Below are 55,288 nucleotides of genomic sequence, written 5' to 3'. Positions count from 1 at the left end.
GCTGCGGAAGAACTCCTGGACATCCGGGCGACAGGGCCGCGCTGTGGAGGATGCGGCACTCATCCGCATGACTCCATCGGAACCGGCGGCGGGTGACCCCTGAGCAGCCCAACGGGCGACTCGGGCGGAGTCATGCAGGGCGGGGGCCCGGGGCGGGGTCCGGGGAGGGGGCGGGATAGGCTCGCTGCATGCAACCGGTGACGCTGAGGACGCAGCGGCTCGAGCTCTCGATCCCGACGGACGGCGATGTCGACGCGATCTTCGCGGCCTGCCAGGACGAGCTGATCCAGCGGTTCACCACCGTCCCCTCGCCGTACGAGCGCTCGCACGCCGAGGGGTTCGTCCGCAAGGCCGCGGGGTGGTGGGATGCCGGGACGGAGGCGACCTGGGCCGTGCGCCATGACGGACGACTGGTCGGCATGATCGGGCTGCACCGTCTGGCCGCGGGCTCCGGCGAGCTGGGCTACTGGATGACCGCGGACGCGCGTGGACGGGGGCTCGTGGTCGAGGCCGCCCGCGCGGTGCTCGACTGGGCTTTCTCTCCCGACGGCCTCGGACTCGTCCGCATCGAGTGGCGCGCCGTGGCGGAGAACCCCGCATCGCACCGCGTCGCGCAACGTCTCGGGTTCCGGTACGAAGGACGTCAGCGCTCGGCGCTGGTCAACGGCGCGGGGATGCGCAGCGACGGCCTCCTGGCGGGTCTGCTCGCCGGCGACGATCGGGCGCCCCAGGCCTGGCCGGCATCCCCCTGACGCCGCGTCCGGGGGCCGTGGCAGGATGAGGTCATGCCCGAGATGCCGGAGGTGCAAGGTCTCGTCGACTTCCTCGGCACCCGCGCGTCCGGGCGCACCGTCGTCAAGATCACGGTCGCGAACATCGCGGCCCTGAAGACCTACGATCCGCCGATCGACGCCCTCGTGGGAACGACGATCTCCGGCGCGACACGGCGCGGGAAGTTCGTCGATCTCGCGACGGATGCCGGCAGCCATCTCATCTTCCACCTCGCGAAAGCGGGCTGGCTGCGCTGGTACGACGCCGTGCCCGACACGGTGATCCGCCCCGGCAAGACGCCCATCGCGCTGCGCGTCCGCCTCGACGACGGGTCGGGCTTCGACCTCACCGAAGCCGGCACCAAGAAGTCCCTCGCGGTCTACGCGGCGCGCGAGCCCGCCGACGTCCCCGGCATCGCGCGCCTCGGACCGGACCCGCTCGCCCCCGACTTCACGCGCGACACGCTCGCCTCCCTGCTGGCGGGCCGGCGCACCCAGATCAAAGGGGTGCTGCGCGACCAGTCGATCGTCGCGGGTATCGGCAACGCCTACTCGGACGAGATCCTCCACGCCGCGCGCATGTCGCCGTACGCGCTGGCGGCGAGTCTCACCGACACGGATGTGGACCGCCTCTACGACGCGATGCGCACGACATTGACGGATGCCGTGGCCACCGCATCCGGCAAGCCTCCCGCCGACCTCAAGGATGCGAAGCGACGCGGCATGGCCGTGCACGGCCGCCGCGGCGAGGCCTGCCCGGTGTGCGGTGACGAGGTGCGCAGCGTCTTCTTCGCCGACAACTCCCTCGAGTACTGCCCCACGTGCCAGACGGGTGGCAAGCTGCTGGCCGATCGGCGGCTGTCGCGACTGCTGAAGTGACGCGACGTCCGGGAACGCGAGCGGCGTAGCGGCGGAGCCGGTGCGGTCGCCGCGCGCTCAGCGCGCCACCGCCGGCTGCCAGGCCGGATCGGCGGCGTGCACCGCGGCGAGCGCGCGATCGACCTCGGCCGCCTGCGCGGCGGCATCCCACCCCATGACCGGTGCGATCGCGTCGGCGATCTCGACGGCGACGGTCCGGTCGGCGCGGCCCCGGAAGGCGAGATCGGTGCGACGCAGGAGCACGTCCTCGAGGTGCACGACCAGTTCGGTGCGGGCGAGGTGGCGCAGCTCGTCGCGCGTGTAGTCCGGCGCCGTCCGCAGGGGGACGTCGTCGGCGCCCGTCGCGGCGATGACCTCCGCGGCGGTCGTGCCGTAGCGATCGAGGAGGACGGCGACGCGCGCCGGGTCCACCGCGCCGGCGTGCGCCAGCACCCACTGTCGGCGGGCGCGCTCGGACGTCGGATAGCCGACGCCGCCGCCGATGGCGAGCCCCTTCGTCGTCCGTGTCCGCGGGCGGGCGAGCACCTCCAGCACCCGGTCGGTGAGGTGGGCGGCCGAGGCGCGGAAGGTGGTCCATTTGCCGCCCACGAGACTGAGGACGGTCGGCGCGTCGGTGCCGGGCATCCGCTCGGCCTCGATCCGGTAGTCGCGCGACACGAAACCGGGGGCCACGTCGCCGTGTCCGGGCAACGGGCGCACGCCGGCGAAGCGGTGCACGATCTGCGAGCGATCGACGGCGATCGTGGGGAAGACGTGGCCGATCAACTCGAAGAAGTAGTCGATCTCGTCCTCGGTGCAGACGATCGGCGCGCCCATGTCGTGCTCGAGGTCGGTCGTGCCCACGAGCACGCGTCCCTTCAACGGGTAGATGAGCACGATGCGGCCGTCGGAGTGCTCGAAGAACAGTTCGCGGCCGGCGGTCGCCTCGAGCAGTTCCTCGTTGTCCAGCACGATGTGCGAGCCCTTGGTCCCACCCATGTCATGCGTGTCGTCGCCGAGGGCGCGGTTGGTGAGGTCGGTCCACGGTCCCGACGCGTTCACGACGACGGATGCCGAGAACACGAACTCCGCTCCGGAATCGGCGTCGCGGAGCACCACCTTGCCGTCGTCGTGTCCGACGGCGGCCGTGTAGGTCGCGACGCGCGCCCGGTCGTCCGCCGCTCCGGCGCGCAGCCCGTCGCGCAGGACGTCGACCGCGAGCCGCTCCGGGTCGTGGAGGGAGGCGTCCCAATACGTCGCGGTGTAGCGGGTGGCGGGGTTGAGCCGCGGCAGCTGCCGAAGCGAGGCGGACCGGCCGTGGAACGCGTGGCGCGGCACCGCGCCTCCCCCGAAGAGTCCGCCGCCGCGGGAGAACGAGTCGTAGATTACGAGGCCGATCTTGATGAGCACCGCTCCCCGCTCACGGCGCTTCCCGGCGCCGTGCCGGAGGAACCGCAACGGAGCCGACAGGACTCCGGAGAAGGTCGAGCCGATCGGGATGGTCGTCTGCAGCGGCCGGACGTAGTGCGCCGCGGTCCGCAGCAGCGCGTTGCGCTCGGTGACGGCCTCGTGGACGAGGCGGAACTCGCCGTTCTCGAGGTAGCGGATGCCGCCGTGGATCATGTGACTCGAGGCCGCCGATGCTCCCGAGACGACGTCGCCGCGCTCGACGAGAGCCACGTCGACGCCCTGCAGTGCGAGGTCGCGGAAGGTCGCGAGCCCGTTGATGCCGCCGCCGATGATGAGCACGTCGGCGAAGGGGCGCTCACGAAGACGAGCCGCCCCGCGCACATCGTCGCTGCTCTGCGTGCCGCTGGTGTCGTGAGCCATCGTCGCCTCCCCGTCGTGTGTGCCTCCAGGCTAGGCCGCGGGGCGGGGAGATCGCTGGGCGGCCGCGCGGAATCCTCCGACCGACACGGAATGAAATCCGCATCCGCGCGTTGACTAGGATCAAGTGCAAGAAACGTGCTCCGGGGTCGGTGTGAATCCGAACCGGCGGTGACAGTCCGCGAGCCCCCTCTCACCAGGGGGTTGATCCGGTGGGATTCCGGAACCGACGGTGATGTGCGAAGGCCCTGCGGGGCCCGAGCGCTAGTCCGGATGGGAGGCAGCACGGACGACGATCCGTACGCGGACGCGTCGTCTGCGGTGTCGAACGCGCCCCCGGAGCCTCAGGTGGAGGACGACGGATGGCAGCGACAGACCGCGACGACACGGTGATCGACCGTGCCATGCGGCGCGCCCTGGAGATCGCACGGCGGGGCCCGCGAGGGGTCAATCCCCAGGTGGGGGCCGTCATCCTCTCTCCCGACGGACAGGTGCTCGCCGAGGGCTGGCATCGCGGGGCGGGCACGGCTCACGCCGAGGTGGACGCGCTCACCCGACTGACCGCACGCTCCGGCGCGGATGCCGCGCGCGGCACCACCGCCGTGGTCACCCTCGAGCCCTGCAATCACACGGGCCGCACGGGCCCGTGCAGCGAGGCGCTCATCGCTGCCGGTGTGGCCCGCGTGGTCTATGCCGTCGACGATCCCGGCGAGCAGTCCTCGGGGGGTGCGCAGCGGCTGCGCGCCGCGGGCGTCGAGGTGATCCGCGGCGTCGGGGGGGACGAGGGCGAAGCGCTGCTCGACTCGTGGTTGACGGTGCAGCGCCTCGGCCGACCGCACGTGACGCTCAAGTGGGCACAGTCCCTCGACGGGCGCGCGGCGGCCGCCGACGGCACGAGCCAGTGGATCACCGGTGCGCAGGCGCGGGCCGACGTGCACCGCCGCCGGAGCGTCGCCGATGCGATCCTCGTCGGCACGGGCACGCTGCTCGCCGACGACCCCGCGCTGACGGCACGCCGGCCCGACGGCACGCTCTACGACGACCAGCCGCGACCCGTGGTCGTCGGCACGCGCGCCACGCCCCTGGATGCCCGCGTCCGGCGGCATCCGCGCCCGTTCATGCAGGACGAGGGCGATGACCTCGCCGACCTGCTCGACCGGCTCCGCGAACTGGGCGCGCACCGCGTTTTCGTCGAGGGCGGACCGACCCTGGCGTCGTCGTTCGTCCGTGAGGGGCTCGTCGACGAGCTGCTCGTCTACATCGCGCCCACGCTGATCGGCGGACCGCGGCTCGCGGTCGGCGACATCGGCGTCGCGACGATCACGGGGCAGCGCCGGCTGGCCACGGCATCCGTCGAACGGCTCGGCGACGACCTGCTCATCGTCGGGCATCTGCGCTCCGCGCACGAGGCCCACACCGCGACCACGGAGGAAGAGGACTGATGTTCACCGGAATCATCGAAGAGCGCGGCGAGATCGTCGCGGTGGAACCGTCGGGCGACGGCGTGCGGATGACCGTGCGAGCGCCGCTGTCGGTGTCCGACGCCGGCCACGGCGACTCGATCGCGGTCAGCGGCGTGTGCCTGACCGTCGTCGACCAGGGCGACGACTGGTTCACGGCCGATGTCATGCGCCAGAGCCTCGACATGGCGACGCTGGGCGCTTTCGGCCCGGGAACCCGTGTCAACCTCGAACGCGCGATGGCCGCGCACGGGCGCCTCGGCGGACACATCGTGCAGGGGCACGTCGACGGCACCGGGACCGTGCTCGAGGTGCGGCCGGGTGCCGAGTGGCGCGTCATCCGCATCTCGCTGCCCGCGGAGCTCGCCCCCCTCGTCGTCGACAAGGGGTCGATCGCGGTCGACGGCGTCTCGCTCACGGTGTCGAACGCCGCGGATGCCGCGGCCTCCGAGGCGTGGTTCGAAGTGTCGCTCATCCCCGAGACGCTCGAGGCGACGACGCTCGGCGACCGGGTGGCCGGCGACCGCGTCAACCTCGAGACCGACATCCTGGCGCGTCACGTCCAGCGCCTCCTCGCTTTCACCCCGACCTCTCCCGAGAACACGAACGAAGGGGGCTCACGATGAGCCTGTCGACCATCCCCGAAGCCCTCGATGCCCTCCGCGCGGGGCGGCCGGTCATCGTCGCCGATGACGAGAACCGCGAGAACGAGGGCGACATCATCCTGTCGGCGCAGCTCGCGACGCCCGAATGGCTGGCATGGACCATCCGCTGGTCGAGCGGGTTCATCTGCGCGCCGATGCCCGCCGAGTGGGCGGACCGTCTCGACCTGCCGCCGATGGTCGCGGTCAACGAGGACGCCCGTGGGACCGCCTACACGGTCAGCGTCGACGCCGCCGACCGTGTCTCGACCGGGATCAGCGCCACCGACCGCTCGCACACCCTCAACGTGCTCGCCGACCCGGCATCCGTGCCGTCGTCGGTGATCCGACCGGGGCACATCCTGCCGCTGCGCGCCGTCGACGGCGGCGTGCGCGAGCGGGCCGGCCACACCGAGGCCGGGGTCGAGCTCATGCGCCTCGCGGGCCTGCAGCCGGTCGCCGCGATCGGCGAGGTGGTCGCTGAGGACGGGTCGATGATGCGGCTTCCGGGTCTGATCGAGATGGGCGCTCGCGAAGGCGTGCCCGTCATCACGATCGAGCAGCTCATCGGCTACCTCGACGAGGTCGAGCCCGCGGCCGTCGCGGCGCCCTCTCCCGCGGCGCAGAAGCGCCGGGTGAGCCTGCGCGCCGAGGCGACCGTTCCCACCTCGCACGGCACGTTCCGCTTCCTCGCCTACAAGGATCGCGTCACCGGCACCGACCACATCGCCGTCGTCTCCGGCGACCTCACCGAGGACGCCCCGCTCGTGCGCGTGCACTCGGAGTGCCTGACGGGCGAGGCCTTCGGCTCGCTCAAGTGCGAGTGCGGACCGCAGCTGGACGCGGCGCTGGATCGCATCGAGAAGGACGGCGGGGTCGTCGTCTACATGCGCGGACACGAGGGCCGGGGCATCGGTCTCATCAACAAGCTGCGCGCGTACAGCCTGCAGGAGCGGGGGCTCGACACCGTCGACGCGAACCTGGCTCTGGGACTTCCCGCCGATGCGCGCGACTACGCGGCGGCCGGCGGCATCCTCGCCGATCTGGGCGTGGACCGCATCCGCCTGCTGACGAACAACTCCGACAAGGTCAAGCAGCTGCGCGAGCTCGGACTGGATATCGTCGAGCAGGTGCCGCTGCTGGTCGGCGTCGGCGCCAACAACCACCAGTACCTGGCCACCAAGCGCGATCGCATGGGCCACATCATCAGCGCGGACGAGCTCGACGCGGCTCTCGCGCACAGCACGGAGGAGCACGCATGAGCGGCCACGGAGCCCCCCAGACCGCCCCGATCGACGCCACGGGACTGCGGGTCGTCGTCATCGCGGGCCTCTGGCACGACGTCATCACCGACGGCCTCATCGCCGGCGCGGAGCGCGTGCTCTCGGCATCCGGCGCGTCGTGGAGCCTCGAACGCGTCCCCGGCTCGTTCGAGCTGCCCGTCGCGGCGAAGGCGGCGCTGGATGCCGGTGCCGACGCGGTGGTGGCGCTCGGCGTGATCATCCGTGGCGGCACGCCGCACTTCGAGTTCGTCTCGTCCGCGGCCACCGACGGGCTCACCCGCGTCGCCCTCGACACCGGCAAGCCGGTCGGGTTCGGGGTGCTCACCCTGGACGACGAGCAGCAGGGCCTCGACCGCGCGGGTCTTCCCGCGTCGAAGGAGGACAAGGGCGCCGAGGCGGCGGATGCCGCGCTGCGGACGGCCCTGCTGCTGCGGCGCCTGCGCGGCTGACGCGCTTCGCGGGGGAACGCGTTTCGACTCGCTCCGCTCGCTCAACGACCGGGGGTGCGGACCTCACCACCCGGTCGTTGAGCGAGGCCCGCAGGGCCGAGTCGAAACGCCCTCAGTCGCCGCGACGGCGGGCACTCCACCGCCGCACCGCCTCGATACCGCCCTCGGCGTAGGCGAGACGTTTCGCGTGACTCCACCCCTGCAGCCGCTTCTCCCAGGCGAACGCGTCCGCGACGCGCGCCATCTCCTCGCTCCAGATCAGCTCCACGGGCAGACGCCGGCGCGTGTACACGGCTCCCTCTCCCGCCGCATGCTGCGCGACGCGCCGATCGAGATCGATCGTGCTGCCCACGTAGAGCGTGCCGTCGGCGCACCGCAGCATGTAGACGAACGGCATCCCGCGACGGTACCGGGGCCGTGCGGATGCCGGGGGCGTTGTCCACAGCCCGGGAACGCGTTTCGACTCGCTGCGCTCGCTCAACGACCGGGGAGAGAGCGGACCTCACCACCCGGTCGTTGAGCGAGGCCCGCAGGGCCGAGTCGAAACGCCGCACGCACACACGCCGACACGTTTCGACTCGCTGCGCTCGCTCAACGACCGGAGAGAGGTTGCACGCGTTTCGACTCGCTGTGCTCGCGCGGCGGGCGGGGGGGCGCGGATCCGCCCGCCATCAGTTAGGCTGAAGGCATGGAGATCCTGCGTCACGCCGTCGTCCTCGTCCACCTCACCGGTTTCGCGATCCTCTTCGGCGCCTGGGTCGTGGAGGCGGTGGGCCAGCGGCGCATCACGCGACTGATGACCTGGGGCATGGTCATCGCCGCCGTCGCGGGGCTCGCCCTCGCCGCCCCGTGGGGCATCGACCACCCGCTGAACTACACCAAGCTCGGCGTGAAGCTCATCGTGCTGCTCGCGATCGGCGCCGTCCTGGGCATCGGCACCGCGCGCCAGCGCAAGGCGGGCGCGGCGCCGGCGGCCCTGTTCTGGCTCGTCGGCATCCTCACCTTCCTCAACGCGGCCCTGGCCGTGCTCTGGCGCTGACCCGGCGTAGACTCGATGGCCGTGCGCCGGGAACCTGCCGGCGCCCCGGTGCCCCCATCGTCGCGGCGCCCGCCGCACACACCCCTGCCCCGGACGCCCACCACCGGCGCGTCCCACGAGGACCTTCGACACCCCATCGATAGGTAGCTCACTCCGCATGTCCGCAGCCACCGCGGCCCCCGCCGCACCCGCCAACTCCCGCGCCCGCGTCATCACCGCGAGCCTCGTCGGCACCACCATCGAGTTCTACGACTTCTACGTCTACGCGACCGCCGCGGTTCTCGTGTTCCCGGTGCTCTTCTTCCCGACCGGCGACGAGACCACCGCCCTGCTGTCGTCGTTCGCCGTCTTCGGCGCCGCGATGATCGCCCGCCCGATCGGCGCCGTCGTCTTCGGTCACTTCGGCGACCGCTTCGGCCGCAAGGCCACGCTCGTCGCGTCTCTGCTCACGATGGGCATCGCGACCTTCCTCATCGGATGCCTGCCCACCTACGCCGGCATCGGTTGGTGGGCGGCCTTCCTGCTGCTGATCCTGCGCCTCTTCCAGGGCTTCGCCCTCGGCGGCGAGTGGTCGGGCGCCGCCCTCGTGGCCACCGAGAACGCCCCGAAGGGCAAGCGCGCGTGGTACGGCACGTTCCCGCAGCTGGGCGCCCCCATCGGCTTCATCATCGCCAACACCCTGTTCCTCGTGATCAACTTCGCCCTCCCCCACCCCGACGGCCCCCTGCAGCGCTCGGACGCCTTCCTCTCCTGGGGCTGGCGCGTGCCGTTCCTGTTCTCTGCCGTGATGGTGATCATCGGTCTCTGGGTGCGTCTGAAGCTCGTGGAGTCGACGACGTTCACCGCGGCCGAGAAGAAGGGCGCGATCCGCCGGTTCCCGCTGGGCGAGGTCGTCCGCGGGCACGGGAAGAACCTGGTCCTCGGCACGTTCATCATGCTCGCCACCTACGTGCTCTTCTATCTGATGACGAGCTTCACCCTCGCCTACGGCACGACGGCCGCCGACGCCCCCGTCCCCGGGCTCGGCTTCGGCTACACCGACTTCGTGATCATGCAGATCATCGGTGTCGTGTTCTTCGGCGTCTTCACGCTGCTGTCGGGTCCCATCGCGGATGCCTTGGGGCGGCGGAAACTCCTCATCTGGGTGACCGCGCTGATCGGTGTGCTCGGACTCACCTTCAACGTGTTCCTCCTCCCGGCCGTCGACCCGAAGTTCACCGGCGCGCTCGTGCAGGCCTTCCTCGTGTTCGGCTTCATGCTGATGGGGGCCACCTTCGGGCCGATGGGCGCCGTGCTGCCGGAGCTCTTCCCGACCAATGTCCGCTACACCGGCTCGGCGATCGCGTACAACGTCTCGTCGATCCTCGGCGCGGCCATCGCCCCCTCGATCGCTCTCGGCCTCTGGGCCGTGGCCGGCGGCGAGCCGTGGCTGGTCGGCCTGTATCTGTCGGGCTCGGCGGTACTCACCCTCATCGCCCTGGTGCTGTCCCGTGAGACCAAGGACGTCGACTACGAGACGAACATCGGCCTGGGCGAGACCGGCTCGCTCTGAGCCTTCGGCGACGACCGGCGGATGCCGCGGCCCGGGGGACCGCGACATCCGTCGTCTCACGTCGTGCGCGCCGCGGCGAGCTCAGTCGAGGAACAGCGCGCGCAGCCGTTTGGTCGTGAACACGAGCCCGATCGCGATCATGACGAGGTAGTAGAGCACGTGCCAGAGCATGTCGACGCTCAGGATGCCGGTCGTGAGCCCGCGGATCAGCTCCACCCCGTGCCACAGCGGCAGGGCCATGACGATCTGCTGCACCCAGCCGGGGTAGACCGTGATCGGGTAGAACGTGGCGGAGAACAGGAACATCGGCAGGAGCACGAAGTTGATCCAGTCCATCTGCTGGAACGTCTTCATGTAGCTCGTGACGGCCATGCCGAGGCTCGCGAAACCGAAAGCGATCAGCACGACCGCGGGCAGGGCGAGCACCGCCGTCCAGGCGAGGTTGAGCCCGAGGACCTGCATGATGATCATGAACCCGGTCGCGTAGGCGAGTCCGCGCAGCAGCGCGTAGAGGATCTCGCCCAGGGCGACGTCGAGCGGTCCGAGCGACGTCGCGAGCATCCCCTCGTAGAGCTTGCCGTAGTTGAGCTTGAAGAAGACGTTCCAGGTGGAGTCGTAGATGGCGCCGTTCATCGCCGACACCGCCAGCAGCGCCGGGGCGATGAAGGCGGCGTAGCTGACGCTCGCGCCCTGGGTGGTCTCGACGTCACCGATGAGCGCGCCGAGGCCGATGCCCATCGAGGCCAGGTAGAACACCGGCTCGAAGAAGCCGGAGAGCACGACCGCCCAACTCGACGACCGGGCCGCGATGAGCCCGCGTTGCACGACGGCGCCCGGGTTGCCCGCCCACAGCGCGCGGACGCCGCCGCGGCGGGCCGCGGTGGAGGGCACCTCGACGACGGCGCTCATTTCGCGAGCCTCTCGGTGAAGACGCGGCGGGCGAACAGGTAGCCGACCACCGCGAGGGCGAGCAGGTAGACGAGGTGGACCGCGACCATCACCGGGTCCACCGCCGCACCGTAGGTGGCGACGCGACCGAGTTCGGCGCCGTGCCACAGCGGCGAGACCCACCCGATCCACTGCAACCACAGCGGCAGCGAGTCCAGCGGGTAGAACGTGCCGGAGAACAGGAACATCGGCATGAAGAGGAAGCGCTGCACGAGGGCGAACTGCCCCTTGTCGTCTTCGATCGACCCCGCGTACGCCATGAGCGGGATGCCGAAGGCGAGCCCCGCCAGCACACCGGCGAACACCGCGAGCCACCCCGTCGCGGGATGCGGCACCGCCCCGAACGGCAGCAGCCAGACGATCAGGTAGTACGCGGCCGAGGCGACGACCATGCGCGCCGTCGCCCCCGCGACCACCCCGTTCGCGATCTGCGGGCTCGACAGCGGCGACGCGTTGAAGCCGTAGAAGTAGCGCCGCCACTTGAAACCGGCCATGACCGGATACGTCAGCTCCTCGCTGGCCACCGAGATCGTCGCCGTCGCCAGCAGCGCCGGCGCGACGAACATCAGGTAGCTGACCTCCTGACCGTGGTCGACGATCGGCACGCGGATGAGCGCGGCCAGGCCCACCGCGAGGCCGAGGAGGTACAGGATCGGCTGCCCGACGGCGCCGACGATGATCGTCCAGCCGTACGCGCGCATCGCGCGCACCATGTGCTCCGTGACGTACCAGCTGCCGCGCCGGCGGGGCTTGCGTCCCCACGCCATCGCCTCGGCACGCAGCTCGTCGAGGCTCGGATGCGTCCCGGCATCCGTCTGCGGCGCGCTCATTCGATCAGCGACCTTCCCGTGAGCCGCAGGAACACGTCCTCCAGCGACGAACGACGAACGAGCGAGGTGATCGGCTCCAGGCCCTGGGCGGTGACGCGCTCGAGGGCCGCTTCGCCGTCGTCGGCGTAGATCAGGATGCGGTCGGGGAGCACCTCGACGCGGTCGCCGATGCCGGCGAGGCTCTCGGCGACGACGGCGTTGCGATCGGAGCCGAAGCGCACCTCCAGCACCTCGCGGCTCGAGTGCGCGCGGATGAGGGATGCCGGGGTGCCCTCGGCCATGATGCGTCCCTTGTCGACGACGATGAGCCGGTCGCACAGCTGCTCGGCCTCGTCCATGTAGTGCGTGGTCAGCACGAGCGTCGTGCCGCGCTCCTTGAGACGGAACAGGCGGTCCCACAGCACGTGGCGCGCCTGCGGGTCGAGGCCCGTCGTCGGCTCGTCCAGCAGGAGGATGCGAGGGTCGTTGATGAGTCCGCGGGCGATCGTGAGGCGGCGCTTCATACCGCCGGAGAGCTGGTCGACCTTGTTCTTCGCCTTGTCCTCGAGCTGCGCGAAGGCGAGCAGCTCATCGGCCTTCTCGTGGCAGACCTTGCCGGGAAGACCGAAGTACCGCCCGTAGATGTAGAGGTTCTCGCGGGCGTTGAGCTCCCCGTCGAGGTTGTCCTGCTGCGGGACGACGCCGAGCCGCGAGCGGATCTCGGGGCCGTACCGGTCGGGGTCGAGTCCGAGGATCTGCAGCTCGCCCGCGGTGCGGGTGGAGACGGCACCGATCATCTTCATGGTCGTCGACTTGCCGGCGCCGTTCGGGCCCAGCAGACCGAACGACTCCCCCGGCGCGACCTCGAAGCTGAGACCGTCGACGGCGACGAAGTCGGGCTTCCCCTTGACCTTGTAGGACTTCACGAGGTGACGAGCGGAGATGACAGGAGCGGGCACCGGTCCACCCTATCCGCGGCCTCCGACAGGGCACGCACCGTTCATCCGTCCCGCGATGTCGCGAGCGGCGGCGGGTGGCGACACCGGGGGACGGATGGGCGTCACTCGGCATCCGGATGTGCGGGAAGCGGGAGGGTGACCCCGCGCGGCGCCGCCGAGAGAGAAGATAGAGGCACCCGAACACCGCCCGAAAGCTCCCATGTCTTCTGCCAGCACCACCCGCCCGTCCCGCAGCCGCCGCCGTCCCGCCGACGATGGGCCCCGCGCGAGCCTGCGACAGCTCCTCCCCTTCGTCTTCGAGCAGAAGGGTGTGCTCGTCGTCGTGGCCGTGCTCAGCGTGCTCGCCGCGGTCGCGACGCTCGCCCAGCCGCTCGTCGTCGGCCAGGTCATCGACCGGGTGCAGAAGGAGGATCCGCTCGGGGTGCTCGTCTGGGTGCTGGTGGGCCTCGTCGTCGCGTCGTCGGTGATCAGCGGCATCCAGCACTTCCTGCTGCAGCGCACGGGCACCGCGGTCGTCTACTCGAGCCGCCGCCGCCTCATCGCCCAGCTGCTGCACCTGCCGGTGCAGGAGTACGACGCGCGTCGCACGGGAGACCTCGTCTCGCGCGTCGGCACCGACACGACGCTGCTGTACGCCGTGCTCACCCAGGGCCTCGCCGACTCGATCGGCAATGCGCTCATCTTCGTCGGCGCGATCGTCGCGATGCTCATCATCGATCCGGTGCTGCTGGCGCTAATCCTCGTCGTCGTGGGGGCGTCGGTCGCGGTCGTGGTGGCCCTCAGCGGGCGCATCCGTCGCGCGACAGCCGTGCAGCAGGAGAAGGTCGGCGAGCTGGCCTCGGGCGTCGAGCGCGCGGTCGGATCGATTCGCACGATCCGTGCTTCGGGGGCCTCGGAGCGCGAGCGCGAGAGCATCGAGCACACCGCGCGGGGCGCGTACGAGGCCGGCGTGCAGGTCGCGAAGGCGTCGGCGTTCGTCGTGCCGGTCGCCGGTGTCGCGCTGCAGCTGTCGCTGCTGGTGGTCCTGGGCGTCGGCGGGTTCCGCGTCGCCTCGGGCGCCATCACGATCGCCGGGCTGGTCACGTTCGTGATGTTCCTCTTCTTCCTCGTCCAGCCCCTGGGCTCGTTCTTCGGGGCGATCACCTCCGTCGGACAGGCCCTCGGCGCGCTGGGGCGCATCCAGGAGGTGCTGGATCTGCGCACCGAGACCGCGTGCGACGCGGAGGTCGCAGCATCCGTCGCCGTCGGCACCTCGCCGATCTCGACCGCCGCCGCGCACGAGGACCAGACGCCGCCGGCGACGATCGAGTTCCGCGACGTCCGGTTCTCCTACCCGGATGCCGTGGTCAGCGCGCGCCGCCGCTCGGAGGCGGAAGCCGCGGCCCTGCTCGCCGAGGCGCACGCCGACGCCACCGTCGAGGTGTCGGACACCCCGGGCGAAGTGCTGCGGGGCGTGTCCTTCCGCGTCCCGCGCGGCGCCCGCGTCGCCCTCGTCGGGCCGTCCGGAGCCGGCAAGTCGACCACCCTGGCCCTCATCGAACGCTTCTACGACCCCACCGGCGGGGCGATCCTGCTCGACGGCGTCGACCTCCGCGGCATCGACCGCACGCGACTGCGCGCCCAGCTCGGCTACGTCGAGCAGGATGCGCCGACCCTCGCCGGCACCATCGCCGACAACCTCCGGCTGGCGTCGCCGACGGCCTCCGACGAGGACTGCGAGCGGGTGCTGCGCGCCGTCAACCTCGGCGACGTGCTGGAGCGCTCCCCCCTCGGACTCGAGGCCCCCGTCGGCGAGGCGGGCGTCATGCTCTCCGGCGGCGAGCGCCAGCGCCTCGCGATCGCGCGGGCGCTGCTGGCCGCTCCCCCGGTGCTGCTGCTGGACGAGTCGACCTCGTCGCTGGACGGGCTGAACGAGCAGCGCATGCGCGAGGCGATCGACGCCGTCGCGACCGGCCGCACGCTCGTGGTCATCGCCCACCGTCTGTCGACCGTCGTCGACAGCGACCTGATCGTGGTGATGGACCACGGCCGCGTCGTGGGCCAGGGCACGCACTCCGAGCTCGTGGAGACCGTGCCGCTGTATCGCGACCTGGCGAAGCACCAGCTGCTGGTCTGATCCGCCGACACGACGAAGGGCCCGCCGACGCCGGCGGGCCCTTCGCGTGTCACGGTCGGCTCACTTGCCGCCGAGCGCGTCCTTCGCGTCCTTCGCCGCGTCCTTGACGTCGGCGGCCGCGTCCTTCGCGTGGGCCTTGACCTGGTCGGCCTTGCCCTCGGCGACGAGCTTGTCGTTGTCGGTGAGGTTGCCGATGGCCTCCTTGGCCTTGCCGGTCAGGTTCTCGGCGGTGTTCTTGATGTCGTCTGCGAGGCCCATGGGGGTCTCCTTTCTCTGTGGTGGTTCTGGGTGTTCTTCTCAGGGATCCCCGGCAGGCGGGGACGTTCGACGGCGTCAGGCGACGCGGCGCTCGTGGGCGAAGGCGGACCGCAGCCCGCCCGTGAGCTGGACGACCAGCGGGAGGGCGAGCCCCAGGCGCCGATCGGTGTCGGCCACGGCGGCGGACACGCGACGCTGGACGAGTGGCAGGTCGGCGCGGGGGCGCACCTGCACGCGGACGCGCACGAGACGGCCGCGACGACGACGGAGGGTGACCGCCGACACCGTCAGCACATCGGGCACGTCGGCCAGCGAGCGCCGCAGCAGGTCGGCGACGACGCCGTCGTCGATGGCGATCTTCCCGTCGTCGACGGCCGCACGCACGTGGCGCTCGCCACGGGTGAGGACGATCGCGAGAGCGATCACGACGCCCAGGGCCAGGATGCCGGCGGCGATCCCGGCCTGTGCCCGGGGAGCGAGCCCCGTGCTGCGGACGGCGTCGGCGATCGGTGCCAGCAGCGGCATCGGCTGCCCGCCCGCCAGGACGGGCCAGGCGGCGGTGACGGCGACCGCGCCGGCGACGAGTGCGAGCAGGAGCAGGATCGCGCGATTGAGGACGCGGGCCCCGAGAGTCATGAGAGTCGTCCTTCCGCGGCGACGTCGATCCGCGCCGTCAGACGCGGCGCGGCGCCGAGTTCGGTGAGCAGGTCGTCGGCCGCGCGCGACACCCGCTCACGGTCGACCGGGAAGCCGGTGGACGGGGTGAGCGAGACCCGGGCGCGGCGACCGCCGAGCCGGGTGGTCACGTGGGAGGCGGCCACCGCCGCGGCGCTGCCGGCCGTGCGGGACAGGGCGCCCGCCATGACGGCGTCGTCGACGACCAGGGGCACCCGCCCGGCGGCGAGGGCCCGGCGGTGCGTGCGCCCGGGGGCGAGTGCGCCCCAGAGGCACAGGAGGCCGAACACCGCGGCGGTCGCGGCGACGATCGTCCCCGTCGTCCCGCCGCCGGTCAGCGCGGCGCCGATGGCGTCCGGGGCGACGAGCGCGGGCGGCTGCCCGAGCGCGGCGAGCACCGCCTCCACGGCGAGCAGGACCGCGACCGCGGCGGCGACCAGCAGCGCGACGGCCACCCAGACGGCGCGCGAGCGCCCCTGCAGACGCTTCGCAGCGGCCCGCTCGACGCGGTCGGGACGTTCCGCCGGGACGGCGTCCGCCGTCGTCGGTGTCGTGTTCACGAGCCGCTCCTTTCTTCGGTCACGAGATGTGTGATGCGCAGTCGGATCTCGCCGACGCGGGCACCGGTGAGCTCGGTCACGCGCTCGCCGGTGCGGGTGCGCGCCGATGCGGCGCCGGTGGCGATGGGCTCGGCGTCGCCGCGGATGCCGCTGGTGAGATCCAGGGCGAGCGCCCCGCCCGCGTCGCGCACGCTCGCGCGGGCCGCGCGGGCGGGGACCCCCAGCTCATCGGCGAGCACCGCCGCCGCGACGCGCTCGTAGGCCCGTGTGGCGATGGTGACCCGACCGGGGATCCGTGCGGCATCCATGATCAGCCCACCCGCCGTCCGCGGGCCGCGTCGATCGCCGCGCGCAGGTCGATGCGACCCGACACCGCGGCGCCGATGAGACCGCCGAGGGCGGCGAGCACCGCCACGAGCACCATGCCCCAGAACCCGAACGCCAGGACGGCGAAGGCCAGGACGGCGCCCGCGACGGCGCCCCACACCGTGGGGCTCGCGCCGGTCACTGGACGCGCTCCGGGGCGGGCGCGTCGTCGTCACCCGGGATGTGGACGTCCACGACGGTCACGTTGACCTCGGTGACCTCCATGCCGGCCAGCTCCGTGATGGCGTCGGCGACGGCCGCGCGGACGTCGGAGGCCACGCGCTGCAGCTGCTCGGGGTACTCGGCGACGATCGTGATGTCGGCGGCGACCTGCTTCTCGCCGACCTCGACGTTCACGCCCTGGCCGAGGTCCTTCGCGCCGACGGCCTCGCGGATGCTGCCGATCACGCGGGCGGCGCCGCCGCCGAGGGCGTGCACGCCGGGGACGGAGGATGCCGCGATGCCGGCGATCTTCGCGATCACGGGGTCGACGATGACGGTCTTGCCGCCGCCGGCGACGGGAGCGGCGTTCGGGGTGGGGGTGGTCGTGGTGGCCATGATCTGTGTCCTTTCCGCACCCTCGGGTGAGGGCGTTCACGAGTGTGACGGGCGCCGCGGCCCGATCGTCACGGTCGATTCCCTGGCAGTTCGCTGAGTGCGGTGACGCCGGTGCCGGACGTGACCCCGACACCGTCCGCATAGACGCTGCGGGAGGCCGCGCGCAACCCCTTGGCGCGCCGCCGCGTTCGTGGCACGGTCGTCGTAGACCGGGGGGACCGTGCCGCTGCGGCACGAGGGAGCACAGGGGAAGGAGCGCGTGTGGAGACGCTGACGCTCGTCGAGGACGGCGTGCTCGCGGCGCGCGCCGCCGACGGGGACGAGCGCGCCTTCGCCGTGCTCGTGCGTCGCCACAGCGGGTACCTGATCGGCTTCGCGACGCGCCTGCTCGGCTCGCGCGCCGACGCCGACGACTGCGTGCAGGAGGCGCTCATCGTCGCCTGGCGGCGACTGCCCGAACTGCGCGAGCCCGCACGCGTGCGCTCCTGGCTGTCGACGATCGTGGCCCGCAAGGCCACCGACCGGCTGCGCTCGGCGCGCCCCTCGACGCCCATCGAGGATGCCGAGCCCGAAGCGCTGCAGCCGACGCCCGACGAGTCCGCCGTGGCATCCTCTCAATTGGACACGCTGCGGCGCGTGCTGGACGACCTGCCGGTCGAGCAGCGCACCGTGTGGCTGTTGCGCGAGGTCAGCGGGTACGGCTACGACGAGATCGCCCGCGAGCTCGGCGTCTCGGCCACGGCCGTCCGCGGCCGCCTGGCGCGCGCACGCGCGACCATCTACGACCGCATGCAGGACTGGAGGTGAACGAGATGACACGCGAGGAGATCGGAGAGTCGGGCCACACCCTCGAGGAGCTCGCCGCGTACCACGACCGTGGGCGCACCCCGGCGATCGCCGCCATCGAGGGCGATCCGCAGTGCCGCGCCGTCCTCGACTCGATGGATCGGCTCGGGGCGCTGTCGCGCGAGCTGGTCGAGCACGACGCCCGCACCGACGTGTCGGAGTCATGGTTCCAGCAGATCCTCGGCGAGGTGGCTCGCGAGTCGCGGGCCGGACGCGACCTGCCGCTGATCGACGACGAGCCCGTTCGCATCGTCGTCACCGAGGGCGCGGTGCGCGGACTCGTCCGCGACGCGGGAGACGACGTGGAGGGCGTGCTCGTGGAGCGCGTCGACGTGGACGTCGACACCGCCGCGCGGGTCGACGTGAGGATGACGATCAGCGTGCTGCACGCCGTCGTCCTGCGCGGCGACGGGCTGCCGGGCGTCGCCGACCGGGTGCGCACGCGCGTGCGGCACGCGCTGGAGGAGTACGCCGAGTGGACGGTGGGCGAGATCGACGTGGTCGTCGACTCGCTGCGGGTGCGGGAGGACGAGCGATGAGCGACCTGTCGATCCCCGCGGCGGACGGCCTGCGCCCTTCCGACCTGGCGGCGACCGTGGATGCCGCCGCGCGCGCCGTCGCCGGCGTCGCGGAGCTGTACTACGCCGCGCCCCTGCCCGCACGCCTGTGGCGGGCGACCGTCGCGCCGGACGGCGCCTACAGCGTCGTCGTGCGTCGTGCCGACGCCGTCGAGGCGACGGTGAGCATCGGCGTGACCGGGGGGCGCGTCGCCGAGGTGTCCCGCGAGGTCGCCGCACGCGTTCGCGACGCGATCGGCGACCCCGATGCCCGGGTCACGGTGCGCGTCAGCCGGATCACCCCCGGCTGAGCCCGCTCACGCCTCCCGCCGGAGGCGGTAGCGCAGGGCCGCGAGCTCGGCGTAGAGCGCGGCCGGGACGCGGCCCTCGAAGGTGCGGTAGAACTCCTCGGTGAGGTCGGTCTCCTGCAGCCACAGGTCGCGGTCGATCTCGAAGAGGGCGTCCAGATCGCGCTGCGGCACCTCGATGCCGGCGAGGTTGAGGTCGTCCGTGAGCGGCAGCCGCCCGATGGGGCTGTCCACGGCGGACACCCGGCCCTCGATGCGGCGGATGATCCAGTCGATGACGCGCGCGTTGTCGCCGAAGCCGGGCCAGAGGAAGCGGCCGTCGTCGCCCTTGCGGAACCAGTTCACCTGGAAGATGCGCGGCGCGCGGTCGAACCGCAGCTGCTGGCCGACCGCGAGCCAGTGGCCGAAGTAGTCCGCCATGTTGTAGCCGCAGAACGGCAGCATCGCGAAGGGATCGCGGCGCAGCTCGCCGACGGTCCCCTCGGCGGCGGCGGTGCGCTCGGAGGAGATGTTGGAGCCGAGGAAGACGCCGTGCGTCCAGTCGGTGGCCTCGACCACCAGCGGCACGTTGGTGGCCCGGCGTCCGCCGAAGAGGATGCCGTCCAGCGGCACGCCCTCGGGGGCCTCCCAGTCGGGAGCGATCTGCGGGCACTGACCCGCGCTCACCGTGAAGCGCGAGTTCGGGTGCGCCGCGGGCCGCCCGGATGCGGGCGTCCAGGGGTTGCCCTCCCAGTCGGTGAGCTCGTCCGGCACCTCGTCGGTGAGGCCCTCCCACCACACGTCGCCGTCGGGGCGCAGCGCGACGTTCGTGAAGATCGTGTTGCCCCAGAGCGTCTCCACGGCCGCGACGTTCGTCGACTGTCCCGTGCCGGGCGCGACCCCGAAGAAGCCCGCCTCGGGGTTGATCGCCCAGAGCCGGCCGTCCTCGCCGGGGCGCAGCCACGCGATGTCGTCGCCCAGGGTCTCCACGCGCCAGCCCGGGATGGTCGGACGCAGCATCGCGAGGTTCGTCTTGCCGCACGCCGAGGGGAAGGCCGCCGCGAGGTGGAAGCTGCGCCCCTCCGGGCTGATGACGCGGATGAGGAGCATGTGCTCGGCGAGCCAGCCCTCGTCGCGTCCGATGACGGAGGCGATGCGCAGGGCGAAGCACTTCTTGGCCAGGATCGCGTTCCCGCCGTAGCCGGAGCCGAACGACCACACCTCGAGCGTGTCGGGGAAGTGCACGATGTACTTCTCGTCGTTGCACGGCCACGGCACGTCCTGCTGGCCCGGGGCCAGCGGGGCTCCGACCGAGTGGACCGTCTTCACCCACGGCTTGCCGTCGGCGATCTGCTCCAGCACGGCGGTGCCGACGCGGGTCATGATCCCGATCGAGGTGACCGCGTAGGCGCTGTCGGTGATCTGGACGCCGATGTGCGAGAGCGGCCCGCCGACGGCTCCCATCGAGAAGGGGACGACGTACATCGTGCGCCCGCGCATCGATCCCTCGAACAGCGGCGTGATCGTCGCGCGGATCTCCTCCGGGGCGACCCAGTTGTTCGTGGGGCCGGCATCCTCCTCCCGCGCCGACGCGATGAAGGTGCGCGCCTCGGTGCGGGCGACGTCGCTCGGGTGCGAGCGGGCGAGGTACGAGCCGGGGCGCCACTCGGGGTTGAGCTTGATGAGCTTGCCCTCCTCCACCTGCTCGCGCAGCAGCGCCTCGTTCTCGGCGCGCGAGCCGTCGACCCAGTGGATGCGGGCCGGTTGCGTGAGAGCGGCGATCTCGTCGACCCAGGCGAAGAGCTCCTCGAGACCCGCGCCGGCGGCCGTGGGGCGCCGTCCGAACCGGGCGGGCGCAGCGGGTGCGCTCCCGCCCGCGGGAAGAACGGCGGTGGGGCGGGTGAACAGGTCGGCGATGGCCATGTCAGCTCCTTCGGCGTGGCAGCGGATGTCTGGTGCGTCCCTTCCACTGTGCGGGCTGAATGCGCCCGATTATCAGCCACCTCGGCGTCAAGAATCGCTTTTCTTTCGCTATGCTCAAGGAATGGCGCCCACCCCCCTCGAGCTGTCGACCCTCGGACACCGCATCCGTCACCAGCGCGTCTCGCACGGCCTGACCCTCGACGAGCTGGGCGGCCTGGTCGGTGTCGCCGGCAGCCAGCTCAGCCTGATCGAGAACGGCAAGCGCGAGCCCAAGCTCTCGCTGCTGCAGGCGATCGCCGGCGCGACCGGCACCGACGTCACCGATCTGCTCTCCCCGGAGCCGCCGAACCGCCGGGCGGCCCTCGAGCTGGAACTGGAACGCGCTCAGGCCTCGCCGGTGTTCCGGGCCCTCGGCATCCCGTCGATCCGGGTGACGAAGGCGACCACCGACGAGACGATCGAGTCGGTGCTCGGCCTGCACCGCGAACTGCAGCGTCGCGAGCGTGCCGCCATCGCGACGCCCGAGGAGGCGCGCCGCGCCAACACCGAGCTGCGCCTGCGCATGCGGGCGAAGGACAACTACCTGCCCGATGTCGAGAAGCTCGCGGAGAAGCAGCTGAAGGCGGCCGGCCACGTCACGGGGGCCCTGACCCACCGCACGGTGAGCATCATGGCCTCCCAGCTGGGCTTCGAGCTCATCTACGTCGACGACCTGCCGCATTCGGCGCGCTCGGTGACCGATCTCGAGAACGGACGCATCTACCTGCCGCCCGCCTCGATCCCCGGCGGCCACGGACTGCGCTCGATGGCGCTCCAGGCGATGGCGCACCGCCTCCTGGGGCACACGCCGCCCACCGACTACGCCGACTTCCTGCAGCAGCGGCTCGAGATCAACTACTTCGCGGCCTGCTGCCTGATGCCCGAGACGGCCTCGGTCGCCTTCCTGGCCCAGGCCAAGAAGGACCGCAACCTCGCCGTCGAAGACTTCCGCGACGCGTTCGGCGTCACCCACGAGGCGGCCGGGATGCGGCTGACGAACCTTCTGACGCAGCACATCGGCATCCGCCTGCACTTCCTGCGCGTCGACGGGTCGGGGGCGATCAGCCGCGCGTACGAGAACGACGGGCTGCCGCTGCCGCTGGATGTCACGGGGTCGGTCGAGGGCCAGGTCGTCTGCCGCCGCTTCGCCGCGCGGTCCGCCTTCGCGGAGCAGAACCGCACCGTCGAGCACTACCAGTACACCGACACCCCGGCGGGGACGTTCTGGTGCTCGAGCCAGACGGGCCGCACGGCCGACGGCGAGTATTCGATCACCGTGGGCGTCCCGTTCGACGACGCCCGCTGGTTCCGCGGACGCGAGACGCAGAAGCGCGCGAGCTCCACGTGCCCCGACGAGTCGTGCTGCCGCCGGCCGGATGCCGCGCTCACCGAGCGCTGGGCCGGCCGCGCCTGGCCGAGCGCGCGGGTGCACATGCAGATGTTCTCGCCGCTGCCGCGGGGAGCCTTCCCCGGCGTCGACGACGGAGAGGTGTACGCCTTCCTCGACCGGCACGCGCAGGGCTGAGGCTCGGCCGCGCGACGGGCGCGGGTTGAGCGTCGCCGCGCGGGCGGTGTACCCTCGCATCTTGTGAGGTTCGCCTAACCTCACCGGCTCCTCCGTCAACGGGGGCCCGGTGGGACTGCGATGGGGCAGCGGGCACCGGCCTCTCTTCTCCTCACCCGAAGAAGCATCTGTGCTCGCCACCTTCCTCATCGGCCTCCGCGAGGGCCTCGAAGCCGCGCTGGTCGTCGGCATCCTCGTCGCCTACCTGGGCCGTATCGGCCGACGCGACGTGCTGCCGCGACTGTGGATCGGCGTCGGGCTGGCCATCGCCCTCGCCGTCGGCATCGGCGCCGTCCTCACCTTCGGCGCGTACGCCCTGACCTTCACGGCGCAGGAGCTGATCGGCGGCCTGCTCTCGCTGGTCGCCGTCGGGATGGTCACCTGGATGATCTTCTGGATGCAGCGCACCGCGCGCACCATGAAGGCCACGCTGGAGGGCGGCATCGACCGCGCGCTCGCCACGGGCGGGCTGTGGGGCATCGTGCTGATCGGGTTCGTGTCGGTCGCGCGCGAGGGCATCGAGACGACCCTCCTGCTGTGGTCGATGGTGCAGTCCTTCGGCGACACCCCGACGGCGCTCGCGGGCGCCCTGCTCGGACTCGCGGTCGCCGTGCTGCTGGGGTGGCTGCTCGCGCGCGGCATGGTGCGGCTCGACCTGCGCGTGTTCTTCGGCTGGACGGGGGCGTTCCTCGTCATCGTCGCCGCCGGGGTGCTCGCCTACGCAGTCCACGATCTGCAGGAGGCGGGCGCCCTTCCCGGGCCGTTCTCCGCCCTCGCCCCGGTCGACGCGGCCGGCAACGTCGCCGTCGGCCTGTCGGCCTTCCCCTTCGGCTGGGCGTTCGACGTCAGCGCGGCCATCACGCCGAGCGGCCCGCTCGCCGTCCTGCTCCAGGCGACCGTCGGCTTCATGCCGCAGATGTCCTGGCTGCAGGTCGTCGCCTGGGTCCTCTACCTCGCCGTCGTCGGCACCCTCTTCGTCCGCGGCCTGCGCCGCCGACCCGCCCGTTCCGCGGCATCCCCCGTGATCCCGCCCGTTCCGCACCACCAAGGAGCATCATGACCCGCATGCGTACCTGGGGCGCCGTCGCCGCACTCGGCGCCGTCTCCCTCGTGCTGGCCGGCTGCGTCGCGAAGAGCGACGTCACGGCCTCCGACGCACTCACCGTCACCTCGACCGACACGTCGTGCGAGGTGTCCACGGCGACCGCGACGAGCGGGACCCTGACGTTCTCGGTGAGCAACGCGAGCTCGCAGGTGACGGAGTTCTACCTGCTCGCCGACGACGGGCTGCGCATCGTGGGAGAGGTCGAGAACATCGCGCCCGGCGCGTCGCGCACCCTGACGCTCGTCGCGCAGCCGGGGGACTACTTCACGCTCTGCAAGCCGGGGATGGTGGGCGAGGGCGTCGGCCGGGCCGGCTTCTCGGTCACGGGCGACGCCGTGACGGCGGCCGGTGACGACGCGGAGCAGAAGCAGAAGGCCGTCGGTCTCTACGCGGCGTTCGTGAAGGACCAGGTCGAGCAGCTCGTGCCCGCCGTCGACGCATTCGTGGCGGCCTACGTCGCGGGCGACGACGAGAAGGCGCGGTCGCTGTTCGCGAGCACGCGCGCGTTCTACGAGCGCATCGAGCCGGTCGCGGAATCGCTCGGCGACCTCGACCCGCGCATCGACTACCGCGAGGTGGATGCCGTCGCGGAGGGTCTCGAGTGGACGGGCTTCCACCGCATCGAGAAGGACCTCTGGGTGCCGGCGCAGGACGCGCTCAACTCCGACGGCGCCACGTCCGCGTGGAAGGACTGGGCTCCGTCCACCGCCGCCGAGCGCGCGACTCACGGCGACAAGCTGATCGCCGACGTCGCCGAGCTGAACGCGTACGTGCACTCCGACGCCTTCCAGACGGCACTGGACGAGCAGGGTGTCGCCGGCATCTCCAACGGGGCGATCGCCCTGCTCGACGAGGTCGCGACGGGCAAGATCAGCGGCGAGGAGGACTGGTGGAGCGGCACCGACCTCGCCGACTTCGCGGCCAACGTCGAAGGCTCGAAGATGGCGTTCTCGCTCGTCAAGGACTTCGCCGTCTCCTCCGGCGACGAGGGCACGCAGCTCGCGGGGCGGATCGAGGCCGGATACGCCGACCTCGAGGCGGCGCTCGCGACGCACGGCTCGCTCAGCGCCGGCTTCGTGAACTACCGCGAGCTCAGCGAGAGCGACAAGCGTCAGCTCACCGATCTCATCAACGCGCTGGCGGAGCCGCTGTCCAAGCTCACGTCCGCCATCCTTCAGTGAGCGGGGAGCTCCCCGACGACGCCGCGTCGCCGCGCACAGGCCTGAGCCGTCGGGGCCTCCTGGGCCTCGCCGCGGGCGTCGGCGCCGCCGGTCTCGCCGTCGGCGCCGGGGCGGGCGCCGCCGCCGGTGTCGCGGTCGGCCGGGCGCGCGGCGCGGCCGGCACCGCCTCGCCCTACGCGTTCTACGGCGCGCACCAGGCGGGCATCACGACGCCCGTGCAGGACCACCTGCACTTCGCCTCGTTCGACATGATGGACCGCACCACGCGCGCGGACCTCATCGAGCTGCTGCAGGACTGGTCGTACGCGGCATCCCGGATGACCCAGGGGCTCGACGTCTCGGCGAGCGGGGCCGTCGGAGGCTCCCCCGAAGCGCCGCCGGACGACACCGGCGAGGCGCTGGGGCTCGCCGCGAACGGGCTCACGATCACGTTCGGCTTCGGCCCGACGCTGTTCACCGCCGCGGACGGCACCGACCGCTACGGCATCGCCGACCGCGCGCCGGCCCTGCTGACGACGCTGCCGCCGTTCCTCGGCGAGGACCTCTCCCCCGACCACACGGGCGGCGACCTCTGCATCCAGGCGTGCGCGGACGATCCGCAGGTGGCGGTGCACGCGATCCGCAACCTCAGCCGCATCGCCTTCGGCCGCGCCCGGCTGCGCTGGTCGCAGCTGGGGTTCGGCAAGACCTCGAAGACGACCGCCGACCAGGCGACGCCGCGGAACCTCTTCGGGTTCAAGGACGGCACCGCCAACATCCTCGCCGACGACCAGGCCGCCCTCGACGCCCATGTGTGGGTCGGCGACGGCGACGGGCCCGCCTGGCTGACGGGCGGCTCCTACCTGGTGGCGCGCAAGATCGCCATGCTCATCGAGACCTGGGATCGCGTGCGGCTGAGCGAGCAGGAGCGCATCACCGGTCGGGACAAGGCCCACGGCGCTCCCCTGTCGGGCGGCGAGGAGCAGAGCGCTCCGGACTTCTCCGCGGTCGGCGCGACCGGCCGGCCGGCGATCGACGCGCGCAGCCACGTGCGGCTCGCGCACCCCGACCTCAACGGCGGCATCCGCATCCTGCGGCGCGGGTACAACTACGTCGACGGCAACACCGAGCTCGGCCGGCTCGACGCGGGCCTGTTCTTCCTCGCGTACCAGCGCTCACCCGAGCAGTTCGTCACGCTGCAGCGAGCGCTGTCGACGGACCTGCTCAACGAGTACATCCGCCACATCGGCTCCGGCCTCTGGGCCGTTCCTCCGGGAGCCGTCGCGGGCTCGTACGTGGGCGCCGGCCTCTTCGCCTAGCGTCGGGCGCCGCTCAGGCGCGCAGGAAGCGCGCGAACCGCGCGAGCGCGTCGTCGACGGATGCCGCGTCCACCCCGTCGGCGAACGGCTCGGGCACGGGGTCGAGATGGTGGCGGCCGACGGCCGTCGAGTGACGCCAGGTGCCGACGACCTCGCCGTCGACGACGAGGACGGGGCGCACCAGGCCGTTCAGCGTGGGCCCCACGGCGGCCAGGTGGCCCGGCGGGCAGACGAGCGAGCGGTCGGCGTACGACAGGTAGTACTCGTCGAACGGGGGAAGCGCCAGCGCGGCGCCGGGCGGCGGCGGCACGGACGACGGGGACGGCGGACGGTGCGCCGCGTCGAGAAGATCGTCGTCGAGCTCGACCACCCGCTCCCCCGCCCCCTCCCGCGCCGCACGCGCCAGGCCGATGGGCAGACCCGCCCACCAGCCGAAGTCGGCGCGACCGGCGGGGCCGTGCCCGGCCAGGTAGCGCACGAGGAGCTCCGCGAGCGGATCGGCCGGGGGCGCAGCATCCGGGAGCCAGTCCTCGGCCGCGACGAGGTACTGCTCGCGCGTGGGCGCGCCCGCGCGCGGGACGACGGGCCCGAGCACCACGACCCCGCGGACGGCGAGCGCGGACAGCAGGTGGTTGCCGCGCGAGGCGCTGACGTCGCCGCCGGACGCGGAGACCAGGTCGGCGAACTCGGCGCGGGTCAGCCGGTTGCCGCCCGCCAGCGCGGCGCGCGCGGCCCGCTCGGCGCGGTCGATCACGTCGGCGTCGATGCCGAGGCGGCGGTGCATCGCCGCGGACTGGCGCTGCTGGCGCTCGCGGGTGACGGACAGGATCCACGCGAGGTCTTCGGCGGCGACGATGTGGAGCGTCCCCCGCTGCGTCCAGGAACGCACGAGCGCGCCGCGCGCGAACGCGTCGTCGACGTCGGCGAGCGTCGGCGAGCCGGCCGTGCGGATGCCGAGGGCCCAGCGTCCCGCCCAGAACTCCTGGGCCTGGGTCGCCGCCAGCCGCCGCGCGGCGGCGGCGGGGTCGGGCTGCGCGGCGGGCAGGGCGTGCGCGGCCAGTCGAGCGGCGCGCAGCGGGTGCGGGTGCATGTGCTCATCCTGCCCCGCTCCGCCGACACGGTGCGCATCGACGGTCACGGAGTCTGCGCACCGCGTCAAGACCGACCGGCGCCGACGCCGCACACTGGAGTGAGGACGATCGAGGAGACCGCCATGTCCCACCACGAACACCACGACGCCGCGGGCGGCAACCCGGACCTGATCCCGATCCGGGTCGCCGATGCGACGCCGCGCCATCCGCTCGACCCGCTCACCGCCGCCGAGATCGAGCGCGCCCGCGAGATCCTGGTCGACGCCGGACTGCTCACCGAGACGGTGCGCGTGCCGATGCTGCTGCCCGACGAGTACGACCGGGCGGAGCTGGCTGCGTGGTCGCCCGGCGACGAGATCGATCGGCGGGTGGACGTCACACTGCTGGATGCCGCGACGGGCGCGGTCACGGAGGCGATCGTCTCGATCACCCGCGGCGCGGTCGTCTCGCAGCGCGCGCACGACCCGTCGGCGGCGCCGTACGGTCAGCCGCAGTATCTCTTCGAGGAGTACGAGCGCGCCGCGGAGATCGTCAAGGCCTCCCCCGAATGGCGTGCCGCGATGACCCGGCGCGGTCTCGCCGACCGCATGGAGCTCGCGTTCTGCGGCCCGCTCGCCCCCGGTTTCGTCGGACGGGCGAACGAGGTCGGGCGCCGCGTGATCCGCTCGCTCACGTTCCTGCGCGACAGCGAGGACGACAGCCCCTGGGCCCACCCCGTCGAAGGCCTGATCGTGCACGTCGACCTCGTGAGCGACGAGGTGATCGGCATCGAGGACGACGGCGACATCCCCGTTCCCGCCGGCAGCGGCAACTACACCCCGGATGCCGTGGGCCCCGCACGCCGGAGCCTGAAGCCGATCGAGATCGTCCAGCCGGAGGGGCCGAGCTTCCACGTGGACGGCCACCACGTGCAGTGGGAGAACTGGACGCTGCGCGTCGACTTCAACGCCCGCGAAGGTCTCGTCCTGCACGATGTGCGCTTCGACGACCGCCCCGTCCTCGCGCGGGCGAGCGTGCCGGAGATGGTGGTCCCCTACGGCGACACGACGCCGACGCGTTTCTGGATCAGCTACTTCGACGCCGGCGAGTACCTGCTCGGCAAGAACGCGAACCACCTCGAGCTCGGCTGCGACTGCCTCGGGGTCATCCGCTACTTCGACGGCTACGTCGCCGACGACCACGGCCACGCGGTGCAGATCCCGAACGTCGTGTGCATGCACGAGGAGGACTACGGCGTGCTCTGGAAGCACACCGAGCCCGGTCCCATCGGCGCGCACGTGCGCCGCTCCCGCCGGCTGGTCGTGTCGTACTTCTCGACGATCGGCAACTACGACTACGGGTTCTTCTGGTACTTCTACCTCGACGGCTCGATCCAGGTGGAGGCGAAGGCGACGGGCATCGTCTTCGTCGGCGCCGGCATCCCGGGCTCGACCAATCCGCACGCGGCCGAGATCGCCCCGGGCGTCTTCGCGCCCGTCCACCAGCACCTGTTCTCGGCGCGGCTCGACGTGGCCGTCGACGGCGTCGACAACCGTCTGGTCGAGATCGACGCGGCGCGCATCCCCATGGGAGCGGACAACCCCTTCGGCAACGCGTTCACCTGGACCGAGACGCCGCTGCGCACCGAGCGGGAGGCGCAGCGCCTCGCCGACACCTCGGTCGCGCGCGTCTGGGAGGTGCGCTCGGCATCCCGGACGAACTACGTCGGCAAACCGACCGCGTACCACCTCATCCCCCAGCCGACGGCGCTGCTGATGGCCGACCCCGCCTCCTCGGTGGCCGCGCGCGCCGCGTTCGCGACGAGACACCTGTGGGCGAGCGCCTACGACCGCGACGAGCGGTGGCCGGCCGGCCGGTACCCGAACGCCCATCAGGGCGGCGCGGGTCTTCCGGCCTACACGGCCGACGACCGCTCGATCGACGGCACCGACCTGGTGCTCTGGCACACGTTCGGCCTCACCCACATCCCGCGCCCCGAGGACTGGCCCATCATGCCGGTGGACTACGCCGGGTTCTGGTTCAAGCCGTACGGGTTCCTCGACGTCAATCCGGCGATGGACGTGCCGGAGTCGAGTCAGGCGCACGCGGTCGGCACGGCGACGACCGGAGACGGCGGCTGCGGCCGCGGCGAAGACTGCACCTGCGGTCGGTGAACGACATGACGGCCGACGTCGTCCTGCGCGGCGGGACGGTGCTCACGCTGGACGGGTGGGCACCGGGCCGGACCGGTCGCGTCGCGGATGCCGTCGCGATCCGCGACGGGGTCGTCTGCGCGCTCGGCGCGGCGGCCCGCGAGATGATCGGTCCCGGCACGCGGGTGATCGAACTGGACGGGCGCACGGTCGTCCCCGGACTCAACGACACCCACCTCCACCTCGCCTGTTACGCGATGGGACGCCACGGCCTGCGCGACGCGTCGCCCGAGCGCATCGGATCGTGGAGCGGGCTGTCCGAGGTGCTCACGCGCGACGCGATCGGTCCGGACGGCTGGATCCGGGCGCGCGGCTGGGACAGCGCGCGCATGGGCCGTGCACCGACCCGCACGGACGTCGACGCGGCCCTGGCGGCGAACGCGCTGTCCGGCACGCCCGCGGTGCTCTTCGACGCGACCGGTCACGAACTGCTCGTCGGCTCGGCCGCACTCGAGCGGTGCGGAATCGATGCGCGCACGCCCACCCCCGACGGCGGTGCCGTCTCCCGCGCGGCCGACGACACCCCGACCGGCGTCTTCTCCGACGCCGCCACCAGACTGGTGCTCTCCGCCCTGCCCGTCATCGGACGCGATGCCCTGACCGCGGTGCTGCGGACGGCGCTGCAGGATCTCGCACGGCTCGGCATCACGTCGGTCACCGACCCGGCGATCGGGCCGGGTCACGCGACGCTGTTCGACGGGTCGGCCTCCTACGAGGCGCTGGAGGCGCTGCGGCGGCTGTCCGCGCAGGACCGGCTCACCGTCCGCACCCAGGTGCTGCTGCTCTTCTCCGGTACGGGCGGCGAGACCGCGCGCACGGTCCGCGAGGGGATCGCCGGCGCACCGCGCCTCGCCGCGGGAGAGGAGCGTCGCCTGCGCATCGCCGGGGTGAAGGTCTTCGCCGACGGCATCCCCCGCAGCGCAACCGCCTGGCACCGGGAGCCGTACGGCGACCCGCACACGCGGGGCCGCCTGGCCGTCGCGGGCGACACGGACCAGGCCCGCCTGCGCGAGCTCGACGACATCCTGGGCGTCATCGCCGAGGCGGGACTGCAGGCGGGTGTGCACGCCACGGGAGACGCCGCGTCGGATGCCGTCGTGTCGAGCCTCGCGAACCGCCCGGCGACGAGGGCGACCCGTCCGTACCTGATCCACGGCGACTTCCTCCCGGCGGACGGGATGGACGCGCTCGCCGCCGCCGGGATCGGGTGGACGGCCAACCCCGTCATCTCCACGGCGGTGTGCCATCTCGGCCATCGGCTGTTCGGGCGGGAGCGCCAGGAGCAGCGCCAGCCGCTGGCGAGCGCCCTGCGGGCCGGCGTCGCCGTCACGCTGTCCTCGGACGCCCCCGTCGTGGATCCCGACTGGCGCCCGGCGATCATCGCCGCCGTCGAGCGCACCCAGATCGACGGCGCCCGCCGCGCGGGCGATCCGGAGGCGGTCACCGGGATGGACGCGCTGGCCATGATGACCGTGAACGCGGCGCGACTGGACGGTGCCGAGAGCTGGAAGGGGCGGCTGGCGCCGGGGTTCGCGGCGGATCTGGTGGTGCTCTCCGGCGAATGGCCCCCGGATGAGGAGATCGGCGCGCTCGCCGACCTGCGCACGGATCTGACGATGGTCGGTGGACGGGTCGTCTACGAGGGCTGAGGCACCGCCCGGTGCGGACGCAGGCCGTCCAGCAGATCGTCCAGCGCCGCGACCTGGCGCTCGGGCGTGGTGGTGTCGGGCATGAGCAGGCACATGATCTGCAGGCCGGCGTTGAAGCTCGTGATCTGGTCGATGACGACGTCGATGTCGACGTCGTCACGGATCTCCCCGTCCTCACGGGCCTCGGCGAGCGAGGCGGCCATCTGCCGTCGCCAGGCCAGCGCGTTCGCGCGGTGCGCGTCCCAGAGCTCCTCGTCCTGCACGGCGCGATCCCAGAAGGCGACGACCACGCGCGCCTCGAGGGTGCGCTCGACACCGAGCGGCATGATCTCGTGACACAGGGTGCGCAGGGCCGTCAGCCCGCGCTGACGGGCGAGCGCCTCCCGGGAACGCTCGTTCGTGCGGGTGTGCGCGCGGACGAAGGCCGCGGCCAGGAGGCTCTCCTTGTTCGGGAAGTACCGCTGCAGGGCCCCGTGGGCGAAGCCCGCCTCCGCCGCGATCTCCCGCATGGTGGCGCGTTCGAATCCGCCCCGCTCGATGAGACGCCACGTCGCATCGACGATGAGCTCGCGACGCTGGTCATGATCGACGATCTTCGGCACAGAAGCCCTCCGTTCTCCCCGCATCCTACGGCGCCCGCTTTTTCGTCTCCAATTGGTTACAAACCGTTACCCGAACGTAATACCACCCCGACAGAATCGGGACTAGCTTTTAGTCACCACATGGTGACGAAAGCAAGGAAGCCTCGTCCCCACCGCTGTCCGCCGTCACGACGCATCCTCGCGATGCCGACGCCCGACCCGCACCATCCGCACCCTCGAAGGAGATCCCCATGACCTTGCTCTCCCGCCGCGGCCGCACGCTCCTCGCCGCCACCACCGCCGCCGCGCTCGCGATCGCCCTGAGCGCCTGCGGCTCCTCCCCCGCCGACACCGGCGCGACCTCCGGAGGAGGCGCGTCCACCACGCTGAAGGTCGCCACGATCGGCCTGCTCGCCGACGGCGCCCTCCACCTCGGGGTCGAGAAGGGCTTCTTCGCCGAGGAGGGTCTGGAGATCGAGACCTCGGTCGTCGCGAATCCTCCGGCCGGTCTCGCCGCCGCGCAGGGCGGGCAGGTCGACCTCGCCTACGCCCCGAGCATCCCGGTGCTCAACGCCCTCAGCCAGGGCGTTCCGCTCAAGATCGTCGCCGCCGCGGACGGTTACCGCGACGGCGCCGCCGACGAAGCGGACGCCGCCAGCCTCGACGACAGCGGGCTCTACGCGAGCGCGCAGAGCGGCATCACGAGCCTCGACCAGCTGGCCGGCAAGACCATCGCCGTCCCGGCCCGCAAGGCGCAGCTGGAGGTCACGATCTCGGCGGCCCTCGAGGATGCGGGGGTCGATCCCGCGTCGATCAACTGGGTCGTGCTCGACTTCACCTCGGCCGCGGCGGCGCTCGCGGCGGGCAGTGTGGATGCCGCGGGACTCGTGACGCCGTTCACCGACCAGGCCGCGGCCGCGGGGGCGCACCTGGTGGCCTCCCCCGGCATCCAGTTCTTCCGCGCGGGCGCCGTCGGACTGTGGACGGCGGGCGCGTCCACCGTGTCGGGCAAGGCCGACGCGATCGCAGCCTTCCAGCGCGCGATCGCCAAGGCGAACGCCTACGCGAACGAGCACCCCGAAGAAGCGGTCCAGGCCGGCATCGACGCCGTGAAGTCGTCCGTGTCCGTCGCCGACGCGACCGTGCCGTACTGGCCCACCGAGGTGCGCGAGGCCGACATCCAGCGCGTCGACGACACGCTCGTCACCCTCGGCTTCCTTCCCGCGCCGGTCTCGCTGTCGGGCGTCATCGTCCCCGCACCGTGATGAGCACCCTCGCCAAGCAGGCCGCCGTCGGCGCGGCGGGCGTGATCACCGCCCTCGGCGCGTGGCAGTACGCCGCCGTCGGGCCGCTCGCCGGGTCGCCGCTGCCGCCCGCCACGGACACGATCGCCGCGGCCGTGGGGCTGCTGGGGACGGCCGATCTCTGGTCGGCCGTCGCCAGCACCCTGGCGATGGCCCTCGGGGGGCTGGCCCTGGCCGCGGTCGTCGGCATCGCCGTCGGCATCGGCATCGGCACCTCGCCGCTCGCGCTGCACGCCACCCGCGTGCCGCTCGAGTTCCTCAAGCCGATCCCGCCGATCGTGATCCTGCCGGTCGTGGTGCTGGTGCTCGGCCCCACGGCGAGCATGGGGATCTTCCTCGTCTTCTTCGGCTGCGTCTTCGCGATCGCGATGCAGACCTCGGCGGGTGTGTTCGACACCGATCCCGTCGCCCTGGCGACGTCGCGCTCCTACGGCATGGGTCGCGGCGAGATCCTCGTGCGGGTCGTGCTGCCCAGCGCCCTGCCCTACGTGGGCACCGCGATGCGGGTCGCCGCGCCGACCGCGCTGATCGTCGCGGTGGTCGCGGGCCTCCTCGGCGGCGGTCCGGGGCTCGGCCAGAGCCTGCTGCTCGCGCAGCTCTCCGGCAGCCGGACGGCGTTGTTCGCCTATGTGCTGATCCTCGGTGCACTGGGCCTCGTCGTCGCCGGGGTCAGCCAGTGGGCCGAACGCCGGCTCCTGCACTGGCACCCGCAATACCGCGAGGGGGCGCGCTGATGGCGGCCTCGGTGCCCACCGGGCACATCAGCACGGCGCGCCTGCGACGCACCCGGGCCCGCCGCGTGCCGCGCGGCATCCTGGTCGCGGTCGAAGCCGCCGTCCCGATCCTGCTCGTCGCGGCGTGGTGGGTGGCCTCGGCATCCTCCACGAACGCGTTCTTCCCGCCGCTGCAGACCATCCTCCGCCGCCTCGTGGAGATGTCCGCCGCGCCCCGGTTCTGGCTGGACGTCGGATCCTCCCTCGGCAACCTGTTCCTGTCGTTCGCGCTGGCCTCGGTGCTCGGCATCGTGCTCGGCACGGTGTTCGGGCTCGTCCGCCCGGTCTCCTGGTTCGTCGATCCGGTCCTGCACTTCTTCCGCGCGATCCCGCCCGTGGCGCTCGTGCCGATCTTCGTGTCACTGATTGGCTTCGGTAACGAGACCCGCATCGTGTCCATCACCCTGGCCGCCCTGTTCCCCACGCTGATCGCCACGATCGACGGCGTGCGCGCGGTGGACCCGGTGCTGAAGATGGTCGTGCGCGCCTACCGAATGCCGCTGCCCACGCGCGTCGCGCTGGTCACCCTGCCGGCGGCGAGCCCCCGCATCCTCTCCGGGATGCAGGTCAGCCTCGTCACCGCCTTCATCGTCATGATCGCGAGCGAGATGCTCGGCTCGTCGAGCGGGCTCGGCGCCGCGACGCTGCTGGCCCAGCAGTCGTTCGCCATCGCCGACATGTGGGCCGGCATCCTCCTGCTCGGCGTCATCGGATACGCCACCTCCGCGCTCTTCGGCCTCCTGCGCAGGGGCGTCCTGCGCTGGTACATCGCCGCTCAGCAGATGGGAAGAGAACTGTGAACACCCTCAACGCCGGCTCCCGCCGCGCCGACACCGCGCGTCTGTCCGTCCGGAGCCTCTCGAAGTCGTACCCGACCAAGCGGGGCGAGGTCCTCGTCATCGACGATCTGAGCTTCGACGTCGGCGCGGGCGAGATCGCCTGCATCGTCGGCCCCTCGGGAGTCGGCAAGACGACGCTGCTGACGTGTCTGGCCGGCCTGCAGCATCCGAGCTCGGGCGCCGCCTTCGTCGACGGCGCCGAGATCGACGGCCCTCCGCGCGAGATGGCGCTCGTGTTCCAGGAGTACACCCGCTCGCTCATGCCCTGGCTGACGGTGACGCGCAACATCGCCATGCCGCTCGCGCACCTGGGCCTGTCGCGGGCCGAACGGGCCGCGCGTATCGCCGCGGCCGTGCGCGCGGTGGGCCTGTCGGGCGCCGAGGACAAGTACCCGTGGCAGCTCTCGGGCGGCATGCAGCAGCGCGTCGCCATCGCCCGCGCGGTCGCCTACCGTCCGGAGGTGCTCGTGATGGACGAGCCCTTCGCCTCGGTCGACGCCCAGACCCGGTTCGAGCTGGAGGATCTGTGCCTGCGGATCCGCGACGAGTTCGGGATGACGATCGTCGTCGTGACCCACGACATCGACGAGGCCGTCTACCTCTCCGACCGCGTCATCGTCCTGGGCAGCAAGCCCGCCACGGTCTCCCGGATCCTCGAGGTGCGCTTCCCCGAACCGCGGGACCAGATCTCCACCCGCGCCCAGCCGGCGTTCGCCGAGCTGCGCGGAGAGATCCTCGCTCTCATCCGCGGGGCGCGCTGAATGACCGCGCACGCCCGCGGGTACGAACGCTTCCGCGGCCGGGCCGCGGAGTTCACGTCGCAGTCGACCCCGTCGTGGAACGCTCCGGCGTCGGCGCGCACCGGGGCGCCGAACGTGATCGTCATGCTCATCGACGACCTCGGCTTCAGCGATCTGGGACCGTTCGGCAGCGAGATCGACACCCCGCACATCGACCGACTGGCACGGGACGGCTGGGTGTTCACGAACTACCACACCGCCCCCATGTGCTCACCGTCGCGCGCCGCGCTGCTGACGGGGCTCAGCCCGCACCGGGCCGGCTTCGGCTACGTCGCCCACATCGATCCGGGCTATCCGGGATTCGCGGGCGAGCTGCCGGCGGATGCCGCGACGCTCGCCGAGTCCCTCCGGGCGGGCGGCTACGCGACGTTCATGGTCGGCAAGTGGCACCTGACGGTGGAGTCGCGTCTGCACGACGGCGCGGACAAGTCGTCGTGGCCGCTCCAGCGCGGCTTCGACCGGTACTTCGGCAGCATGGACGGCTTCACGTCGCTGCACCACCCGCATCGCCTGGTGGCGGACAACTCGCCCGTCGACGTCCCCGCCTTCCCGGAGGGCTACTTCCTCACCGACGACCTCACCGACCGCGCCCTCGGGATGATCGACGATCTGCGCGCCAACGACGCGACCAAGCCGTTCTTCCTCTACTTCGCCCACACGTCGGTGCACGGGCCGATCCAGGCCAAGGCGGTCGACATCGAGAAGTACCGCGGCCGCTACGAGGCCGGCTGGCAGCGCGTGCGCGAGGAGCGGTTCGCCCGCCAGCGCGCCGAGGGGATCGTCGGCGCCGACGCCGCACTGCCCGGCGACGACCTGCCGGATGCCGCGGGCATCCCCGCGTGGGAGGAGCTGACGGCCGAGGACCGGGCGCTGTTCGCGCGCCACATGGAGGTGTACGCGGCGGCGGTCGACGAGATCGATCAGAGCGTCGGACGGCTCGTGGCACGGCTGGAGGAGCTCGGCGAGCGCGAGGACACGATCATCATCGTCACGAGCGACAACGGCGGCACCGCGGAGGGCGGCCCGCACGGCACCCGCAGCTACTTCGCACAGTTCGGCGCCGACCTCGCTCTGCCGCCCGACTGGGTGCGCGACGTGCCGCGGGATCCCGATCTGATCGGCGGCCCCCGCCTGTTCAGCCAGTACCCCGCGGGCTGGGCCCGGGTCTCGAACACGCCGTTTCGGGCGTTCAAGTCGTCGACGTACGAAGGCGGCGTCCACGCCCCGCTGATCCTGTCGTGGCCCCATGCCCCCGAGGGGGCGACCACCGGCATCCGTCGGCAGTTCGTGTTCGTGTCGGACCTGGCGCCCACCGTCCTGCAGCTGACCGGCACGCCCGCACTCGCGCACCGTCAGGGCGCACCGACGGTCGAGATCGACGGATCGTCGTTCGCGGCGACGCTGTACGACGCCGATGCCGCCGGTCGGCAGCGCCAGTACTTCGAGTGCGTCGGTCGCCGCGCGCTGTACGACACCGGGCTCAAAGCGGTCGCGCCGGCCGCACCGACGCGCGCCGAGGGCGCCGCGGGCGGCGTCTGGGAGCTGTACGACCTCGACCGCGATCCCACGGAGACGCGCGACATCGCCGGCGACCACCCGCACGTCGTCCGTCGCCTGGCGCAGCGCTGGCGCGACGAGGCCTGGCGCAACACCGTGTTCCCCCTCGACGACGACGGCACGCTCTACAGCGTGCGCCCCGCGTCGGAGGGCGCACTGTCCGAGCCCGTCGTCGTGCCCGCGTTCCGTCCGCCGCTGGAACGCTACCGGTCGGCGCGGCTGACGGTGCTGCGCTCGTTCCACGTCGAGATCGACGTCACCGTGACCGCCGCCTCGCGCGGCGTGCTCCTCGCGCACGGCGATCAGGGCGGCGGGTACACGATCTTCGTCGACGACGAGGGCCTGCACCTCGCCTACAACGCCTACGGCGCGATGCACCGGTGCCCGTCCGCGCCGCTGCGACCGGGACGCCGCCGCATCCGTCTGGACGTGACCGAACTGCCCGGACTGCGCTGCCGCCTCGCCGTGACCGTCGACGGGGAGCCGGCCGGGAGCATCGCCGAGGTGCCGCTGCTGTTCGGGATGGCGCCGTTCACGGGGATCAGCGTCGGCTACGACTACGGCAGCCCCGTCGACTGGGAGCGCTACGAGCGCTCCGGGCCCGGCCGCTGGGAGGGCGGCGGCCTGAGCGGCGCCCGCTACGTCCCGGGCCCGCGCTCGGCGCACGACACGACCGTGCTGCGCGCGATCGAGGCGGCGGTGGCCGTCATCGGGGATTGACGACGATGACGGCCACCGCCCGGCACTCAGAGCTCCGCGAGCTCCTCGAAGTTCTCGAGGTCCGCCGACAGCCCGGCGTACACCTCGGGCTTCTTCGCCTTGAGGTACGCGGCGTAGGCGACGCCGCCGACGAGCGCCAGCACGAGCAGCCACGGCATGAGCTGGACGTACAGGGCGTCCGAGCCGGCGACGAGGGTGAAGTTCAGCAGCGCCATGATGCTGAAGGTGAACAGGGCGACGAAACCCAGGCCCGGCGCGATGAAGGTGCTCCACAGCCGCGGGTCGCGCTTGCGGCGGAAGTGGACGACGACCGCCAGCGCGGCGATGGCCTGCACGATCATGACCGCGAGGGTGCCGAAGCCGAGTCCGACCGGCACGAGCGTGAGCACGGGCGGCAGCGGGTTGCCGTCCGCGTCGGGCTGGACGACGACCGCGAAGACGGCGGCCACGAGGATCGCGAAGACGAGGTTCACCAGCAGCGCGCGCTGGGGCGCCCCGTTGCGGTTGGTCTGCGCGAGCCAGGCGGGCAGCACCCGCGCCCGCCCCAGGGCGTAGAGGTAGCGCGCCGCCGAGTTGTGGAACGCGAGCTGCGCGGCGAAGAGGCTCACCACCAGCAGGACGAGCGTGATCGCGCCGACGACCGGACCCAGGTAGCGGTCGATGAGGACGAGGGTCATGTCGCCGGCGGCGAGGTGGTCGAGGGCGTCCGCCTGCGCCTGGGGGACGCCCACGGCGCTGACGATCGCCCAGCCGACGATCGCGTGCAGGACGCCGATGATCACGATCGCGGCGTAGGTGGCCCGCGGGATCGTCGTGCGCGGCTCGCGCGCCTCCTCACCGAACAGCGCCGTCGCCTCGAAGCCGATGAACGCCGTCGCGACGAGCAGCAGGCCGATCCAGATCGAGCCGCCGACGAGGATCTCGGGGCTGAAGGCCTGGGTGAAGGCGTCCAGGCTGAAACCGGTGTTGACCAGCACCGACACCGCGAAGGCGAGCAGGATCAGGGTCTCCAGGACGAGCGCGACCCCCAGCACGGCCGCGCTGACGTGGATGCCGGCGCGCGCCAGGAGGAAGACCACGACGAACAGCACGACGGCGCACAGGAACCAGTTCAGCTCGATGCCGAACAGCGCCGGCAGCACCACCGCTCCCGTGAAGAAGCCGATCGTGCCGAGCGCCCCCGCGACGAAGAAGTTGTAGCCGAGGGTCGCGATCATCCCCGTCACGAGCCCCGCCGTGCGGCCCAGACCCTTCACGGCGATGGCGTAGAAGCCGCCGGCGTTGACGAGGTCGCGGGTCATCTGGGCGTAGCCCACGGCGAACAGCAGCAGCGCGACCGCGACGATCAGGACGGCGACGGGGATGCCGCCGCCGTTGCCGAAGCCGATCGCGAGCGGCATCACGACGATCGCGACGGTGAGCGGGGCGACGGCGGCGAGCACGAGGAAGACGATCGCGGGCACGCCCAGCTGATTCGCCTTCAGCGTGCCGGTGCCGGTGTCGGATGCGGACATGCGGACTCCTGTCGAACGGGTGGACGTGGCCGCCGCGTCTCGGGGAACGCGGCCCGCCACGGGTTGCGAGCGAGTATGACGGACCCGCGCCCGCGCCGGGTTGCCGGGCGATGCGGGTGAGTTGACGACGCGCGCACGCCGTACGGCATCCGGCCGGCGCTCTTGCCTGGACGGGCACGTGCGTTGACTTCGGGCGCCCGATGCGGCGCCCCTCGTTGAGCCCGCCCCGTCGGCGGGCGAAAGTGGCCGCACGTTCCCGACGTCGCACGCCCGACCGGGCGGAACGGGCAGACCGATGCCCGATGCGACGCGACCTCCGAGAGGACAGCACTCATGATGAACACCGCGCTGATGAAGGGGCTCGGCCGCACCGCCGCCCTCCTCGCGGCCACCGGCCTCGCCGTGACGATGGCCGGCTGCTCCGCCTCGTCCGACGCCGCGGGAGGCTCCACCGCCGGCGCTTCCCAGGGCGCCATCGCGTGGAGCTTCGCCTCGCAGGACGTGGCGATCTGGGCCTCGCAGCTGGAGCTGATGAAGCCGATGATCGAGGACGCCGGCTACGAGTTCCTGACCGACAACCCGTCCTTCGACGTGCAGACCCAGGTCGGCGACTGGCAGTCGTGGATCACGCGCGGTGACGTCAAGGCGATCGGCGGGTTCCCCGTGGACCCCGCGTCGATGGTGTCCGTCACGAGCGATGCGACGGCCGCCGGCATCCCCGTGGTCAGCTATGCGGTGACCTGGGACGGGGTGACGGCGACGACCGAGATCTCCAACTACGACGCGGGCTTCGCCGTCGGCAAGGCCGCGGGCGAGTGGATCGCGAAGGAGTACGGCTCGACGACCGTGTCGGTGGCCCTCCTCGCCGACACGCAGACGGGCCTCGGGATCGATCAGCTCAAGGGTCTCACCGAGGGCGTGCAGTCCACGAAGGCTTCCGTGAAGCTGTACCCCCTGGAGGCCACCACGCGCGACGTCGGCTACAGCGTCGCCCAGAGCCAGCTCACCGCCGACCCCGACACGAAGGTCTGGCTGGGCATCGGCGCCGACATGGTGCTCGGCGCCCGTCAGGCCCTGCTCGACTCCGGCGTCTCGGCGACGGATGCCGGGTACTACGTGTCGGCGACCGACGCGAACAAGGAGGTGCTCGGGCTCATCGAGAGCGGCACCGACATCTGGCGCACGTCGTTCGCGTGGAAGGCGCAGGACCTCGCCAAGGCGAACGTCGACCTGCTGCTCGCCGCCGCGAAGGGCGAGAAGCCGCAGAACATCGAGGTCGGCGTGACGCAGGTGACGGCCGACAACGTGGCCGACTTCGCCGCGAACGGCTGAGCGCGGGGCGCCGGGACGGGGATCCGCTCCGTCCCGGCGTCCTCTTCCCCCTTCCCCGTCGTATCCCCCTCCGAGGAGACTCATGTCCCGCATCGCCTTCCGCGGCGTCACCGTCGACTTCGGCGCCACCCGCGCCCTCGACGACATCACGGTCGCGATGGATGCCGGGGAGATCGTGGGCCTGCTCGGCCACAACGGCGCCGGCAAGTCGACCGTCATCAACGTCGCGGCCGGCGTCGTGAAGCCGACGGCCGGCCACTACGAGCTGGACGACGAGGTGGTGGCCGCCCCCACGCCCGCCGCCGTCGCGGCCCGCGGCGTCACGGTGGTCAGCCAGGAGCCCGCGCTCGTGGGCACCCTCTCGGTGCTCGACAACCTCTTCCTCGGGCAGAGCCACGTCGCCCACGGGGACCGGCGCGAGCTCGCCCGTGCGGCGCTCGGCCGCGTCGGCCTGGCCGACCTCGACACGGCGACGCTCGTCGGCGTGCTGCCCGTGGGTCAGCGCCAGCTCGTCGACCTCGCCCGCGGCCTGGTGCGCGGCGACATGAAGGTGCTGTTCCTCGACGAGCCGACGGCCGCGCTCGGAGCCGCCGAGACGGCGACGCTGCACGCGCTCATCCGTCGCTTCGCGGCGGAGGGGACCACCGTCGTGTACGTCTCGCATCGCCTGCCCGACATCCTCGACGTGTGCACCCGGGTCGTGGTGTTCAATGCCGGGCGGCTCGTGCGCGACGAGCCCGCGGCGACCCTCGGCATCCGCGATCTGGCCGTCGCGCTCGCCCCCGACTTCCACGACCTGGAGGAGCACACGCCCGCCGCGCGCGGGGCGGAGGTGCTGCGGGTCGCCGGGGCCATGGAGCTGTCGTTCCACGAGGGCGAGATCGTCGGGCTGTTCGGCATGGCCGCGGGCGGGCAGTTCGCCGTCCTCGAGAGCGTCTTCGGCTGGCGGCACGACGCGGTGGCGGGAGAGCTGTCGTACACGCTCGACGGCAGGCGGTTCGCGCCCCGGCATCCGGCGGCGGCCATCGCCGCGGGCGTGTTCATGTCCCCCGCCGACCGCGAGTCGGACGGCCTGGTGAAGAACCTCACGGCGCGCGAGAACACCCTGCTGCCGTGGCTGCGCGGCCTGTCGCGCTTCGGCTGGATCGGCGCGCGCACCGGTGAGGCACCGTATCGGGCGGCACGCGAGTCGCTGAAGATGATCGGACCCGGCGGCGGCGCACCGATCGGAGCGTTCTCCGGCGGCAACAAGCAGAAGCACCTGCTCGCGCGGTGGATGTTCCCCCGGACGCCGCGCGTGCTCCTGCTCAACCAACCCACCCAGGGCGTCGACATCGGCGCGAAGAACGACATCGTGCGCGCGCTGCGCGCACTCGCGGCGAGCGGCGTGACCGTCGTGGTCGCGTCATCCGAGTCCGACGAGATCGCCCGCATGTGCGACCGCGCCTACACCATCTATTCCGACCGCGCCGCGGAGATCGCCCACGGCCCACACATGGAGGAGGAGCTGCTGCGCTCGTTGCTCGAGCTCGCCGCAGCGTGACGACTATGCCCCGCATCACCGCCGAGAGAATCCGTCTCCTGCTCGTGCAGAACGGGGTGCTCATCGCCCTCGTCCTGCTGATCGCGCTGTTCGCGATCCTCAATCCGCGCTTCATCTCCGTCGGCAACCTGCAGACCATCGTGCTCCAGATCGCCGAACTCGGCCTGATCGCCCTGCCGGTGGCCTTCCTCATCATGCAGGCGAACGTCGACCTCTCGGTCGGCTCCGTGGCGACCCTGTCGGCCGTCGTGGGCGGGCTGACCATGGTGGGCACCGGCAGCCCGGTGGCCGGCATCGTCGTCGGGGTGGCGGTCGGCGCGTGCGCCGGGCTCGTCAACGGCACCCTGGTCTCGGTGCTCGGGCTGAACTCCTTCGTCGTGACCCTCGGGTTCATGAGCGCGTGGAGCGGGCTCGCACTGTTCCTCACCAACGGCAAGACGGTGAGCGGCCTGCCGTCCTCGTTCACGTCCCTCGGTTCGTTCGCCCCGTTCGGGGTGCGGATCCAGATCATCCTGCTGGTCGCCGCGATCGTGGTGGCCTGGTGGGTGCTCAACCACACGACACGCGGCCGCGAGATCCTGGCCGTCGGCGGCAACCTGCGCGCGTCGCAGCTGATGGGTCTGAGGATCAACCGCATCCGCGTCAGCACCTACGTCGTGACGGGTGCCGTCGCCGGGTTCGTCGGGCTGCTGCTCGCCGCGAAGCTCGGCGCCGTCAGCCCGATCGTCGGACAGGGGATGGAGCTGGACGCACTGACGGTGGTCCTGCTCGGCGGCGTCGCGTTCGAGGGAGGATCCGGGCGCATCCGCAGTGTCCTCTACGGCCTCGCCTTCGTCGGCGTGCTCAAGAACGGGCTCGTCATCCTCGGCATCTCCCCGTACATCCAGACGATCCTCGTCGGCCTGACGCTCGTGATCGCGGTCGGCCTCGACCGGGGGATCCAGCAGGCGGTCGCGCGCTCGATCGCGTCGAGCGCGCGACGCCGCCAGCGCCGCTACCAGCAGGAGCTCAGCCAGACGAGCGCCTAGAGTGGGCACAACGCCGCCCGCCACCGCCCAGATCCGAAGGGGAGACCGTGCCTCGACTCGTCGACCACGAGGCGATGCGCACCGAGATCATCCGCGCGACCTGGCGCCTCATCGCCGAGCGCGGGATCGCCGCCATGACGATGCGCGAGCTCGCGCGTGAGCTCGGGTTCGCCAACGGCAGCATCACGCACTACTTCCCCAACAAGTCGGCGATCCTCACGGCGGCGTTCGAGCTCGTGTACGAGGCCACCAACACGCGCTACCTCGCCGCGATCGCGCAGACCCACGCGACCGGCGTCGCGGCGCTGCGGCAGTTTCTCGTGCAGACCCTGCCGGTCGACGAGGAGCGACTGCTCGAGGCGCGGATCGTCATCCCCTTCCTCGAGCACGCCGCCGCCGACGACGAGATGGCGGAGCTGTTCCGGGCGATGATGACGCAGTGGCGCGCGCACTTCGACGCGCTCCTCGCCGAGGCCGCGGCGTCCGGCGAGCTGCGGCCGGGACTCGATCCCCGCGCCGCCGGCGATGCCCTGCTGGCCCTGCTCACCGGCGTCCAGGGCACCGGGATCCTCCTGCCCGACTCGCGCGAGCCGGCGCGCATGGAGGCCATGCTCGACACCGCCCTGCAGATGCTCCGCTGACGCCCCGTCCGGCACGACGGGGGCGCGGCGGCGACACGGCGGCGCGCGTCACCCCGATTTTTCACGGCGCATTGTCACAGCACGGTAACAATCCCGACATTATGGTCCTCCAAGCGTCGGATAAAAAGGATCATGGCAATCACCCGACAGCACCACCGCAACGAGGCGAGGTCATCCATGTCAGCGAGCCCGGCGGCGCCCAGCGCCACACTCCATCGTTTCGACAGCATCGATCGGTTCCGCACCGCCGTGAACGACTCCTTCGTGCCGCTGCGGGTCGAATCGGCCCGCCCCGGCCTGCGCGCCTACATCCGCGGCTGCGCGTCCGACGGCATCCACCTCACCGAGGTGGGCGCCACCGCCCACCGCGTCGAGCGCACCGACGATCTCATCGCCCGCTCGCCGCGCGCCGCCTTCAAGGTGAGCCTCATGCTCTCGGGCACCGGCATCCTCGTGCAGGACGGCCGGCACGCCGTGCTCCGCGAGGGCGACTTCGCCATCTATGACACCAGCCGCCCCTACACGCTGAGCTTCGACGACGACTTCCGCAACCTCGTCCTCATGTTCGGGCACGACGCCGTGAGCCTGCCGCCCGAGGTCATGCGTCAGATCACCGCGACCCGCATCGCGGGAGACGGCGGCATCGGCTCGGTCGTCGCTCCGTTCCTCGCCCGCCTCGGCGGCCGCATGAGCGAGTTCGCCGGGGCGACGGGCGTGCGTCTGGCCCGCTGCGGCGTCGACCTGATCACGACGGCCGTCGTGCGCGAGCTCGGTCTGGACACCACGGCATCCGACCCGCACCGCGCCCTCCTGAACCGCATCCACCTCTACATCGACGAGAACCTCGACTCCCCCGAGCTGTCTCCGGGGACCATCGCCGCGGCGCACTACATCTCCGTGCGACACCTGCACACGCTGTTCCAGGAGTCGGGCACGACGGTGTCCGCCGTCGTGCGACAGCGCCGCCTCGAACGCTGCCGGCGCGACCTGCTCGACCCGATGCTCGCGGAGCGGCCCGTCGCGGCCGTCGGCGCGCGGTGGGGGTTCCCCGACGCGGCCCACTTCAGCCGCGCGTTCAAAGCGGCCTTCGACGTCTCCCCGAACGCCTACCGCCGCGCCAACTGAGCCCGCCGCCCCGGGGCCGTCACATGCCCGCGTGATCGAACGCGATCGTCGGCACATCCACGATGTGGGCGCCGCCGTCGGCGACGAGCACGGCGCCCGTGAGGAACGACGACTCGGCCGAACCGAGGAACCGCACGACCGCGGCGATCTCCGCGGGCTCCGCCGCCCGCCCCAGCGGAACGTCGCGCGTCACGACACCGTACGCCTCCTCCCGCGAGGCGAGACCGGCGTGTGCGGCGAACTCGTCCATCTCGGCATCCGCCATCGGCGTGCGCACCCACCCGGGGCACACCGCGTTGACCCGCACACCGCGGCGCCCGTAGTCGCGCGCCATCGACCGCGTGAGACCGATCAGCGCGTGCTTGCCGACCGTGTAGCCCGCCACCGACGGACCCGCGAACAGCCCCGCGATCGAGGAGACCACCACGATCTGCCCGCGACTGTCGAGGAGCGCGGGAAGGGCGGCGCGCGCCATGACGAACGCCGTGTCGAGGTTCGCGCGCAGCGCGTCGTGCCACGCGACGTCTCCGGTGTCGAGGACCGTGGAGAAGCCGTGGCCCCCGGCGTTGGCCACGAGCACGTCGATCCGCCCGAACCGGGCCAGGGTCTCGGCGACCGCCGCTGCCGCCGCGTCCGCGTCGGCGGCGTCCGCGACGACCGCGACGGCTCCCGTGGCGGCGGCGACCGCGGCGAGCGGCTCGGGGCGACGGCCGACGACCACGACGTGCGCGCCGTCGTCGGCGTAGCGGCGTGCGATCGCGGCGCCGATGCCGGTGCCGCCGCCGGTGATGACGACCACCGGGGTGGGGGGCTGCTCGTGCTCGGTCATGACGGTGTCCTTTCGGGCGGGCCGGACGCGCCGGCGACTCAGGCGGGGAAGGCCGATCGGGCGCTGAACCCGAAGTCGGAGACGATGCCGGTGCCGGCGATGGCCCGCGCCGCCGGCGAGAGGAGGTAGACGATCGTCCCCGCGAGCTCGTCGGCGCTCTGCACGGGATACGCGACATCGGCGAAACCGGTCGCGAGGTCGAGATCGCCCCGACTCATCGGGGTGTCCACGATCGACGGGCAGACGGCGGCGACGCGGATGCCGTCCGGCTGCAGTTCCACCGCGGCGGCGCGCGCCAGCTGCAGCACGGCCGCTTTCGAGGCGCCGTAGGGGACCATGCCTCCCGTGGCGACGAAGGCCGAGTCGCTCGCGACGATCACGACCGCCGCCTGCGCGGACGCTGCGAGCCACGGCAGGGCGCTGCGCAACGTGAGGAAGGTGCCCGTGACGTTGACCGCCATGACCGCGTCCCAGTCGGCGAGGGAGGTGCGCCCCAGCGGCGTGCCGACGGGGCCGGAGATCCCTGCGGCGCACACGAGCAGATCGATGCCGCCGAGCCGCGCCGCGGCGGTGTCGACGGCCGCCGCGACCGCAGCCTCGTCGCGGATGTCGGCGACGACCGACAGGCGACCGGGCACGGCGACGCGATCGATCACGGCGACGACCGCGCCCTCGGCCTCGAGGGTGCGGACCACGGCCGCACCGATCCCACCGGCCCCGCCGGAGACGACGGCGCGAAGCCCTCCGATGTGCAGATCCACGACGCCCTCCCCCGGCGATCCGTTGCCGCCACTGGCATCCTGCCGGAGCGCGCGGCGGGCGAGCGGGGCTCTGCACGCAGGACACACCGCCGCGCACTCGCCGTCAACCATCCCGCGCGCGCACGCCGCACAATCGCAGAGACGGCGCGCGACGCCCCGTCGGGCCGGGCCGACCCCTGCCCGCCGCGACCACCGAGAGGACCTCGCCCGATGAGCGAAACGATCAACCTGTCCGACACGTCGACCTGGCTCCCCCTGGACGGCCTCGCCCCCGGGTTCGACGCGGGCAAGGCCGAGCCCACCTCCGACCTCGCGGGCCGCACCTTCACGATCGTGGACGAGCGCGGCACCCGCATCCGCCACACCTTCGGCGAGGGCACCGTGTCGTGGGACTACCGACCCGGGGAGGGCGACGAGACGGCGCCGTCGGCGCAGACCGACGCGTGCGAGGTGATCCGCGTCGACGAGGACCTCTACTACGCGCAGTTCCACCACACCCACCTCCCCGAGGAGGCGGTCTCGCTCTTCCTCGACCTCCGCTCGGGTCGGGCCCTGTCGGTCATCTCCCTGCTGGGGACGGCGGCGACCGGCACGACGGCCGTGCGCCACCTGTTCGCCCCGGGCACGATCGTCGAGGTGGACACCGTCGGCGACGCCCCCGCCCCGACCAGCGAGCTGATCGGCCGCCGCGTCCTCTGGGTGTACTCCAGCGTGCACGCGTACGAGCACGTCTACCTGTCGCCGCACTGGTACACCTGGCAGTGCCTCGCCGGCCCCGAGCAGGGCCTCGCCGACACCGACGAGAACACCGTGTGGCGGCTGCGTCCCGGCATCTACGTCTTCACGTGGCGCGAGAAGGTCATCCCCTGCGGGTCGGTCACCGTCGCCGACCACCGCGATGCGAAGGCGCTGCGCGCCCACGGCGTGCTCTTCGGCACCGACGAGTCGGGCGCGGGACAGACCCACTTCACCTTCGGTGCCCACGGACGCCTGCTGTCCAACACCGTGCACCCCGCCGAGTACGACCCTTCGCGTCCGCTGGAGCGCTGAGGTGAGCGCCGAACTCATCCTGACCGGAGCGACCGTCCGCACCGCCGACGCCGAGCGCCCCCGCGCCGAGGCCGTGGCCGTCGCGGGCGGCCGCATCCTGGCGGTCGGATCGGCCGCCGAGATCGAGGCCCATCGCGGTCCCGACACGCTCGTGCGGGACCTCGCGGGGGCGGCGCTCTACCCCGGATTCATCGACGTGCACAACCACCACGCGATCGCCGGCATCACCGACCTGTTCGAGCTGTCGTTCGGCTCCGCGCTCGGCCTCGACGAGATCCTGGCGCTCGTCCGCGAGCGCGCCCGCACCCTGCCCGCCGGGGCGTGGATCACGGGCGGCTCGTGGGCCAGCACGCTCATGGACGAGCTGTCGTCGTCGGCCACGCGCGCGCGTCTCGACGAGGCGTCGGACGGGCATCCCGTCATGCTCTCCGACGACAGCCGGCACAACCGCTGGGCCAACACCCGCGCCCTGGAGCTGGCGGGCATCGACGCCGTGCACCTGCCCGACGGCGGCGTGACGGTGCTCGACCCCGGCGACGGGCATCCCACCGGGGTGCTCCTGGAGGCGGCGGGCATCCCCGTCGCGCAGGCCCACGCGCGCGACGGGGCGCTCACCGCGGCGCAGCACCGGAGCGCGTCGCGCCGTGGGATCGAGCTGCTCGCGAGCTACGGCATCACGGCCTTCCAGGACGCGGCCGTCTCGCTGGAGATCCTCGAGGCGCTGCGCTCCCTGGACGAGGCGGGCGAGCTGGATGCCTGGGTGGTGTCGAGCCTGACGATCAACGACGACATCTTCGGGTTCGATCCCGTGGGACGGGCGCTGATCGACGCCGGCGAGCGCTTCCGCACGCGGCACCATCGCCCCGACTTCGTGAAGATCTTCCTCGACGGCGTGCCGCCCGCGCGCACCGCCTGCTTCCTCCATCCGTACCTGCCCGACACCGAGCACGGCGACGGCTTCACCGGCACCACGACGATGACCGGCGACGAGCTGTACGGATGGCTGCGACTGGTCGCCGACCGCGGCCTCGGCGCGAAGGTCCACTGCACCGGCGACGGCTCGGCGCGGCTGTTCCTCGACACCGTCGCGCGGCTGCGGGCCGAGGGGTTCACCGACACCCGCTTCCAGATCGCGCACGGCCAGTACCTCGCCGACGACGACATCGGCCGGATGGCGTCGCTGCGGGTCGTCGCCGACATCTCCCCGTTCATCTGGTTCCCCGGGGTCATCCCGCAGGCGCTCGCGGCGGTGCTCGGCGAGGATCGCGCCGCGCAGCTGCAGCCCAACCGCGCCCTGCTGGATGCCGGGGCGCTGGTCGCCGGCGGCTCCGATTGGCCCGTCAGCGAGTCGCCGAACCCGCTCGAGGGCATGCAGGGCCTCGTCACCCGCGCCGACCCGCTGCGCCGCGCGCCCGGCGTCCTCTGGCCGGAGCAGGCGATCACCCCCGACGAGGCGCTCGAGGCCTTCACGATCAGCGCCGCGCGGGCGATGGGGATCGACCACGAGACCGGCAGCCTCACGCCCGGCAAGTCGGCGGACTTCGTCATCCTCGACCGCGACGCCGTCGGCGGCGACCCCGACGCCATGATCGACGCCCGGGTCGTGGAGACCTGGTTCGCCGGTCGGCGCGTCTTCGCGGCCTGAGCGGCGTCGGCTCCCGGGGCGCGCACGAAGAAGGGGCGGATGCCACGGCATCCGCCCCTTCTTCGTGCGCGGTCAGGAGGTGCGGCCGGGGGTGCTCACGACCTGCGGCACGGCGACCGACTTCAGGCCCTCGACGCCGAACTCGAGGCCGTAGCCGGAGGCCTTCACGCCGCCGAACGGGACCATCGGGTGCAGCCCGCCGTGCGAGTTGACCCAGACGGTGCCCGACTGCATGCGCGTCGCGTAGGAGGCGGCCTCGGCCGGGTCGCTCGACCACACCGACGCGCCCAGTCCCACCTCGGCCGCGTTGGCGCGCGCGAAGGCGTCGTCGATGTCGCTGTAGCGGATGACGGGGAGCACGGGACCGAACTGCTCCTCGTCGACGAGCGCGATGCCGTCGGTCACATCGGCGACGATCGTCGGGCGGTAGAACAGCTCGCCGAGCTCGGGGGCCGCCTCGCCGCCGGTGACGACCCGGCCGCCGTGGGCGCGGGCGTCGTCGACGAGCTGGGCGACCAGGTCGAACTGGGCCTTGTTCTGCACCGGGCCGAGGACGTTGCGCTCGTCGAGGCCGGGGCCCATGGGTGTGCGCGCCGCGATCTCGGCGAGCGCGTCGACGACCTCGTCGTAGACGGAGTCGTGCACGTACAGTCGTTTCATCGCGGCGCACGTCTGCCCCGTGTTGATGAACGCGCCCCAGAAGAGGTCGTCGGCGATCGCGCTGACGTCGGTGTCCGGCAGCACGATGCCGGCGTCGTTGCCGCCGAGCTCGAGCGTCAGGCGCGCGAAGTTGCCCGCCGAGCTCTCGATGATCTGGCGCCCGACCTCCGTCGAGCCGGTGAACATCACCTTCGCGACGTCGGGGTGGGCGGCCAGGCGCCCGCCCACCGCGCCGGGGCCCGACACGGCGATGAGCACGTCGGCGGGGAGCACCTCGTTCATCACCGAGACCAGCGCGAGCACGCTGAGCGGCGTGTTGCTGCTGGGCTTGATCACGACCGTGTTGCCCATCCGCAGCGACGGGCCGATCTGCCAGATCGAGATCATCATCGGCCAGTTCCAGGGGCTGATCGCACCGACGACGCCGGCCGCCTTGTAGACCAGCTCGGCGTGCAGGTTCGCGTCGTCGACGAGCACCTGGGGCTCCAGGACGGTGGCCGCGTTCGTGCGCAGCCAGGCGGAGCACGCCCCCACCTCGAACCGCGCGTTCGGACCGTTGAGCGGCTTGCCCTGCTCGCGCGAGAGGAGCCGCGCGAGCGCTTCCGCGTTGGCGTCGATCGCGTCGGCGGCGGCGTTCAGCAGGGCGGAGCGCTCCGCGTGGCCGAGGGCGTCCCACGCGGGCTGGGCGGCCTTGGCCCGTGCGACCGCCGCGTCGAGCTCCTCCTCCGACTGGACGGGGGCGCGCCCGATGACCTCACGGGTGGCGGCGTCGAGGATCTCGCGCCCCTCCCCTTCGGGGGCCTGGACGCGCGCGAGCAGCGCGGCCTCGTCGAGCATGGTCGGTGAGTCGGACATCGATGTCTCCTTCGTGGATCCGAGCGCGGCGGTGCGGCGCGATGACTCTCATTGTCGGCGGCGGCGCCCCGCGCGGATTGTCGCCGGGTGCGCGGGGGTTGCCCGTGCGAGAGGGGATCGGCGACGCGGTCCCGGGCCGCACTCCCCGGCATCCCCGCCCCTATAATCGACACGTCCGGACGCGACGCGGCATCCGGTGCTCGAAAAAGGGGCACGCGAGACACATACGGCATCCATTCACCGTCCCGTCTCCCGGAGGACCCATGCCCACCGTGTCCGCGCACGTCGCCCAGACCCTCGCCGCCCACATCGACCACGTCTTCGGGGTGATGGGAAACGGCAACGCCCACGTCCTCGACGCGCTGGAGCGCTCCACCGACGTGCACTACACGGCGGTCCGCCACGAGGCGGGCGGCGTCGTCGCCGCCGACGCCTATCACCGCGCGAGCGGGCGGCTCGCCGCCGCGACCGCCACCTACGGCGCCGGCTTCACCAACACGCTCACGGCTCTCGCGGAGTCCGTGCAGGCGCACGTACCGCTCGTGCTGGTCGTCGGCGACGAGCCCACCTCCGGGCCGCGGCCCTGGGGCGTCGACCAGATCGCGCTCGCGTCGGCCGTCGGCGCCCGCACGTACACGGTGGGTCGCACGGATGCCGCGGCCACCACCGTCATCGCGATCGAGCACGCCTTGACCTATCGGGTGCCGACCGTGCTCGCGATCCCCTACGACGTCGCGAAGCTCGACGCGGGACCGGTGCCCGCGGCGCCCCAGCCGGTGCTCCCCGCCCCTCTCGCGCCTTCGCCGTTCGCCCGCGCGGCCATCGCCGACCTGGGCCGGGCCCTGGCCGCCGCCGAGCGTCCCGTCCTCCTCGCCGGTCGCGGCGCATGGATCGCGGGTGCGGGCGCGGCCCTCGGCCGCCTCGCGGACGCGACCGGCGCCGTCACGGCGACCACGGCCCTCGGGCGAGGCATCTTCCCGCGCGGCGAGTTCGACCTGGGCGTCACGGGCGGCTTCGGCGCCGAAGGAGCGATGGAGCTCCTCTCCACCGCGGACGTCGCCGTCGTCTTCGGCGCGGGACTCAACCAGTTCACGATGCGCTTCGGCGCGCTGTTCGCGCCCGGCACGCGCGTCGTCCAGGTCGACATCGCCCCCGCGGCGACGCATCCGCACGTCGGCGGGTACATCCGCGCCGACGCGCGGCTGGTCGCCGAGGCGCTGTGCGCGGAGCTCGACGCCCTCGGCGGGACGCCGAGCGGCTGGCGCGAGAGCATCGATCTCGCGGCCCTGCGGTGGCGCGAGGACGGCGACCGCCTCGCTCCCGACGGACGCCTCGACCCGCGCGCCGTCGCCGCGCGCATCGGCGAGCTGCTGGAGAGCGCGCCGTCGACGCGCGACCGGGTCGTCGTCACCGACGGCGGCCACTTCCTCGGGTGGCCCAACATGTACTGGCCCGTGGCATCCCCCGACCGGATGATGATGGTCGGGACGGCGTACCAGTCGATCGGGCTCGGCTTCCCCTCGGTGCCGGGCGCCGCGATGGCGAAGCCGGATGCCACCGTCGTGCTGTGCACGGGAGACGGCGGCGGGCTGATGGCGCTCGCCGACCTAGAATCCGCCGTGCGCGTCGCCGCGGGCCGCGGGCTGGCCGTCGTGTGGAACGACGCCGCCTACGGCGCCGAGGTCAACCTCTACGGCCTGCAGGGGCTGGCGCGCGGACCGATGCTCATCCCCGAGGTGGACTTCGCCGGCCTCGCCGCCGCGGTCGGAGCCCGCGGCGTCGTCGTGCGCACGCTCGACGATCTGGACGTGCTCGCGGAATGGGCCGCGGCCCCGGCATCCGACCGGCCGTTCCTGCTGCTCGACTGCCGCATCTCCGGCGCGGTCATCGCCCCCTACCAGCAGGAGATCATCCGCGTGAACTCCTGACCCCGCCCCTGGGCTCCCATCCGTCGGCGCGTGCCGTACTCCGTCTGCGTACGCACCAGCCGCGACCGCGACCGCGGAATCCCGCGGCCGACCCGAGCCGAGCCCGGCGTCGAGACTGAATACGGAAGGGACGGGGCGAGGACGCGGGCGGGAATGCCGGGGCCTGTCGGAACGCTGTGTCTGTGGCGCACACTGGGGTTCGACGGGAAAGCCGTCGGCGAACGCGCGCGCGGAAACGGGGTGCCATGGAAGGCCTGGAAGTCACGGTCCTGCTGGGGCTCGCGGTGCTGGCGGGGACGATCCTCGCGCCGCGGCTGCGCGTGGCGACACCGCTGGTGCTGCTCGTCATCGGGCTGCTGCTCGGCTTCGTCCCGGCGCTGCGGCAGATCGAGCTGCCGCCCGAGACCGTCCTGCTGCTGTTCCTTCCGGTCATGCTGTTCTGGGAGAGCCTGACGACATCGCTGCGCGGCGTGCGCCGGTCGCTGCGGTACATCATCCCGATGAGCACGCTGCTGGTGGTCGCCTCGGCGTTCGCCGTCGCCTGGGTCGCGACGATGTTCGGCCTGCCCTGGCCCGCCGCGATGATCCTCGGCGCGGCGGTGGCCCCGCCCGACGCGACCGCCGTCGCGGCCCTCGGACGCCTGCTGCCGCAGCGCACCTTCATGAAGCTCAAGGCCGAGAGCCTGACCAACGACGGCACGGCCCTCGTGCTCTACGCGATCGCGATCTCGGTCGCCCTCGGCGACACCGTCACCGGCTGGTCGATCACCGCGACGGTGCTGATGTCGTATCTGGGCGGCGCGGCGGCGGGCATCGCGGTGGCGGCGCTCGCCTACGTGTCGCTGCGGCGGATGCGCAACGCGCTGTCGATCAACGTCACCCTGCTGCTGGTCCCGTTCACGGCCTTCCTGCTCGCCGAGCTCGTCAACGCCTCGGGGGTGCTCGCCGTCGTCTTCGCGGGCCTCATCATCGCCTGGGCCTCCCCGCGCATCACGACGGCGGCCTCGCGCCGCACGGCGACGGCGGCGTGGCCGTTCGGGGTGTATCTGCTCAACGGGGCGCTCTTCGTGCTGATCGGGCTCGAGGTGCAGCTCGTCCTCCACGAGATCTCCCCCGGCGAGCTGTGGGGGCTCGTCCTGCTCACGATCGCCGCGTGGGCGGCGCTGCTGGTGGTCCGGTACGTCTTCCAGCTGCTGGTCTCCCCGTTCTCGCGACCGCGCACGCCCGGTCTGTCCGCCCGGACCGGCCCGGGCTCGCTCAACCGCGCCCGCATCGTCAGCACCGTCGCGGGCTTCCGCGGCGCCGTCTCGCTCGCGATCGCGCTGTCCGTCCCCCTCACGACGTCGGCCGGCGACCCCCTCGCCGGGCGGGATGCCGTCGTGTTCGTGACCGCCGGGGTGATCGTGCTGAGCCTGCTCGTGCAGGGTCCGCTGCTGCCCGCGGTCGTGCGGTGGGCGCAGCTGCCGAGCGACGAGTGGGCGGCCGACGAGCTGGAGCTCGCTCAGCGCACGATCACGGGCGCCGCCATCGCGGCCCTCGACGACATCGCCGCCGAGCACGGCATCAGCGACGAGGTCCGCGAACGCGCGCGCCGCGACGGCTACGACATGCTCGAGCTGGCCAACGCCCGTGCCTTCGCCCGGGCGCAGGCCGCCTCGGATGCCGATCAGATCGCCCAGCTCGAGGGTATGGTCGCCGCCCCGTCGGCTCCCGACACGGGCGCGCAGGCCGTCGTGGATGCCGCGGCATCCCCCGCCGAGGCGGCCTCCGAGAGCGTGACGGCCCTGACGATGCTGGCCGCGTCGACGGGGATCGATCTCACGCAGCGCTCGCCGCTGACCCGGTTCGAGGAGATGACCCGGCTCAAGCTCGCGCTGCTCGACCGCAAGCGGGAGGTGCTGCTGCGCCTGCGTCGCGAGGGCACGGTGGACGACCTGCTCGCCCGGCGGCTCGAGGCCCACCTCGATGCGGAGGAGCTGCGCCTGAGCGGTTTCGACGACCTCGACTGACGGGCCGGGAGAGCGCCCCGGCCGTTGAGCGAGCGCAGCGAGTCGAGACGCCCCACGCCGGCCGACACCACCGGCCCCACCGACCCCACGGGGCCGGTCACGCCACGGGCAGCATCCACTCCGCGAAGAACGATGCCAGCTCGTCCGTCGCTTCCAGGGGCAGGACGGCCGCGACGTACTGGTCGGGGCGCACGACGACCAGCACACCGTCCCGCGACAGTCCGCGCGCGTCGAAGATGTCCACGTCGTTCCAGCGGTTCGGTGCTGCGGCGAACACCTTCTCCCAGTCGGTGAGGGCGAGGGCACCGGATCGGGGCCGGAAGATCGCGGGGGCCCGGGTGACGTCGATCTCCTCGAACCCCTCCTGATAGATCACCTTGGCGTCGAAGATCGCGTCGACGTCGCTCCCGTGCGGGGTGTAGCGGCGCACGGGCGAGTCCGGCGCCTCGGCCAGCCACCGCGCGAAGCCGGCGACGGCGGAGTCGGCCCGCGTGCCGGCGGCGTCGGCGAAGGCGTACAGGCGCCAGCGGCCGTCGGCCTTCGCGTGATGACCGAGGTGCACCACGTTGCCGTCCGCCGCGAGCGTCACGGGTGCGCTCTTGAACCGCTTGCCGACGGGGAAGCCCGTCGCGAGGTGCTGGTACGCGTCGCTCGCCACGACGCCCGCACCGACGGTGTAGGTCGTCATGAATCCGGACGGGAACTCGGCCGTCGCCAGGTAGTAGGTCGCGAGGTCGGTGGGGTCGGAGATCTCCTCCGGCTTCCTCGCCATCAACGACGACCACTCCTTGTCGAAGTCGATGAGCTGCTGCGCGACCGGACGCCGTTCGGCGCCGTACGTCGACAGCAGGGATGCCGGGCTCAGCCCGGTGAGCACCGAGCCGAGCTTCCAGCCGAGGTTGAACCCGTCCTGCATCGACACGTTCATGCCCTG

The 55,288-nt window shown here is 72.4% G+C and carries 51 protein-coding genes and 1 riboswitch; of the genes, 32 read left to right on the top strand and 19 right to left on the bottom strand.

All coding sequences use genetic code 11. From position 1 onward, the window contains the following. Positions 1–188: 188 nt before the first annotated feature. Positions 189–752, top strand: a complete 564-nt coding sequence (locus MHO01S_RS06780; protein WP_060960998.1) for a GNAT family N-acetyltransferase — start codon at positions 189–191, stop codon at positions 750–752. A 33-nt stretch (positions 753–785) separates the two neighbouring features. Beyond that, positions 786–1,649, top strand: a complete 864-nt coding sequence (locus MHO01S_RS06775; protein ID WP_060960999.1) for an Fpg/Nei family DNA glycosylase — start codon at positions 786–788, stop codon at positions 1,647–1,649. Between the two features lie 57 nt (positions 1,650–1,706). Here MHO01S_RS06775 and MHO01S_RS06770 read toward each other — a convergent pair whose 3' ends face one another. Next, positions 1,707–3,458 (bottom strand): glycerol-3-phosphate dehydrogenase/oxidase, encoded by a 1,752-nt coding sequence (locus tag MHO01S_RS06770; protein WP_061782048.1) that lies wholly within the window; start codon positions 3,456–3,458, stop codon positions 1,707–1,709. A 131-nt stretch (positions 3,459–3,589) separates the two neighbouring features. Further along, positions 3,590–3,746, top strand: a riboswitch (FMN riboswitch). Positions 3,747–3,817: 71 nt separating this feature from the next. On the opposite strand from MHO01S_RS06770, the gene ribD reads away from it, so the two are divergent. Genes ribD through ribH form a run of 4 tightly spaced genes read left to right on the top strand, consistent with a single transcriptional unit; the run spans position 3,818 to position 7,288 of the window. Then, positions 3,818–4,897, top strand: coding sequence for a bifunctional diaminohydroxyphosphoribosylaminopyrimidine deaminase/5-amino-6-(5-phosphoribosylamino)uracil reductase RibD (gene ribD, locus MHO01S_RS06765; protein WP_061782047.1), 1,080 nt, complete (start codon positions 3,818–3,820; stop codon positions 4,895–4,897). Next, on the top strand, positions 4,897–5,541 hold the full coding sequence (locus MHO01S_RS06760) for a riboflavin synthase (RefSeq protein ID WP_060961001.1): 645 nt from the start codon (positions 4,897–4,899) through the stop codon (positions 5,539–5,541). The genes ribD and MHO01S_RS06760 overlap by 1 nt, the downstream gene beginning before the upstream one ends. Beyond that, entirely contained in the window at positions 5,538–6,818 is a 1,281-nt protein-coding gene (locus MHO01S_RS06755) for a bifunctional 3,4-dihydroxy-2-butanone-4-phosphate synthase/GTP cyclohydrolase II (protein WP_060961002.1), read from the top strand. The genes MHO01S_RS06760 and MHO01S_RS06755 overlap by 4 nt, the downstream gene beginning before the upstream one ends. Then, on the top strand, positions 6,815–7,288 hold the full coding sequence (gene ribH / locus MHO01S_RS06750; RefSeq protein WP_060961003.1) for a 6,7-dimethyl-8-ribityllumazine synthase: 474 nt from the start codon (positions 6,815–6,817) through the stop codon (positions 7,286–7,288). Before MHO01S_RS06755 ends, ribH begins: the two co-directional genes overlap by 4 nt. A 112-nt stretch (positions 7,289–7,400) precedes the next feature. Here the strand turns inward: ribH and MHO01S_RS06745 are convergent, their stop codons facing one another. Further along, positions 7,401–7,685: a GIY-YIG nuclease family protein gene (locus MHO01S_RS06745; RefSeq protein ID WP_060961004.1), complete on the bottom strand. Its 285-nt coding sequence runs from the start codon at positions 7,683–7,685 to the stop codon at positions 7,401–7,403. 291 nt (positions 7,686–7,976) lie between these two features. Here MHO01S_RS06745 and MHO01S_RS06740 point away from each other — a divergent pair, with 291 nt between their 5' ends. After that, on the top strand, positions 7,977–8,327 hold the full coding sequence (locus MHO01S_RS06740) for a hypothetical protein (protein ID WP_060961005.1): 351 nt from the start codon (positions 7,977–7,979) through the stop codon (positions 8,325–8,327). A gap of 157 nt (positions 8,328–8,484) precedes the next feature. Then, the gene (locus MHO01S_RS06735; RefSeq protein WP_060961006.1) at positions 8,485–9,879 is read left to right on the top strand and encodes an MFS transporter; all 1,395 of its coding nucleotides are present in this window, start codon (positions 8,485–8,487) and stop codon (positions 9,877–9,879) included. Between the two features lie 81 nt (positions 9,880–9,960). Here the strand turns inward: MHO01S_RS06735 and MHO01S_RS06730 are convergent, their stop codons facing one another. The 3 genes from MHO01S_RS06730 to MHO01S_RS06720 are packed head-to-tail and all read right to left on the bottom strand — an operon-like array spanning position 9,961 to position 12,595. Continuing rightward, complete coding sequence (locus MHO01S_RS06730; RefSeq protein ID WP_060961007.1) at positions 9,961–10,788, bottom strand: ABC transporter permease; 828 nt, start codon at positions 10,786–10,788, stop codon at positions 9,961–9,963. Then, a complete protein-coding gene (locus tag MHO01S_RS06725; RefSeq protein ID WP_060961008.1) occupies positions 10,785–11,657 on the bottom strand; it encodes an ABC transporter permease in 873 nt (290 codons plus the stop codon). The genes MHO01S_RS06730 and MHO01S_RS06725 overlap by 4 nt, the downstream gene beginning before the upstream one ends. Continuing rightward, complete coding sequence (locus tag MHO01S_RS06720; RefSeq protein WP_060961009.1) at positions 11,654–12,595, bottom strand: ABC transporter ATP-binding protein; 942 nt, start codon at positions 12,593–12,595, stop codon at positions 11,654–11,656. The genes MHO01S_RS06725 and MHO01S_RS06720 overlap by 4 nt, the downstream gene beginning before the upstream one ends. A 199-nt stretch (positions 12,596–12,794) precedes the next feature. Here MHO01S_RS06720 and MHO01S_RS06715 point away from each other — a divergent pair, with 199 nt between their 5' ends. Then, on the top strand, positions 12,795–14,711 hold the full coding sequence (locus MHO01S_RS06715; protein WP_061782046.1) for an ABC transporter ATP-binding protein: 1,917 nt from the start codon (positions 12,795–12,797) through the stop codon (positions 14,709–14,711). Between the two features lie 60 nt (positions 14,712–14,771). Here MHO01S_RS06715 and MHO01S_RS06710 read toward each other — a convergent pair whose 3' ends face one another. The 6 genes from MHO01S_RS06710 to MHO01S_RS06685 form a co-directional block, all read right to left on the bottom strand. After that, a complete protein-coding gene (locus tag MHO01S_RS06710) occupies positions 14,772–14,969 on the bottom strand; it encodes a CsbD family protein (RefSeq protein ID WP_036314858.1) in 198 nt (65 codons plus the stop codon). A gap of 75 nt (positions 14,970–15,044) precedes the next feature. Continuing rightward, complete coding sequence (locus MHO01S_RS06705) at positions 15,045–15,605, bottom strand: hypothetical protein (RefSeq protein ID WP_061782045.1); 561 nt, start codon at positions 15,603–15,605, stop codon at positions 15,045–15,047. After that, positions 15,602–16,204 carry a DUF6286 domain-containing protein gene (locus MHO01S_RS06700; RefSeq protein ID WP_061782044.1) on the bottom strand — a complete coding sequence of 201 codons (603 nt, stop codon included), beginning with the start codon at positions 16,202–16,204 and terminating at the stop codon, positions 15,602–15,604. Before MHO01S_RS06700 ends, MHO01S_RS06705 begins: the two co-directional genes overlap by 4 nt. Further along, entirely contained in the window at positions 16,201–16,512 is a 312-nt protein-coding gene (locus tag MHO01S_RS06695) for a hypothetical protein (protein WP_061782043.1), read from the bottom strand. The genes MHO01S_RS06700 and MHO01S_RS06695 overlap by 4 nt, the downstream gene beginning before the upstream one ends. A 2-nt stretch (positions 16,513–16,514) precedes the next feature. Continuing rightward, the gene (locus MHO01S_RS06690; RefSeq protein ID WP_060961015.1) at positions 16,515–16,712 is read right to left on the bottom strand and encodes a DUF2273 domain-containing protein; all 198 of its coding nucleotides are present in this window, start codon (positions 16,710–16,712) and stop codon (positions 16,515–16,517) included. After that, entirely contained in the window at positions 16,709–17,128 is a 420-nt protein-coding gene (locus MHO01S_RS06685) for an Asp23/Gls24 family envelope stress response protein (RefSeq protein WP_060961016.1), read from the bottom strand. The genes MHO01S_RS06690 and MHO01S_RS06685 overlap by 4 nt, the downstream gene beginning before the upstream one ends. A gap of 261 nt (positions 17,129–17,389) precedes the next feature. Between MHO01S_RS06685 and MHO01S_RS06680 the strand changes: the two genes are divergently transcribed. From MHO01S_RS06680 to MHO01S_RS06670, 3 genes are read left to right on the top strand one after another with little or no spacing between them, the layout of a single operon-like run. Continuing rightward, positions 17,390–17,935, top strand: a complete 546-nt coding sequence (locus tag MHO01S_RS06680) for an RNA polymerase sigma factor (protein ID WP_060961017.1) — start codon at positions 17,390–17,392, stop codon at positions 17,933–17,935. 5 nt (positions 17,936–17,940) lie between these two features. Then, on the top strand, positions 17,941–18,513 hold the full coding sequence (locus tag MHO01S_RS06675) for an Asp23/Gls24 family envelope stress response protein (RefSeq protein WP_061782042.1): 573 nt from the start codon (positions 17,941–17,943) through the stop codon (positions 18,511–18,513). Next, positions 18,510–18,842, top strand: a complete 333-nt coding sequence (locus MHO01S_RS06670; RefSeq protein WP_060961019.1) for a hypothetical protein — start codon at positions 18,510–18,512, stop codon at positions 18,840–18,842. Before MHO01S_RS06675 ends, MHO01S_RS06670 begins: the two co-directional genes overlap by 4 nt. Positions 18,843–18,848: 6 nt before the next feature. Here MHO01S_RS06670 and MHO01S_RS06665 read toward each other — a convergent pair whose 3' ends face one another. Beyond that, positions 18,849–20,741, bottom strand: a complete 1,893-nt coding sequence (locus MHO01S_RS06665) for a phosphoenolpyruvate carboxykinase (GTP) (protein WP_060961020.1) — start codon at positions 20,739–20,741, stop codon at positions 18,849–18,851. Positions 20,742–20,862: 121 nt separating this feature from the next. On the opposite strand from MHO01S_RS06665, the gene MHO01S_RS06660 reads away from it, so the two are divergent. The 4 genes from MHO01S_RS06660 (at position 20,863) to efeB (ending at position 25,928) form a co-directional block, all read left to right on the top strand. Continuing rightward, the gene (locus MHO01S_RS06660) at positions 20,863–22,305 is read left to right on the top strand and encodes an XRE family transcriptional regulator (RefSeq protein ID WP_060961021.1); all 1,443 of its coding nucleotides are present in this window, start codon (positions 20,863–20,865) and stop codon (positions 22,303–22,305) included. Positions 22,306–22,474: 169 nt separating this feature from the next. Further along, positions 22,475–23,404 carry an iron uptake transporter permease EfeU gene (gene efeU, locus MHO01S_RS06655; RefSeq protein ID WP_061782041.1) on the top strand — a complete coding sequence of 310 codons (930 nt, stop codon included), beginning with the start codon at positions 22,475–22,477 and terminating at the stop codon, positions 23,402–23,404. After that, on the top strand, positions 23,401–24,630 hold the full coding sequence (gene efeO, locus MHO01S_RS06650; RefSeq protein WP_060961023.1) for an iron uptake system protein EfeO: 1,230 nt from the start codon (positions 23,401–23,403) through the stop codon (positions 24,628–24,630). Before efeU ends, efeO begins: the two co-directional genes overlap by 4 nt. Continuing rightward, positions 24,627–25,928: an iron uptake transporter deferrochelatase/peroxidase subunit gene (gene efeB, locus MHO01S_RS06645; RefSeq protein ID WP_061782040.1), complete on the top strand. Its 1,302-nt coding sequence runs from the start codon at positions 24,627–24,629 to the stop codon at positions 25,926–25,928. Before efeO ends, efeB begins: the two co-directional genes overlap by 4 nt. Before the next feature lie 13 nt (positions 25,929–25,941). Here efeB and MHO01S_RS06640 read toward each other — a convergent pair whose 3' ends face one another. Beyond that, on the bottom strand, positions 25,942–27,018 hold the full coding sequence (locus MHO01S_RS06640; protein WP_061782039.1) for a winged helix DNA-binding domain-containing protein: 1,077 nt from the start codon (positions 27,016–27,018) through the stop codon (positions 25,942–25,944). Between the two features lie 123 nt (positions 27,019–27,141). Between MHO01S_RS06640 and MHO01S_RS06635 the strand changes: the two genes are divergently transcribed. Continuing rightward, positions 27,142–29,172, top strand: a complete 2,031-nt coding sequence (locus MHO01S_RS06635) for a primary-amine oxidase (protein WP_082734233.1) — start codon at positions 27,142–27,144, stop codon at positions 29,170–29,172. A 5-nt stretch (positions 29,173–29,177) separates the two neighbouring features. After that, positions 29,178–30,860, top strand: a complete 1,683-nt coding sequence (locus tag MHO01S_RS06630) for an amidohydrolase (RefSeq protein ID WP_231735165.1) — start codon at positions 29,178–29,180, stop codon at positions 30,858–30,860. Here MHO01S_RS06630 and MHO01S_RS06625 read toward each other — a convergent pair. Further along, positions 30,848–31,462 carry a TetR/AcrR family transcriptional regulator gene (locus MHO01S_RS06625; protein WP_060960435.1) on the bottom strand — a complete coding sequence of 205 codons (615 nt, stop codon included), beginning with the start codon at positions 31,460–31,462 and terminating at the stop codon, positions 30,848–30,850. The two genes, MHO01S_RS06630 and MHO01S_RS06625, sit on opposite strands and share 13 nt — an antisense overlap. 230 nt (positions 31,463–31,692) lie before the next feature. On the opposite strand from MHO01S_RS06625, the gene MHO01S_RS06620 reads away from it, so the two are divergent. From MHO01S_RS06620 to MHO01S_RS06600, 5 genes are read left to right on the top strand one after another with little or no spacing between them, the layout of a single operon-like run. Continuing rightward, positions 31,693–32,706 carry an ABC transporter substrate-binding protein gene (locus MHO01S_RS06620; protein ID WP_060960434.1) on the top strand — a complete coding sequence of 338 codons (1,014 nt, stop codon included), beginning with the start codon at positions 31,693–31,695 and terminating at the stop codon, positions 32,704–32,706. Then, positions 32,706–33,479: an ABC transporter permease gene (locus tag MHO01S_RS06615; RefSeq protein WP_061782038.1), complete on the top strand. Its 774-nt coding sequence runs from the start codon at positions 32,706–32,708 to the stop codon at positions 33,477–33,479. Before MHO01S_RS06620 ends, MHO01S_RS06615 begins: the two co-directional genes overlap by 1 nt. After that, positions 33,479–34,318: an ABC transporter permease gene (locus tag MHO01S_RS06610; RefSeq protein WP_082734232.1), complete on the top strand. Its 840-nt coding sequence runs from the start codon at positions 33,479–33,481 to the stop codon at positions 34,316–34,318. Before MHO01S_RS06615 ends, MHO01S_RS06610 begins: the two co-directional genes overlap by 1 nt. Then, positions 34,315–35,118: an ABC transporter ATP-binding protein gene (locus tag MHO01S_RS06605; RefSeq protein WP_060960433.1), complete on the top strand. Its 804-nt coding sequence runs from the start codon at positions 34,315–34,317 to the stop codon at positions 35,116–35,118. The genes MHO01S_RS06610 and MHO01S_RS06605 overlap by 4 nt, the downstream gene beginning before the upstream one ends. Beyond that, on the top strand, positions 35,119–37,434 hold the full coding sequence (locus MHO01S_RS06600; protein ID WP_060960432.1) for an arylsulfatase: 2,316 nt from the start codon (positions 35,119–35,121) through the stop codon (positions 37,432–37,434). It abuts the gene before it with no gap. 26 nt (positions 37,435–37,460) lie between these two features. On the opposite strand, the gene MHO01S_RS06595 is transcribed toward MHO01S_RS06600, so the two are convergent. Continuing rightward, positions 37,461–38,948, bottom strand: a complete 1,488-nt coding sequence (locus MHO01S_RS06595; protein ID WP_060960431.1) for an APC family permease — start codon at positions 38,946–38,948, stop codon at positions 37,461–37,463. A 333-nt stretch (positions 38,949–39,281) separates the two neighbouring features. On the opposite strand from MHO01S_RS06595, the gene MHO01S_RS06590 reads away from it, so the two are divergent. The 5 genes from MHO01S_RS06590 to MHO01S_RS06570 all read left to right on the top strand — a co-directional run bounded on the left by MHO01S_RS06590 (position 39,282) and on the right by MHO01S_RS06570 (position 44,617). Continuing rightward, the gene (locus MHO01S_RS06590; RefSeq protein WP_060960430.1) at positions 39,282–40,280 is read left to right on the top strand and encodes a sugar ABC transporter substrate-binding protein; all 999 of its coding nucleotides are present in this window, start codon (positions 39,282–39,284) and stop codon (positions 40,278–40,280) included. A gap of 82 nt (positions 40,281–40,362) precedes the next feature. Further along, on the top strand, positions 40,363–41,823 hold the full coding sequence (locus MHO01S_RS06585; protein ID WP_061782037.1) for an ATP-binding cassette domain-containing protein: 1,461 nt from the start codon (positions 40,363–40,365) through the stop codon (positions 41,821–41,823). Positions 41,824–41,828: 5 nt separating this feature from the next. Continuing rightward, on the top strand, positions 41,829–42,851 hold the full coding sequence (locus tag MHO01S_RS06580; protein ID WP_082734231.1) for an ABC transporter permease: 1,023 nt from the start codon (positions 41,829–41,831) through the stop codon (positions 42,849–42,851). Between the two features lie 47 nt (positions 42,852–42,898). Further along, positions 42,899–43,492: a TetR/AcrR family transcriptional regulator gene (locus tag MHO01S_RS06575; protein ID WP_061782036.1), complete on the top strand. Its 594-nt coding sequence runs from the start codon at positions 42,899–42,901 to the stop codon at positions 43,490–43,492. Positions 43,493–43,669: 177 nt separating this feature from the next. Continuing rightward, complete coding sequence (locus MHO01S_RS06570) at positions 43,670–44,617, top strand: AraC-like ligand-binding domain-containing protein (protein WP_060960427.1); 948 nt, start codon at positions 43,670–43,672, stop codon at positions 44,615–44,617. 19 nt (positions 44,618–44,636) lie between these two features. Here MHO01S_RS06570 and MHO01S_RS06565 read toward each other — a convergent pair whose 3' ends face one another. Next, positions 44,637–45,446 carry an SDR family NAD(P)-dependent oxidoreductase gene (locus tag MHO01S_RS06565; protein ID WP_061782035.1) on the bottom strand — a complete coding sequence of 270 codons (810 nt, stop codon included), beginning with the start codon at positions 45,444–45,446 and terminating at the stop codon, positions 44,637–44,639. 38 nt (positions 45,447–45,484) lie between these two features. After that, positions 45,485–46,207: an SDR family NAD(P)-dependent oxidoreductase gene (locus tag MHO01S_RS06560; protein ID WP_061782034.1), complete on the bottom strand. Its 723-nt coding sequence runs from the start codon at positions 46,205–46,207 to the stop codon at positions 45,485–45,487. A gap of 210 nt (positions 46,208–46,417) precedes the next feature. On the opposite strand from MHO01S_RS06560, the gene MHO01S_RS06555 reads away from it, so the two are divergent. Further along, the gene (locus MHO01S_RS06555; RefSeq protein ID WP_061782033.1) at positions 46,418–47,257 is read left to right on the top strand and encodes a molybdenum cofactor biosynthesis F family protein; all 840 of its coding nucleotides are present in this window, start codon (positions 46,418–46,420) and stop codon (positions 47,255–47,257) included. 1 nt (position 47,258) lies between these two features. Continuing rightward, positions 47,259–48,902, top strand: a complete 1,644-nt coding sequence (locus tag MHO01S_RS06550) for an amidohydrolase (protein WP_061782032.1) — start codon at positions 47,259–47,261, stop codon at positions 48,900–48,902. Positions 48,903–48,974: 72 nt separating this feature from the next. Here the strand turns inward: MHO01S_RS06550 and MHO01S_RS06545 are convergent, their stop codons facing one another. Beyond that, on the bottom strand, positions 48,975–50,417 hold the full coding sequence (locus tag MHO01S_RS06545) for an aldehyde dehydrogenase family protein (protein WP_082734230.1): 1,443 nt from the start codon (positions 50,415–50,417) through the stop codon (positions 48,975–48,977). A gap of 263 nt (positions 50,418–50,680) precedes the next feature. Between MHO01S_RS06545 and MHO01S_RS06540 the strand changes: the two genes are divergently transcribed. Then, positions 50,681–52,345: a thiamine pyrophosphate-binding protein gene (locus MHO01S_RS06540; RefSeq protein ID WP_061782031.1), complete on the top strand. Its 1,665-nt coding sequence runs from the start codon at positions 50,681–50,683 to the stop codon at positions 52,343–52,345. 245 nt (positions 52,346–52,590) lie between these two features. Beyond that, the gene (locus MHO01S_RS06535) at positions 52,591–54,354 is read left to right on the top strand and encodes a Na+/H+ antiporter (RefSeq protein WP_061782030.1); all 1,764 of its coding nucleotides are present in this window, start codon (positions 52,591–52,593) and stop codon (positions 54,352–54,354) included. Positions 54,355–54,451: 97 nt separating this feature from the next. Here MHO01S_RS06535 and MHO01S_RS06530 read toward each other — a convergent pair. Continuing rightward, positions 54,452–55,288: FAD-dependent monooxygenase (locus tag MHO01S_RS06530; RefSeq protein ID WP_174524666.1), on the bottom strand; the 837-nt coding region annotated here is incomplete at its 5' end.

This window comes from Microbacterium hominis NBRC 15708, from assembly GCF_001592125.1.
GTDB classification, from domain to species: domain Bacteria; phylum Actinomycetota; class Actinomycetes; order Actinomycetales; family Microbacteriaceae; genus Microbacterium; species Microbacterium hominis.
The sequence above is the reverse complement of the archived record's forward strand: the minus strand, read 5'-3'. Positions and strand labels throughout refer to the sequence as shown.

What these genes read in the sequence shown, in the direction of transcription:
- MHO01S_RS06580 (WP_082734231.1), top strand. Translation starts at nt 41,829, where the DNA reads ATGCCCCGCATCACCGCCGAGAGAATCCGTCTCCTGCTCGTGCAGAAC.
- MHO01S_RS06585 (WP_061782037.1), top strand. Translation starts at nt 40,363, where the DNA reads ATGTCCCGCATCGCCTTCCGCGGCGTCACCGTCGACTTCGGCGCCACC.
- MHO01S_RS06660 (WP_060961021.1), top strand. Translation starts at nt 20,863, where the DNA reads ATGGCGCCCACCCCCCTCGAGCTGTCGACCCTCGGACACCGCATCCGT.
- MHO01S_RS06610 (WP_082734232.1), top strand. Translation starts at nt 33,479, where the DNA reads ATGGCGGCCTCGGTGCCCACCGGGCACATCAGCACGGCGCGCCTGCGA.
- MHO01S_RS06725 (WP_060961008.1), bottom strand. Translation starts at nt 11,657, where the DNA reads ATGAGCGCGCCGCAGACGGATGCCGGGACGCATCCGAGCCTCGACGAG.
- MHO01S_RS06555 (WP_061782033.1), top strand. Translation starts at nt 46,418, where the DNA reads ATGAGCGAAACGATCAACCTGTCCGACACGTCGACCTGGCTCCCCCTG.
- MHO01S_RS06545 (WP_082734230.1), bottom strand. Translation starts at nt 50,417, where the DNA reads ATGTCCGACTCACCGACCATGCTCGACGAGGCCGCGCTGCTCGCGCGC.
- MHO01S_RS06535 (WP_061782030.1), top strand. Translation starts at nt 52,591, where the DNA reads ATGGAAGGCCTGGAAGTCACGGTCCTGCTGGGGCTCGCGGTGCTGGCG.
- MHO01S_RS06540 (WP_061782031.1), top strand. Translation starts at nt 50,681, where the DNA reads ATGCCCACCGTGTCCGCGCACGTCGCCCAGACCCTCGCCGCCCACATC.
- MHO01S_RS06755 (WP_060961002.1), top strand. Translation starts at nt 5,538, where the DNA reads ATGAGCCTGTCGACCATCCCCGAAGCCCTCGATGCCCTCCGCGCGGGG.
- MHO01S_RS06740 (WP_060961005.1), top strand. Translation starts at nt 7,977, where the DNA reads ATGGAGATCCTGCGTCACGCCGTCGTCCTCGTCCACCTCACCGGTTTC.
- MHO01S_RS06620 (WP_060960434.1), top strand. Translation starts at nt 31,693, where the DNA reads ATGACCTTGCTCTCCCGCCGCGGCCGCACGCTCCTCGCCGCCACCACC.
- MHO01S_RS06760 (WP_060961001.1), top strand. Translation starts at nt 4,897, where the DNA reads ATGTTCACCGGAATCATCGAAGAGCGCGGCGAGATCGTCGCGGTGGAA.
- MHO01S_RS06745 (WP_060961004.1), bottom strand. Translation starts at nt 7,685, where the DNA reads ATGCCGTTCGTCTACATGCTGCGGTGCGCCGACGGCACGCTCTACGTG.
- ribH (WP_060961003.1), top strand. Translation starts at nt 6,815, where the DNA reads ATGAGCGGCCACGGAGCCCCCCAGACCGCCCCGATCGACGCCACGGGA.
- MHO01S_RS06595 (WP_060960431.1), bottom strand. Translation starts at nt 38,948, where the DNA reads ATGTCCGCATCCGACACCGGCACCGGCACGCTGAAGGCGAATCAGCTG.
- MHO01S_RS06600 (WP_060960432.1), top strand. Translation starts at nt 35,119, where the DNA reads ATGACCGCGCACGCCCGCGGGTACGAACGCTTCCGCGGCCGGGCCGCG.
- MHO01S_RS06590 (WP_060960430.1), top strand. Translation starts at nt 39,282, where the DNA reads ATGATGAACACCGCGCTGATGAAGGGGCTCGGCCGCACCGCCGCCCTC.
- MHO01S_RS06770 (WP_061782048.1), bottom strand. Translation starts at nt 3,458, where the DNA reads ATGGCTCACGACACCAGCGGCACGCAGAGCAGCGACGATGTGCGCGGG.
- efeO (WP_060961023.1), top strand. Translation starts at nt 23,401, where the DNA reads ATGACCCGCATGCGTACCTGGGGCGCCGTCGCCGCACTCGGCGCCGTC.
- MHO01S_RS06730 (WP_060961007.1), bottom strand. Translation starts at nt 10,788, where the DNA reads ATGAGCGCCGTCGTCGAGGTGCCCTCCACCGCGGCCCGCCGCGGCGGC.
- MHO01S_RS06615 (WP_061782038.1), top strand. Translation starts at nt 32,706, where the DNA reads ATGAGCACCCTCGCCAAGCAGGCCGCCGTCGGCGCGGCGGGCGTGATC.
- MHO01S_RS06565 (WP_061782035.1), bottom strand. Translation starts at nt 45,446, where the DNA reads ATGACCGAGCACGAGCAGCCCCCCACCCCGGTGGTCGTCATCACCGGC.
- ribD (WP_061782047.1), top strand. Translation starts at nt 3,818, where the DNA reads ATGGCAGCGACAGACCGCGACGACACGGTGATCGACCGTGCCATGCGG.
- MHO01S_RS06670 (WP_060961019.1), top strand. Translation starts at nt 18,510, where the DNA reads ATGAGCGACCTGTCGATCCCCGCGGCGGACGGCCTGCGCCCTTCCGAC.
- MHO01S_RS06635 (WP_082734233.1), top strand. Translation starts at nt 27,142, where the DNA reads ATGTCCCACCACGAACACCACGACGCCGCGGGCGGCAACCCGGACCTG.
- MHO01S_RS06735 (WP_060961006.1), top strand. Translation starts at nt 8,485, where the DNA reads ATGTCCGCAGCCACCGCGGCCCCCGCCGCACCCGCCAACTCCCGCGCC.
- MHO01S_RS06630 (WP_231735165.1), top strand. Translation starts at nt 29,178, where the DNA reads ATGACGGCCGACGTCGTCCTGCGCGGCGGGACGGTGCTCACGCTGGAC.
- MHO01S_RS06710 (WP_036314858.1), bottom strand. Translation starts at nt 14,969, where the DNA reads ATGGGCCTCGCAGACGACATCAAGAACACCGCCGAGAACCTGACCGGC.
- MHO01S_RS06780 (WP_060960998.1), top strand. Translation starts at nt 189, where the DNA reads ATGCAACCGGTGACGCTGAGGACGCAGCGGCTCGAGCTCTCGATCCCG.
- MHO01S_RS06705 (WP_061782045.1), bottom strand. Translation starts at nt 15,605, where the DNA reads ATGACTCTCGGGGCCCGCGTCCTCAATCGCGCGATCCTGCTCCTGCTC.
- MHO01S_RS06665 (WP_060961020.1), bottom strand. Translation starts at nt 20,741, where the DNA reads ATGGCCATCGCCGACCTGTTCACCCGCCCCACCGCCGTTCTTCCCGCG.
- MHO01S_RS06715 (WP_061782046.1), top strand. Translation starts at nt 12,795, where the DNA reads ATGTCTTCTGCCAGCACCACCCGCCCGTCCCGCAGCCGCCGCCGTCCC.
- MHO01S_RS06640 (WP_061782039.1), bottom strand. Translation starts at nt 27,018, where the DNA reads ATGCACCCGCACCCGCTGCGCGCCGCTCGACTGGCCGCGCACGCCCTG.
- MHO01S_RS06685 (WP_060961016.1), bottom strand. Translation starts at nt 17,128, where the DNA reads ATGGCCACCACGACCACCCCCACCCCGAACGCCGCTCCCGTCGCCGGC.
- MHO01S_RS06675 (WP_061782042.1), top strand. Translation starts at nt 17,941, where the DNA reads ATGACACGCGAGGAGATCGGAGAGTCGGGCCACACCCTCGAGGAGCTC.
- MHO01S_RS06570 (WP_060960427.1), top strand. Translation starts at nt 43,670, where the DNA reads ATGTCAGCGAGCCCGGCGGCGCCCAGCGCCACACTCCATCGTTTCGAC.
- MHO01S_RS06695 (WP_061782043.1), bottom strand. Translation starts at nt 16,512, where the DNA reads ATGGATGCCGCACGGATCCCCGGTCGGGTCACCATCGCCACACGGGCC.
- MHO01S_RS06775 (WP_060960999.1), top strand. Translation starts at nt 786, where the DNA reads ATGCCCGAGATGCCGGAGGTGCAAGGTCTCGTCGACTTCCTCGGCACC.